At 72.9% G+C, this 56,663-nt stretch carries 51 protein-coding genes and 1 pseudogene (2 of these 52 running past the window's edge); 15 read left to right on the forward strand and 37 right to left on the reverse strand.

Annotated elements, in window-relative coordinates; all coding sequences use genetic code 11:
- The 7 genes from ACZ6I3_RS07630 to ACZ6I3_RS07660 all read left to right on the forward strand — a co-directional run.
- Positions 1-78: the 3' end of a hypothetical protein gene (locus ACZ6I3_RS07630; RefSeq protein ID WP_469412608.1), read on the forward strand. Its footprint begins 741 nt before the window's first position; only the last 78 of its 819 coding nucleotides appear in the window; the start codon falls outside the window, past its left edge; its stop codon occupies positions 76-78.
- The gene (locus tag ACZ6I3_RS07635; protein ID WP_469412609.1) at positions 75-620 is read left to right on the forward strand and encodes a SixA phosphatase family protein; all 546 of its coding nucleotides are present in this window, start codon (positions 75-77) and stop codon (positions 618-620) included. The genes ACZ6I3_RS07630 and ACZ6I3_RS07635 overlap by 4 nt, the downstream gene beginning before the upstream one ends.
- Before the next feature lie 123 nt (positions 621-743).
- Positions 744-1,028 carry a hypothetical protein gene (locus ACZ6I3_RS07640; RefSeq protein ID WP_469412610.1) on the forward strand — a complete coding sequence of 95 codons (285 nt, stop codon included), beginning with the start codon at positions 744-746 and terminating at the stop codon, positions 1,026-1,028.
- 46 nt (positions 1,029-1,074) lie between these two features.
- On the forward strand, positions 1,075-1,701 hold the full coding sequence (locus ACZ6I3_RS07645; RefSeq protein WP_469412612.1) for a YigZ family protein: 627 nt from the start codon (positions 1,075-1,077) through the stop codon (positions 1,699-1,701).
- 108 nt (positions 1,702-1,809) lie between these two features.
- Positions 1,810-2,973, forward strand: coding sequence for an exonuclease SbcCD subunit D (locus ACZ6I3_RS07650; RefSeq protein WP_469412613.1), 1,164 nt, complete (start codon positions 1,810-1,812; stop codon positions 2,971-2,973).
- Entirely contained in the window at positions 2,970-5,975 is a 3,006-nt protein-coding gene (locus tag ACZ6I3_RS07655) for an AAA family ATPase (protein ID WP_469412615.1), read from the forward strand. Before ACZ6I3_RS07650 ends, ACZ6I3_RS07655 begins: the two co-directional genes overlap by 4 nt.
- A gap of 55 nt (positions 5,976-6,030) precedes the next feature.
- A complete protein-coding gene (locus ACZ6I3_RS07660) occupies positions 6,031-6,549 on the forward strand; it encodes an immunity 21 family protein (RefSeq protein WP_469412617.1) in 519 nt (172 codons plus the stop codon).
- A 114-nt stretch (positions 6,550-6,663) separates the two neighbouring features.
- On the opposite strand, the gene ACZ6I3_RS07665 is transcribed toward ACZ6I3_RS07660, so the two are convergent.
- Both ACZ6I3_RS07665 and ACZ6I3_RS07670 read right to left on the reverse strand, forming a co-directional pair.
- Entirely contained in the window at positions 6,664-8,355 is a 1,692-nt protein-coding gene (locus ACZ6I3_RS07665) for a DUF885 domain-containing protein (RefSeq protein ID WP_469412618.1), read from the reverse strand.
- A 31-nt stretch (positions 8,356-8,386) separates the two neighbouring features.
- Positions 8,387-8,878: an Lrp/AsnC family transcriptional regulator gene (locus tag ACZ6I3_RS07670; RefSeq protein ID WP_469412620.1), complete on the reverse strand. Its 492-nt coding sequence runs from the start codon at positions 8,876-8,878 to the stop codon at positions 8,387-8,389.
- A 60-nt stretch (positions 8,879-8,938) separates the two neighbouring features.
- On the opposite strand from ACZ6I3_RS07670, the gene ACZ6I3_RS07675 reads away from it, so the two are divergent.
- Positions 8,939-10,144 (forward strand): trans-sulfuration enzyme family protein, encoded by a 1,206-nt coding sequence (locus ACZ6I3_RS07675; RefSeq protein WP_469412622.1) that lies wholly within the window; start codon positions 8,939-8,941, stop codon positions 10,142-10,144.
- Between the two features lie 4 nt (positions 10,145-10,148).
- On the opposite strand, the gene ACZ6I3_RS07680 is transcribed toward ACZ6I3_RS07675, so the two are convergent.
- From ACZ6I3_RS07680 to ACZ6I3_RS07700, 5 genes are all read right to left on the reverse strand, one after another.
- Complete coding sequence (locus tag ACZ6I3_RS07680; protein WP_469412624.1) at positions 10,149-11,393, reverse strand: GNAT family N-acetyltransferase; 1,245 nt, start codon at positions 11,391-11,393, stop codon at positions 10,149-10,151.
- Between the two features lie 107 nt (positions 11,394-11,500).
- Positions 11,501-13,075, reverse strand: a complete 1,575-nt coding sequence (locus ACZ6I3_RS07685) for an alkaline phosphatase D family protein (RefSeq protein ID WP_469412625.1) — start codon at positions 13,073-13,075, stop codon at positions 11,501-11,503.
- 138 nt (positions 13,076-13,213) lie between these two features.
- Positions 13,214-14,653 carry a MocR-like pyridoxine biosynthesis transcription factor PdxR gene (gene pdxR, locus ACZ6I3_RS07690; protein WP_469412627.1) on the reverse strand — a complete coding sequence of 480 codons (1,440 nt, stop codon included), beginning with the start codon at positions 14,651-14,653 and terminating at the stop codon, positions 13,214-13,216.
- Positions 14,654-14,701: 48 nt separating this feature from the next.
- Complete coding sequence (locus ACZ6I3_RS07695) at positions 14,702-15,532, reverse strand: alpha/beta fold hydrolase (protein ID WP_469412629.1); 831 nt, start codon at positions 15,530-15,532, stop codon at positions 14,702-14,704.
- A gap of 107 nt (positions 15,533-15,639) precedes the next feature.
- Positions 15,640-16,293, reverse strand: a complete 654-nt coding sequence (locus ACZ6I3_RS07700; protein ID WP_469412630.1) for an NADPH-dependent F420 reductase — start codon at positions 16,291-16,293, stop codon at positions 15,640-15,642.
- A gap of 110 nt (positions 16,294-16,403) precedes the next feature.
- Between ACZ6I3_RS07700 and ACZ6I3_RS07705 the strand changes: the two genes are divergently transcribed.
- Positions 16,404-17,288, forward strand: a complete 885-nt coding sequence (locus ACZ6I3_RS07705) for an RNA polymerase sigma-70 factor (protein WP_469412631.1) — start codon at positions 16,404-16,406, stop codon at positions 17,286-17,288.
- 168 nt (positions 17,289-17,456) lie between these two features.
- Positions 17,457-18,218, forward strand: coding sequence for a GntR family transcriptional regulator (locus ACZ6I3_RS07710; RefSeq protein WP_469412632.1), 762 nt, complete (start codon positions 17,457-17,459; stop codon positions 18,216-18,218).
- A gap of 103 nt (positions 18,219-18,321) precedes the next feature.
- On the opposite strand, the gene ACZ6I3_RS07715 is transcribed toward ACZ6I3_RS07710, so the two are convergent.
- The 3 genes from ACZ6I3_RS07715 to ACZ6I3_RS07725 form a co-directional block, all read right to left on the reverse strand.
- Positions 18,322-19,470, reverse strand: coding sequence for an ROK family transcriptional regulator (locus tag ACZ6I3_RS07715; RefSeq protein ID WP_469412633.1), 1,149 nt, complete (start codon positions 19,468-19,470; stop codon positions 18,322-18,324).
- Positions 19,471-19,557: 87 nt separating this feature from the next.
- Positions 19,558-20,220: a response regulator transcription factor gene (locus ACZ6I3_RS07720; protein WP_469412635.1), complete on the reverse strand. Its 663-nt coding sequence runs from the start codon at positions 20,218-20,220 to the stop codon at positions 19,558-19,560.
- Positions 20,221-20,234: 14 nt separating this feature from the next.
- The gene (locus ACZ6I3_RS07725) at positions 20,235-21,419 is read right to left on the reverse strand and encodes a sensor histidine kinase (protein ID WP_469412637.1); all 1,185 of its coding nucleotides are present in this window, start codon (positions 21,417-21,419) and stop codon (positions 20,235-20,237) included.
- A gap of 108 nt (positions 21,420-21,527) precedes the next feature.
- On the opposite strand from ACZ6I3_RS07725, the gene ACZ6I3_RS07730 reads away from it, so the two are divergent.
- The 3 genes from ACZ6I3_RS07730 (at position 21,528) to ACZ6I3_RS07740 (ending at position 23,680) form a co-directional block, all read left to right on the forward strand.
- Entirely contained in the window at positions 21,528-22,448 is a 921-nt protein-coding gene (locus tag ACZ6I3_RS07730) for an ABC transporter ATP-binding protein (RefSeq protein WP_469412638.1), read from the forward strand.
- 2 nt (positions 22,449-22,450) lie between these two features.
- Positions 22,451-23,179, forward strand: coding sequence for an ABC transporter permease (locus ACZ6I3_RS07735; protein WP_469412640.1), 729 nt, complete (start codon positions 22,451-22,453; stop codon positions 23,177-23,179).
- A gap of 69 nt (positions 23,180-23,248) precedes the next feature.
- The gene (locus ACZ6I3_RS07740; RefSeq protein WP_469412642.1) at positions 23,249-23,680 is read left to right on the forward strand and encodes a hypothetical protein; all 432 of its coding nucleotides are present in this window, start codon (positions 23,249-23,251) and stop codon (positions 23,678-23,680) included.
- A 4-nt stretch (positions 23,681-23,684) separates the two neighbouring features.
- On the opposite strand, the gene mug is transcribed toward ACZ6I3_RS07740, so the two are convergent.
- The 6 genes from mug to ACZ6I3_RS07770 form a co-directional block, all read right to left on the reverse strand.
- Positions 23,685-24,230 carry a G/U mismatch-specific DNA glycosylase gene (mug, locus tag ACZ6I3_RS07745; protein ID WP_469412643.1) on the reverse strand — a complete coding sequence of 182 codons (546 nt, stop codon included), beginning with the start codon at positions 24,228-24,230 and terminating at the stop codon, positions 23,685-23,687.
- Between the two features lie 8 nt (positions 24,231-24,238).
- Positions 24,239-25,681 carry an adenylosuccinate lyase gene (gene purB, locus ACZ6I3_RS07750; RefSeq protein WP_469412645.1) on the reverse strand — a complete coding sequence of 481 codons (1,443 nt, stop codon included), beginning with the start codon at positions 25,679-25,681 and terminating at the stop codon, positions 24,239-24,241.
- Positions 25,682-25,787: 106 nt separating this feature from the next.
- On the reverse strand, positions 25,788-26,561 hold the full coding sequence (locus ACZ6I3_RS07755; protein WP_469412647.1) for an SGNH/GDSL hydrolase family protein: 774 nt from the start codon (positions 26,559-26,561) through the stop codon (positions 25,788-25,790).
- A gap of 61 nt (positions 26,562-26,622) precedes the next feature.
- A complete protein-coding gene (locus tag ACZ6I3_RS07760; protein WP_469412649.1) occupies positions 26,623-27,636 on the reverse strand; it encodes a hemolysin family protein in 1,014 nt (337 codons plus the stop codon).
- Entirely contained in the window at positions 27,633-28,973 is a 1,341-nt protein-coding gene (locus ACZ6I3_RS07765) for a hemolysin family protein (RefSeq protein ID WP_469412650.1), read from the reverse strand. Before ACZ6I3_RS07765 ends, ACZ6I3_RS07760 begins: the two co-directional genes overlap by 4 nt.
- 156 nt (positions 28,974-29,129) lie before the next feature.
- Positions 29,130-30,011, reverse strand: coding sequence for an MBL fold metallo-hydrolase (locus tag ACZ6I3_RS07770; RefSeq protein WP_469412652.1), 882 nt, complete (start codon positions 30,009-30,011; stop codon positions 29,130-29,132).
- Between the two features lie 176 nt (positions 30,012-30,187).
- Between ACZ6I3_RS07770 and ACZ6I3_RS07775 the strand changes: the two genes are divergently transcribed.
- Positions 30,188-30,745, forward strand: a complete 558-nt coding sequence (locus ACZ6I3_RS07775; RefSeq protein WP_469413115.1) for a TetR/AcrR family transcriptional regulator — start codon at positions 30,188-30,190, stop codon at positions 30,743-30,745.
- Here ACZ6I3_RS07775 and ACZ6I3_RS07780 read toward each other — a convergent pair.
- Positions 30,742-31,167, reverse strand: coding sequence for a GNAT family N-acetyltransferase (locus ACZ6I3_RS07780; RefSeq protein ID WP_469412654.1), 426 nt, complete (start codon positions 31,165-31,167; stop codon positions 30,742-30,744). The genes ACZ6I3_RS07775 and ACZ6I3_RS07780 overlap by 4 nt on opposite strands.
- Positions 31,168-31,326: 159 nt before the next feature.
- Here ACZ6I3_RS07780 and ACZ6I3_RS07785 point away from each other — a divergent pair, with 159 nt between their 5' ends.
- Positions 31,327-31,989 carry a phosphatase PAP2 family protein gene (locus ACZ6I3_RS07785; RefSeq protein WP_469412655.1) on the forward strand — a complete coding sequence of 221 codons (663 nt, stop codon included), beginning with the start codon at positions 31,327-31,329 and terminating at the stop codon, positions 31,987-31,989.
- 12 nt (positions 31,990-32,001) lie between these two features.
- Here ACZ6I3_RS07785 and ACZ6I3_RS07790 read toward each other — a convergent pair whose 3' ends face one another.
- The 20 genes and pseudogenes from ACZ6I3_RS07790 to ACZ6I3_RS07885 all read right to left on the reverse strand — a co-directional run.
- Positions 32,002-33,327, reverse strand: a complete 1,326-nt coding sequence (locus tag ACZ6I3_RS07790; protein ID WP_469412656.1) for a glutamate-1-semialdehyde 2,1-aminomutase — start codon at positions 33,325-33,327, stop codon at positions 32,002-32,004.
- 7 nt (positions 33,328-33,334) lie between these two features.
- Complete coding sequence (rfbC, locus tag ACZ6I3_RS07795) at positions 33,335-33,886, reverse strand: dTDP-4-dehydrorhamnose 3,5-epimerase (RefSeq protein WP_469412658.1); 552 nt, start codon at positions 33,884-33,886, stop codon at positions 33,335-33,337.
- Positions 33,883-35,082: a polysaccharide pyruvyl transferase family protein gene (locus tag ACZ6I3_RS07800; RefSeq protein ID WP_469412660.1), complete on the reverse strand. Its 1,200-nt coding sequence runs from the start codon at positions 35,080-35,082 to the stop codon at positions 33,883-33,885. Before ACZ6I3_RS07800 ends, rfbC begins: the two co-directional genes overlap by 4 nt.
- Entirely contained in the window at positions 35,079-36,026 is a 948-nt protein-coding gene (locus tag ACZ6I3_RS07805) for a glycosyltransferase family 2 protein (RefSeq protein WP_469412661.1), read from the reverse strand. The genes ACZ6I3_RS07800 and ACZ6I3_RS07805 overlap by 4 nt, the downstream gene beginning before the upstream one ends.
- Positions 36,023-37,324 (reverse strand): hypothetical protein, encoded by a 1,302-nt coding sequence (locus tag ACZ6I3_RS07810; RefSeq protein ID WP_469412662.1) that lies wholly within the window; start codon positions 37,322-37,324, stop codon positions 36,023-36,025. Before ACZ6I3_RS07810 ends, ACZ6I3_RS07805 begins: the two co-directional genes overlap by 4 nt.
- Positions 37,325-37,329: 5 nt before the next feature.
- Positions 37,330-38,604: a DUF4910 domain-containing protein gene (locus ACZ6I3_RS07815; protein ID WP_469412664.1), complete on the reverse strand. Its 1,275-nt coding sequence runs from the start codon at positions 38,602-38,604 to the stop codon at positions 37,330-37,332.
- Positions 38,601-39,626: an NAD-dependent epimerase/dehydratase family protein gene (locus ACZ6I3_RS07820; RefSeq protein ID WP_469412666.1), complete on the reverse strand. Its 1,026-nt coding sequence runs from the start codon at positions 39,624-39,626 to the stop codon at positions 38,601-38,603. The genes ACZ6I3_RS07815 and ACZ6I3_RS07820 overlap by 4 nt, the downstream gene beginning before the upstream one ends.
- A gap of 3 nt (positions 39,627-39,629) precedes the next feature.
- Positions 39,630-40,277: a PIG-L deacetylase family protein gene (locus ACZ6I3_RS07825; RefSeq protein WP_469412668.1), complete on the reverse strand. Its 648-nt coding sequence runs from the start codon at positions 40,275-40,277 to the stop codon at positions 39,630-39,632.
- Positions 40,274-41,068: a glycosyltransferase family protein gene (locus ACZ6I3_RS07830; RefSeq protein WP_469412670.1), complete on the reverse strand. Its 795-nt coding sequence runs from the start codon at positions 41,066-41,068 to the stop codon at positions 40,274-40,276. Before ACZ6I3_RS07830 ends, ACZ6I3_RS07825 begins: the two co-directional genes overlap by 4 nt.
- Positions 41,065-42,300 (reverse strand): class I SAM-dependent methyltransferase, encoded by a 1,236-nt coding sequence (locus tag ACZ6I3_RS07835; RefSeq protein ID WP_469412671.1) that lies wholly within the window; start codon positions 42,298-42,300, stop codon positions 41,065-41,067. The genes ACZ6I3_RS07830 and ACZ6I3_RS07835 overlap by 4 nt, the downstream gene beginning before the upstream one ends.
- Entirely contained in the window at positions 42,301-43,536 is a 1,236-nt protein-coding gene (locus ACZ6I3_RS07840) for a glycosyltransferase (protein WP_469413117.1), read from the reverse strand.
- A gap of 11 nt (positions 43,537-43,547) precedes the next feature.
- Entirely contained in the window at positions 43,548-44,807 is a 1,260-nt protein-coding gene (locus ACZ6I3_RS07845) for an O-antigen ligase domain-containing protein (protein ID WP_469412673.1), read from the reverse strand.
- 1 nt (position 44,808) lies between these two features.
- Positions 44,809-46,329 carry a right-handed parallel beta-helix repeat-containing protein gene (locus ACZ6I3_RS07850; protein WP_469412675.1) on the reverse strand — a complete coding sequence of 507 codons (1,521 nt, stop codon included), beginning with the start codon at positions 46,327-46,329 and terminating at the stop codon, positions 44,809-44,811.
- 8 nt (positions 46,330-46,337) lie between these two features.
- Complete coding sequence (locus ACZ6I3_RS07855) at positions 46,338-48,317, reverse strand: heparinase II/III family protein (protein ID WP_469412676.1); 1,980 nt, start codon at positions 48,315-48,317, stop codon at positions 46,338-46,340.
- Positions 48,314-50,497 (reverse strand): bi-domain-containing oxidoreductase, encoded by a 2,184-nt coding sequence (locus tag ACZ6I3_RS07860; RefSeq protein WP_469412678.1) that lies wholly within the window; start codon positions 50,495-50,497, stop codon positions 48,314-48,316. The genes ACZ6I3_RS07855 and ACZ6I3_RS07860 overlap by 4 nt, the downstream gene beginning before the upstream one ends.
- Positions 50,494-52,410 carry an asparagine synthase (glutamine-hydrolyzing) gene (gene asnB, locus ACZ6I3_RS07865; RefSeq protein ID WP_469412679.1) on the reverse strand — a complete coding sequence of 639 codons (1,917 nt, stop codon included), beginning with the start codon at positions 52,408-52,410 and terminating at the stop codon, positions 50,494-50,496. The genes ACZ6I3_RS07860 and asnB overlap by 4 nt, the downstream gene beginning before the upstream one ends.
- A 3-nt stretch (positions 52,411-52,413) precedes the next feature.
- Entirely contained in the window at positions 52,414-53,961 is a 1,548-nt protein-coding gene (locus tag ACZ6I3_RS07870; protein WP_469412681.1) for a Wzz/FepE/Etk N-terminal domain-containing protein, read from the reverse strand.
- Complete coding sequence (locus ACZ6I3_RS07875) at positions 53,958-55,328, reverse strand: Wzz/FepE/Etk N-terminal domain-containing protein (RefSeq protein ID WP_469412683.1); 1,371 nt, start codon at positions 55,326-55,328, stop codon at positions 53,958-53,960. Before ACZ6I3_RS07875 ends, ACZ6I3_RS07870 begins: the two co-directional genes overlap by 4 nt.
- Positions 55,325-56,604: pseudogene (locus tag ACZ6I3_RS07880) on the reverse strand (glycosyltransferase family 4 protein). The gene ACZ6I3_RS07875 and the pseudogene ACZ6I3_RS07880 overlap by 4 nt, the downstream one beginning before the upstream one ends.
- Positions 56,594-56,663, reverse strand: the 3' end of a protein-coding gene (locus ACZ6I3_RS07885) for a nucleotide sugar dehydrogenase (protein ID WP_469412684.1). It continues 1,256 nt past the right edge of the window; 70 of the gene's 1,326 nt are visible here — the last part of the coding sequence; its start codon lies beyond the right edge, outside the window; the stop codon is at positions 56,594-56,596. The pseudogene ACZ6I3_RS07880 and the gene ACZ6I3_RS07885 overlap by 11 nt, the downstream one beginning before the upstream one ends.

The raw sequence follows: 56,663 nt of genomic DNA on the forward strand, positions 1-56,663 counted from the left end.
GCGCGCTTCGAGACGTACGCGTACGCCGACCGGCTCCTCGGCCTCGACCTCACCCGCGACCTGGGGTCCCCGTCATGATCGAGCGCGCCGGAGCCGGCCCACTGCGCCGCCTGGTCGTCCTGCGGCACGCCAAGTCCGCCTGGCCCGTGGACGTCGCCGACCACGAACGCCCCCTCGCCCCGCGCGGCCGCCGGGACGCCCCCGCGGCCGGGCGCGCGCTGGCCGAGGCCGACTGCCTGCCGGACCTCGCGCTGTGCTCCACGGCCGTACGCGCGCGCCGGACCTGGGATCTGGCCGCCGGCCAGTGGGGCACGCCCCCGCCGGTCCGCCACGACCGGCGGCTGTACGCCGCCGGTCCCTCCGGTCTGCTGGCCGTCGCGCAGGCGGTGCCCCCCGAGGTCGAGACGCTGCTGCTGATCGGGCACAACCCCGGTCTGGAGGAACTGGTCGTGGCCCTCGCCGCCGACGGGCTCGACGACACCCTGGAGCAGGTCCGTACGAAGTTCCCCACCTCGGCGATCGCCGTCCTGTCCTGGCGCGGCGCGACCTGGCGGTCCCTCATCCCCGGCACCGCGCTGCTCACGTCCGTGATCGTGCCCCGGGGCCGGAAGGAGCAGTAGCCCAGGAGCACGCACAGACATGGGGCCTTTTCGGTGATTTGCGCCCGGCTCGCGCCTGGCGCACGTGCCGCGGCGGGTACGCCGTCTGCGAGGAACGCCCTCGAGACCATGAGGAGACCACCCATGCACGCAGTGATCCGACGGTACGAAGGGGTGACCGACCCGGCTGAGGCGGGGCGCCGGGTGAACGACGGGTTCCTGCCGCTCGTCCGCGAGGTCCGGGGTTTCGTGGCGTACTACTGGGTCGATGCCGGTGGCGGGGTGATGGTGTCGACCAGTGTCTTCGAGGACCGGGCCGGCGCCGAGGAGTCGACCGAAAGGGCGGGGGACTTCGTACGGGACCGCCTTGCCTCGCTGCTGCCGCATCCGCCCCAGGTCACGGCCGGTGAGGTCGTGGCTCATTCGTAGCGGAGGTCCCGGCCGATCCGGCTGACCGGATGAATAGGCTGGCCGGATGCAGGACGAATACCGCACGGTCGCCCGCACGGGCGTGCACGAGACCGAGGTCAACCGCTCCCGCTTCCTGTGCGCCCTGGCCCCGGCGGCCACCGAGCAGGAGGCGCAGGACTTCATCGCCGCGGTCCGCAAGGAGCACGCCGGCGCCAACCACAACTGCTGGGCCTATGTCATCGGCGCCGACGCCTCGGTCCAGAAGGCGAGCGACGACGGCGAACCCGGCGGCACCGCAGGTGTCCCCATGCTCCAGATGCTGCTGCGCCGCGACATGCGGTACGTCGTCGCCGTCGTCACCCGCTACTTCGGCGGCGTCAAGCTCGGCGCCGGCGGCCTCATCCGGGCGTACGGCGGAGCGGTCGGCGAGGCCCTGGACACCCTCGGCACGCGCACCCGCCGCAGATTCCGCCTGGCCACCGTCACCGTCGACCACCAGCGGGCGGGCAAACTGGAGAACGACCTGCGCACCACCGGCCGCGAGGTGCGGGACGTGCGCTACGACGAGGCGGTCACGATGGAGATCGCCCTCCCGGACGCGGAGGTGGACGCCTTCCGGGCCTGGCTCGCGGATGTGACCTCCGGCACGGCCCGCTTCGAGCCGGGCGGCGAGGCGTACGGCGATATCTGACGATCCGGACCAAGCGGGCATGGAGGGCGTGGCTGCGGCGGCTGATGACGGGTCGATACGGGAGTAACCGCCCGTGACGTCAGACCCGGCGGTTAGTCTCGGGGGATCATGAGGTTGCTGCATACATCCGACTGGCACCTCGGCCGGTCGTTCCACCGGGTGAACATGCTCGGGGCCCAGGCCGATTTCATCGGCCGGCTCGTCGCGACCGTGCGGGAGCGGTCCGTGGACGCGGTGGTCGTGTCCGGGGACGTCTACGACCGGGCGGTTCCGCCGCTCGCCGCGGTCGAGCTGTTCGACGACGCACTGCACCGGCTCGCCGACCTCGGCGTGCCGACCGTGATGATCTCCGGGAACCACGACTCGGCCCGCCGTCTGGGGGTCGGCGCGGGCCTGATCGGGCGGGCCGGTATCCATCTGCGGACCGAGCCGTCGGCGGCCGGTATCCCGGTGGTGCTGGCCGACGCCCACGGGGAGGTCGCCTTCTACGGTCTGCCGTATCTCGAACCGGCCCTGGTGAAGGACGAGTTCGGCGTGGAGAGGGCCGGGCACGAGGCCGTGCTCGCCGCCGCCATGGACCGGGTCCGCGCCGACCTCGCCACCCGTGCGCCCGGCACCCGCTCCGTCGTCCTCGCGCACGCCTTCGTCACCGGCGGAGAGCCCAGCGACAGTGAACGGGACATCACCGTCGGTGGTGTCGCCGCCGTACCCGCCGGTGTCTTCGACGGCGTCGACTACGTGGCCCTCGGGCATCTGCACGGCTGCCAGACCCTCACCGACCGCGTCCGCTACTCCGGTTCCCCGCTGCCCTACTCCTTCTCCGAGGCCCGGCACCGCAAGAGCATGTGGCTCGTCGACCTGGACGCCGACGGGTCGGTCGAAGCCGAGCGTGTCGACTGCCCCGTGCCGCGCCCCCTCGCCCGGATCCGGGGCACGCTGGAGGACCTGCTCGCCGACCCGGAGCAGGCACGGCACGAGGAGTCGTGGGTCGAGGCGACACTCACCGACCCGGTCCGCCCGGCCGACCCGATGGCCCGGCTCACCGAGCGCTTCCCGCACACGCTCAGCCTCGTCTTCGACCCCGACCGCACCGCGGACGACCCCGACGTGTCGTACGCCCGGCGCCTCGCCGGCCGCGGCGACCAGCAGATCGCGGAGGACTTCGTCGCCCACGTGCGCGGCGCGGGACCCGACGCCCACGAACAGGGCGTGCTCAGGGACGCGTTCGACGCGGTCCGGGCCGACGAGACCGTACGGGAGGTGGCCCGGTGAGGCTGCACCGGCTCACGGTCACCGCCTTCGGCCCCTTCGGAGGCACCCAGACCGTCGACTTCGACGAGTTGTCGACGGCCGGGCTGTTCCTGCTGCACGGACCGACCGGCGCGGGCAAGACGTCCGTCCTCGACGCCGTGTGTTACGCCCTGTACGGCTCGGTGCCCGGCGCCCGGCAGGGCGGCGGACAGGGCGCGACCCTGCGCAGCGACCACGCCGCACCCGCGACCCGCACCGAGGTCGCCCTCGAACTCACCGTCGCCGGGCGCCGTCTGGAGGTCACCCGCCAGCCGCCCTGGGAACGCCCCAAGAAGCGTGGAACCGGCACGACGCTCGACAAGGCCCAGACCTGGCTCCGCGAGTACGACGCGACGGCCGCGGCCTGGAAGGACCTCAGCCGCTCCCACCAGGAGATCGGCGAGGAGGTCACCCAGCTGCTCGGCATGAGCCGGGAGCAGTTCTGTCAGGTCGTGCTCCTGCCCCAGGGCGACTTCGCCCGGTTCCTGCGCGCCGACGCCGAGGCCCGGGGCAAGCTGCTCGGCCGCCTGTTCGACACCCGGCGCTTCGCCGACGTCGAGAAGCGCCTCGCCGAGCGGCGCCGGGCCACCGAGGCCCAGGTGCGGGACGGGGACGCCGACCTGCTGGCCGACGCCCACCGCATGCAGCAGGCCGCGGGCGACGCCATGGAGCTGCCGGAGCTGGATCCCGGCGAACCCGGGCTGGCCGAGGCCGTGCTGGGTGCCGCCGCCGTCGCCCGCGGCACCGCCCGCGAACAGCTCACCGTCGCCGACTGCACCCTCACCGCCGCCGAGTCCGCGCGGGCCGCCGCGGGCCGTGCCCTCGACGACGTACGCGAACTCGCCCGGCTCCAGCGGCGGTTCACTCAGGCGCGGGAACGGATGGCGCGCCTGGAGGAGGGCGCCGAGGCCTACCGGGAGGCGCAGGCGCGCATGGAGCGGGCCCGCAAGGCCGACAGGGTCGCGCCCGCTCTGGACCTGCGGGAGTCCGCCGACGCCGAGCACCGGCGGGCCGCCGACGCCGAGACCCGCGCGCGAGCCCTGCTGCCCGAGAGCTTCGCCGACGCGGGCGCGGCCGGACTCGCGACGGCCGCGCGCCGGGCGGCCGAAGAGCTGGGCGGGCTGGACTCGGCCCGCCGCGCCGAACGCCGGCTGGCCGAACTCCTCGACGAACGCGCCGGCCTCGACCGTGAGGAGCGTGCCGACGCGGACGTCCTGCGGGAGGCGGAGGACTGGCTCGACGGCTGGGGGGAGACCCACGCGGGTCTCCAGGCCCGGGTGGAATCCGCGCAGCAGGCCGCCTCCCTCGCCGAACAGCTCGCCGTACGGCGCGACCCCGCGCGGCAGCGGCTGGCGGCGGCCCGGCGGCGCGACCGGCTCACCCAGGACACCGACGAGGCCGTCATCCGGGCCCGGGACGCACAGGAGCGGATGCTGCGGGCCAAGCGGCACTGGCTCGACCTCAAGGAACAGCGCCTGACCGGTATCGCCGCCGAACTGGCCGCGCACCTCACCGACGGCGAGCCCTGCGCCGTCTGCGGGGCCACCGAACACCCCGCCCCCGCCCGCAAGGTCGCCGGGCACGTCGACCGCGAGGCCGAGGAAGACGCCCTGGCCGCCTACCAGCGCGCCGACGAACAGCGCACCGCGGACGAACGGCGGCTGGGCGACGTACGGGAGGCGCTGGCGGCGGCCACCGCCGAGGCCGGGGACACGCCCACCGTTCAACTCTCCGACGAAGTCGAGGAGTTGGAGGCGCAGTACGAGCAGGCCCGCCGGGGCGCCGCCGAGCTGCACTCCGCGCGGGAAAGGCTGCGGCAGGCCGGGCACGAGCAGGAACGGCGTGTCGCCGCCCGGCAGGAGGCCGCCGTGCGGACCGCCGCCCGGGTCGGACACCGGGAGCGGCTGGACCGGGAACGGGCCGGCCTGGAGGAGGAGCTGGACCGGGCGAGGGGCACCCTGGACAGCGTCGCCGCGCGGGCCGCGCAGCTGGAGCGGCGGACCGCGCTGCTCACGGACGCCGCCGACACCGCCCGCGCCGCCGAGGACACCGCCCAGCGGCTCAAGGACGCCGACGCCCGGCTCGCCGACGCCGCCTTCCGCGCCGGCTTCGAGACCCCCGAGGCCGCGGCCGACGCCCTCCTCGACGACGCCGTCCACCGCGAGCTGCAACGGCGGCTGGACGCCTGGCAGACCGAGGAGACCGCCGCCCGGGCCGTCCTCGCCGAGGCCGACACCGCTGCCGCCGCCCGGCAGCGGCCCGCCGACCTGGAGAGCGCGGAGCGGGCCGCCTCCGCCGCGGACCGGCGGACCCGCGAGGCCGCCTCCGCACAGGACGCCGCCGCCCGGCGCTGCGCCGAACTCGACCGGCTGTCCGCCCGGGCCACCGCCTCGGTACGCCGACTGGCACCGCTGCGCGAGGAGTACGACCGGGTCGCCCGCATGGCCGGCCTCACCGCCGGCACCTCGGCGGACAACGAACGCCGGATGCGCCTGGAGTCGTACGTCCTGGCGGCCCGGCTGGAACAGGTCGCCGCCGCCGCGACCGTACGGCTGCGGCGGATGTCCTCCGGCCGCTACACGCTCGTCCACTCCGACGACCGCACCGGGCGCGGGCGCAGCGGACTCGGACTGCATGTCGTCGACGCCTGGACCGGCCGGGAGCGGGACACGGCGACCCTGTCGGGCGGCGAGACGTTCTTCGCCTCGCTCGCCCTCGCGCTCGGCCTCGCGGACGTCGTCACGGACGAGGCGGGCGGCGTGCGGCTGGACACCCTCTTCATCGACGAGGGCTTCGGCAGCCTCGACGACCAGACCCTCGACGAGGTCCTCGACGTCCTCGACTCCCTGCGCGAACGCGACCGCAGCGTCGGCATCGTCAGCCATGTGGCCGACCTGCGACGGCGGATCCACGCACAGCTGGAGGTCGTGAAGGACCGGTCCGGTTCGGTGCTGCGGCAGCGTGGCGTTCAGGGTGGTTTGTGAGAAGGCCCTAACCCCCGGCACGGCGCGGCGCGTTGACCTTGTAGGTTCTTGCCTCATGGTGCGATACGCGGAGCCGGGCACGGTGGAGTGGGTGGAGTCGGGCGGCGGACCGCTGATAGCGGTGCCCGAGACGGTTCTGCCGTTCTGGGCGGGTGCGGACGGCGAGGAGACGGCGTCCGACTACGACCGGGCCTGTGAGGTGGACGGACACGTCGGGCTGCTGCCGGTCGGCGACTGCACGGCGCTGGTGCTGGGCGACGAGCCCGCCTCGACGGCGTATCTGCCCGACCAGGGCGTGTTCGTGCGGTGGTGTGCGGGGCGGTCCGAGGACGAGTTGCTGGCGAGTGTGCCGGGTGCTGTCGCGACGGCGGAGTGGGAGCCGGAGGTCAGCTGGCAGGTGCCTGGGCCGGTGCTTCTGTTCGACGCGGCATGGCCGGGGGGTGAGGCCTCGGGGAGCGACCGGGTGCGGGTTGTTCTGGAGCCGGGTAGGTATGCGGTTCGGGCGGCTCGGGTACAGCCGGGGTCCGAGACGTGGCTGGGCTTGGTCCAGTTGCGGCTTCTCGCGCGCAGATGACCGTGGGGGTGCCGGCGACGCGCCGCTCCCTGTCGACACCGACTACCTGACCGGTGCGGCATGGCCACCGGTCAGGTCATCGGCTCCGAGGGCGGCTTCCGCCGCCGGCGACGCCTAGAGCTGCGACAGCTCGTCCACCAGGTCGTCCAGGCCCAGCGAGCCCTGGGAGAGGGCCGCCATGTGCCACGCCTTCGGGTCGAACGCGTCGCCGTGCCGGGCGCGGGCGTTCTCGCGGCCCAGCAGCCAGGCCCGCTCGCCGAGCTTGTAGCCGATGGCCTGGCCCGGCATCGACAGATAGCGCGTCAGCTCGCTCTCCACGAAGTCAGCGGGGCGGCTGCTGTGCGAGCCGAAGAACTCCTGCGCCAGCGCGGGCGTCCAGCGCTCCCCGGGGTGGAAGGGCGAGTCGTCCGGGATGGTCAGCTCCAGGTGCATGCCGATGTCGATGATGACGCGCACGGCCCGCATCATCTGCGCGTCCAGGTAGCCCAGCCGGCGCTCCGGGTCCGTCAGGAAGCCCAGTTCGTCCATCAGCCGCTCCGCGTACAGCGCCCAGCCCTCGGCGTTGGCGCTCACCATGCCGACGCTCGCCTGGTAGCGGGAGAGATCCTGCGCCACGTGCTTCCACTGGGCCAGCTGGAGGTGGTGGCCGGGCACGCCCTCGTGGTACCAGGTCGACACCAGGTCGTAGAGGGGGAAGCGCGTCTCGCCCATGGTCGGCAGCCAGGTGCAGCCCGGCCGCGAGAAGTCGTCCGACGGCGGCGTGTAGTACGGGGCCGCGGCGCTGCCCGGAGGGGCGATGCGCGACTCCACCCGGCGTACCCGCTCGGCCAGGTCGAAGTGGGTGCCGTCGAGCGCGTCCATCGCCTCGTCCATCAGGGACTGCAGCCAGTCGCGGACCTCGTCGACGCCCTCGATGTGCGTGCCGTTCTCGTCCAGGTGCGCCAGCGCCACCCACGGCGTGGCCGCGCCGGGCAGGATCTTCTCGGCCTCGGTCTTCATCTCGCCGAGGAGGCGGTGGTACTCGGACCAGCCGTAGGCGTACGCCTCGTCCAGGTCGAGGTCCGTGCCGTTGAAGTAGCGCACCCAGCGCGCGTACCGTTCCCGGCCCACCACGTCCGGCGCGCCTTCGATCGCCGGTGCGTACACGTCCCGCATCCAGTCGCGCAGCCGCAGGACGGCCTCGGTGGCCGAACGGGCGGCCGTGTCCAGCTCGGGCCGCAGGGACTCGGGGCCCGCCGACGCGAACTGCTCGAACCAGCCGTGGCCCGCGCCGTCCGCGTCGGCCCACTCGCCGAGCTGCTCCACGAACGTGGCCGTGGCGCGGGGCCCGCCGTGCAGCTTCCGCTCCAGGCCGAGCGCCAGGGACTCCCGGTACCCCTCCAGCGCGGCCGGGACCGCGCGCAGCCGCTCCGCGACCGCCGTCCAGTCCTCCTCCGTCTGCGCCGGCGTCACGGTGAACACCTGCCGCACCGCATGGGCGATGGAGCTCAGATTGCTGACCGACCGCAGGCTCTCCTCGGCGTCGTGCACGGCGAGTTCGGCGTTGAGGCGCTCGCGCAGCAGCCGGCCGCAGCGGCGCTCGATCTCGCTGTCGGCGCCGGGCAGCCGCTCGGCCTCCGCCAGCCGGGCCAGCGTCCGGCGCGACAGCTCCGCGGACGCCGCCTGGCCCGCGGGCGAGGTGTCGGGCAGCCTGCTCGAACTCTCCTTCACGCCGAGGAACGTGCCGGTGATCGGGTCGAGGGCGACGAGCTCGTCGACGTAGGCGTCGGCGACCTCACGGGGCAGCGGGCTCTTGATCTCAGACATGCGGCCATCCTCGTACGACGAGAAGCGCACGTCATCCCGATTGAGCCGAGGGCGAAGGCGGCAGCAGCGGTCCGCACTCCCACTGCTGGAAGATCAGCCGGGTCTCCACCCGCGCCACCTCCTTTCGCGAGGTGAACTCGTCCAGCACGAGCCGCTGCAGGTCGGCCATGTCGGCGACCGCGACATGGACGAGATAGTCGTCCGGGCCGGTCAGATGGAACACGGTCCGCGACTCCGGCAGGGCCCGGATCCGCTCCACGAACGGCCCCACCAGCTCCCGCCGGTGCGGCCTGACCTGCACCGACAGCAGAGCCTCCAGACCTCGCCCCAGCTTGGCCGGATCGAGCTCCAGCCGGTGCCCGAGGATCACGCCCGAGCGGCGCAGCCGCGTCACCCGGTCCAGACAGGTCGACGGCGCCACGCCGACCTGCGCGGCGAGATCCCGGTACGTCGCCCGGGCGTCGTTCTGCAACAGCCGCAGAAGGTGGAGATCCACCGGGTCCAGTACGACAGATTCGGCCATCGACCGAACGTAACACGGCATTCCTCCGCACAGTACCGGTCAGTGTTCACCCTCCCTTCCATGGACATGGGCATGGACATCAATACGGGTACCGCGTCGAGAGCTCTCGCCACCGAGGCCGTGCACGCCGGCCGGGACGACCTCGCCCGGCAGGGGCTGCACGCCCCGCCGATCGACCTGTCCACCACCTACCCGTCGTACGACAGCCGCGGCGAGGCGGCCCGGATCGACGCGTTCGCCGCCACGGGCTCGGAGCCGGACGGCCCGCCCGTCTACGGACGGCTGGGCAATCCGACCGTCGCCCGCTTCGAGACCGCGCTGGCCCGGCTGGAGGGCACCGAGGCGGCGGTCGCGTTCGCCAGCGGCATGGCGGCGCTGAGCGCCGTCCTCCTCGTACGCGCCTCGATGGGGCTGCGGCACGTGGTCGCCGTACGTCCCCTCTACGGATGCAGCGACCATCTGCTCACCGCCGGGCTGCTGGGCTCGGAGGTGACCTGGACCGACCCGGCCGGAATCGCCGACGCGCTGCGCCCGGACACCGGCCTGGTCCTGGTGGAGTCCCCGGCCAACCCCACGCTCGCCGAGGTCGACCTGCGGGCCGTCGCACACGCCTGCGGTTCGGTGCCGCTGCTCGTGGACAACACCTTCGCCACCCCGGTCCTCCAGCGCCCCGCCGAGCAGGGTGCGCGGCTGGTGCTGCACAGCGCCACCAAGTACCTCGGCGGACACGGGGACGTGCTGGCCGGCGTGATCGCCTGCGACGAGGAGTTCGCGGGCAGGCTGCGCCAGGTACGGTTCGCCACCGGCGGAGTGCTGCACCCGCTCGCCGGCTACCTGCTGCTGCGCGGACTGTCCACGCTCCCCGTACGCGTCCGGGCCGCCTCCGCCAACGCCGCCGAACTCGTCCGCCGCCTGGCCGCCGACCCGCGGGTGGCCCGCGTGCACTACCCGCGCATCGGCGGCGCGATGGTCTCCTTCGAGATACACGGCGACCCGCACGAAGTCATCGCCGGCGTCCGCCTCATCACCCCCGCCGTCAGCCTCGGCAGCGTCGACACCCTCATCCAGCACCCGGCGTCCATCAGCCACCGCATCGTGGACGCGGACGACCGACAGGACGCCGGGGTGAGCGACAGCTTGCTGAGGATGTCGGTGGGCTTGGAGGACGTGGAGGACCTCTGGAGGGACCTGGAGGGAGCGCTCCTCAGGGGCGCGGGGAACTGCGCGACAAGCCACCACGGACTCGCGGCCGCCCACCGACGTTGAACCCCTACGGCGCCGAGGCGCTCCCCAACTCACCAGCACGCGACGCAACGGGCTCACCCAGCCGCGCCGTGATCACCAGCGTCCCCTCCTCGACCTGATAGTCGAGAGGAAGCCCCAGCCCCCGCATCGCCGCGACCATGCCCGTGTTGGACGCCTGCGTCACGGCGTACACACTCGCGCACCCGGCATCCACCGCCATCGCCACCAGCCTGCGCAGCAACTCGGCACCCACGCCCCGTCGCTGCCACGCGTCCTCGACGATCAGCGCGACCTCCGTCTCGTCCCCGTCCCACAGCAGATGCCCGAGCCCGACCACCCGCCCGGACGCGGTCTGCACGGCGAGCGTACGGCCGAAGCGGGGGCTGAGCAGGTGGTTGAGATACCGGTCGGCATCGCCGACCGGACCGTGGTAGCGAAGCCTCAGCGTGCGGTCCGAGCACCGCTCGTGCATGGCTCGGGCCGGCTCCAGATCACGGGTGTCGGCCCGGCGCACGGTGATGTCGGCGCCCTCGGCGAGGGTGAGCACGTCCCGGCCGTGCGGGACGCGCGGGCCGAGCCGGGCGTCCAGGTCCACCAGGGCCCTGGCCCGGGCGAACTCGGTCGGCGTGAACGGCAGGTACGGCCGCTCCACGGTGATCACCCCGCCTTCCGGGGCGCGCAGGCGCAGCACGGTGCCGTCGAGGGCGCCCTCCACCTGCACGCCGCCGGGCACGGGGTCGCCGCCGGCCGGCGCGGGCTGGGAGCGGATCGTGCAGCGGCCCAGCAACTGGCGCAGGGCCAGCGGCAGTTCCGCGGCGTCCAGGGCGGTGCGGGCGGCGAGTCCGAGGACTCTGGTCGGCGCGTCCACCAGGTCGTGGGCGTCGGCCCGCTCGATCCAGGTGTCGGTGCCCTCGGCCGTCCGGACGGCGGTGGCGATCCCGGACGCCGGCAGGTCACCCGGGGCCCGCAGCAGGAACTCGTCCACCGTGCCGTCGGCCAGCGGATGCGTCTGCAGGCTCAGGATGTCGACGCGAAGCCCGGCGAGGGCCGTGCACAGCGCCGCCAGCGACCCCGGCTCGTCCCGGACCGTGGTCCGCATCCGCCACAGCGTGCTCGCCCCCGGCACCGGCTCCGGTGCCGGGGACTCGGTATGGTCCGTCGGCGGCGCGTGTTCGTGGCGTCGTGGCCGCCAGGTGCGCAGCGCCGCGGTGAGGCGCCGCATCGTGGCGGCGGGGCGGCAGTTGTTGTCCGGGTGCGTCGCTTCCGTCATTTTTCGCGTCATGCACCCACTGTGAGGGAACGGTGTTGCGTGATCGCGAACGTCATGTGACTGGCGGGTAAAGGGGACAGTCTGCCCCCTTCGTCAACGCTTCAAACTTACTGGCCGACCCGGCCCGGCTGGAGCACCTGCGTGAACAGCACGGTGCCGTCCTGCTCGCGCAGACGGACCGTCAGCTCGCCGCTGCCGCCGTCGATGTCGACCTCGCCGAAGAACTGGTAGCCACCGGCGGGCGAGACGTTGGCGGTCGTCGGCGCCTTGATGAACACGCGGTCCGGGCCGAAGGTGCCGTCGAGCGTGTTCGCCGGGAAGGCACCGGCGTTGAGCGGGCCCGACACGAACTCCCAGAACGGCTCGAAGTCGGTGAAGGCGGCCTTCGACGGCAGGTAGTGCTGCGCGGAGGTGTAGTGCACGTCGGCCGTCAGCCACACCGTGCCCGTGATCCGCCGGTGCTTGATGAACCGCAGCAGCTCGGCGATCTGCAGCTCGCGGCCCAGCGGCTTGCCGGGGTCGCCCTGCGCGACGGCCTCGATGTTCGGCTTGCCGTCACCGGTGTCCGGGACGACCAGACCGATCGGCATGTCGGAGGCGATCACCTTCCAGACCGCCCGGGAGCGGGACAGTTCGCGCTTGAGCCACTCCAGCTGCTCGCGGCCGAGGATGCCCTGAGCGTCGGTGGGCTGGTCGTCCGTCGAGTTGGCGTTGCGGTAGGTGCGCATGTCCAGGACGAAGACGTCGAGCAGCGGGCCGTGATGCTGCACCCGGTGGACCCGGCCGCTCGGGCGGCGCAGCGTCGAGATCGGGAAGTACTCCGAGAACGCCTGGCGGGCACGGGAGGCGAGCACGTCCACGTTCTTCTCGGTGTACCGGGTGTCGCCGAGGATCTCGCCCGGGTACCAGTTGTTGGTGACCTCGTGGTCGTCCCACTGGATGATGGACGGGACCCGGGCGTTGAAGGCGCGCAGGTTCTCGTCCAGGAGGTTGTAGCGGAAGTTGCCGCGGAACTCCGCCAGGGTCTCGGCGACCTTCGCCTTCTCCTCCGTGGTGATGTTCCGCCAGGTCCGCCCGTCGGGCAGGGCCACGGTCTCGGTGAGCGGGCCGTCGGCGTAGATGTTGTCGCCGCTGCAGAGGAAGAAGTCGGGGTCCAGGGCGCCCATCGCCTCGTAGATCCGGTAGCCGCCGAGGTCCGGGTTGATGCCCCAGCCCTGTCCGGCCTGGTCACCGGACCAGACGAACCGCACTCCGTCGCGGCGTTTGCCGGACGCGGTGCGGAAGCTGCCGGTGACCGGCTCGCCGGTGCGGCGCGGGTCGTCCGGGTCGGCGAGCAGCACGCGGTAGTGGATCTGCTCGCCGGAGGGCAGTCCGCGCAGCGGGGTCGTGCCGGTGAAGTCCGTGCCCGGGCCCAGCAGGGGGCCGTGCCATCTGCGCGGGTTGCGGAACGACTCGGTCGCCGACGTCTCGACGATCATCCGGGCGGGCCGGTCGGAGCGCACCCACACCAGCCCGGAGTCGCAGGTCACGTCTCCCGCCTGTACACCCCACCCCGCCTTCGGGCGCCCGGACCGGGCGAAGGCCGGAGCCGCTCCGAGAGCGGTGGGCAGGGACAGGGCCGCCGACGCGGCGAGGGAGCCCCGCAGGACGCTACGGCGCCCGGGGAACGGACGGTGTGACATGGATACGCCTCCAGCGACGGGATCCGGCCAGTGTGCAGAGCCACAACTACTGGCACGCCGCAGCGCACACACGAACCCCAAGTGAACAACTGACCGCAGGGGCGGGGGAACCGGCGCGCGGGGGCGAGCCCGCCGGAGTCATCCGGTGGCAGCCTGAGCCATCAGGCGTACGCCCTCGGCGATCCGGGCGGGCGGCACATGGGCGTAGCCCAGGACGAGCCGTACCTTCTTCGTCTCGGCGCTCTCGGTCCCGGGGTGGGTGCAGGACGACAGCGGGCGCACCGCCACCCCGGCCTCCGCCACGCGCGCGAGGAACCGGTCCTCGGGGCCGTACCGCTCCGGCAGCGTGGCGATCACATGCAGGCCCGCGGCGATCCCTGACACCTTCGAACCGGGGAAGTGCTCGGTGAGGGCGGAGACCAGCGCGTCACGTCGCTCGCGGTAGGCGCGCTGGCAGCGGCGCAGTTGGCGGTCGTAGTCGCCGCGTTCCAGGAACCGGGCGAACAGGGCCTGGTCGAGGGCCGGGTGCCCGAGGTCCATGGTGCGCTTGCGTTCGACGATCTCCTCCGCCCAGGCCTCGGGCACCAGCAGCCAGCCCAGCCGCAGCCCGGGGGCGAGGGACTTGCTGACGGAGCCCGTGTAGGCGACATGGTCCGGGTCGAGGCCCTGGAGCGCGCCGACGGGTGCGCGGTCGTAGCGGAAGTCGCCGTCGTAGTCGTCCTCCAGGACGATGCCGTCCACTTCCCGAGCCCAGTCCAGCAGCGCGGCGCGACGGTCGGCCGAGTAGGCGATGCCGGTGGGGAACTGGTGGGCCGGGGTTGTCACCACGGCCCGTACGCCCGACGCCCGCAGCGGCTCCGGGGCGATTCCCTCGCCGTCCACGGGCAGCGGCACGGCGGTGACCCCGGCCGAGGCGTACAGCGCGTCGTGCTGGGGACTGCCGGGGTCCTCCACCCCGACGCTCCGCATCCCGCGCGCGTGCAGCGCGAAACCGAGCAGGGTCGTCGCCTGGGCGACCCCGGAGACCACCACGATCCGCTCCGGGTCGGCCACCACGCCCCGCCGCCGGGCGAGCAGTCCGGCCAGCGCGGTGCGCAGCCGGGGCAGCCCGCGCGGATCGGGGTACCCCAGGTCCCGGTGCGGCAGTTCCGCCAGGACATCGCGCTGCGCGGCGGCCCACGCCGAGCGCGGGAACAGCGACAGGTCCGGAGTGCCGGGCACGAAGTCCGCGCGGGCACCGGGGGAGCGCGGGGCGAGATCGTGCGCACGCGGCCGGGCGGCCCGTGCGGCGGCGCCCACCCAGGTCCCGGCGCCCCGGCCGCTGCGCAGATAGCCCTCGGCCGTCAGCTGTTCGTACGCCTCCGTGACCAGCCCCCGTGACACGCCCAGGTCCGCCGCGAGATCCCGGCTGGAGGGCAGCCGCGTGCCCGGCGCGAGCCGGCCCGAGCGGACCGCCTCGCGCAGCGCCGCCTGGAGGGACCGGCCGCGCGTGCGAGCCGGTGCCGCGGCGGCGGGGAGCAGCAGCTCCCAGGCGGCGGACGCGGCACCGGTGCCCGGGGCGCTCTGCGGTGGCTTCATGAAGGGAGACCTTAGAGGCTCCCCGCCGCGCGCAGGCCTCGGTACGGGTCAGCGGCTGCCGTCGAGGACGACCCTGGCGACCAGGGCCGGGTCGTCGTTCATCGGGACGTGGCCGCAGCCCGGCAGCCGTACCAGCCGGGCCCCGGGGATGACGCCCTTGGCCCGCACCCCCTGGCGGGGGATGAGGAGCCGGTCCCGGCTGCCCCAGGCCACGGTGACCGGTGTGCCCACGATGTCGTCGGTGAACCGCACGGTCCTGCCGGAGCGGAGGGTCTCGGAGAAGCCCTGGGCCCGGGCCAGCGCCAGCGTCTCGGCGATCACGGCCTCGGGTGAACGGCGGCCCGGGCGGGCGTAGATGGTGCTCGTCAGCAGGGTGCGGCCGAGCGCCGGGCGCGCCAGCCTTTCGACGAGGGGCAGTGGCATCCGCCGGGCGATCTGCCGCATGGTCATCAGCACCGTAAAGGCGTAGCGGCGCTCGGCCTCGTTCCAGAACCCGGCGGGGGACAGCGCGGTGACGGAGCGCACGAGCTGCGCCCGGGCGAGGTCCAGGGCCAGCAGGCCGCCCAGCGAGTTGCCGGCCACGTGCGGCCGTTCGATCTCCAGCGCCTCGCACAGTGCCACGAGGACGGTGTTCATCGTCGGCAGGTCGTGCGCCATGCCGTCCGGCAGCGCCGGCGACTCGCCGCACCCGGGCAGGTCCACGGCGATCACATCGCGCTCGGCCGCCAGCGCGGGGATCACCGGATCCCACACCTGCCGGTGGTGGCCGATGCCGTGCAGCAGGAGCAACGGGTCGCCGCTGCCCCGGCGCGTGTAGGACAGGGTGACGTTCTGCTCGCCGTGCGCGGAGGCGACTTTGAAGGAGACGGTGGCGGACATGGGGTGCTCCTCGGCTGTACTCGCTGACGGACGCCGTAGACAGCTTGTCAGCAATTGCTACCGACGGGTAGCCCCGAGTCGTCGCCACCTTCACGGCCCCGGACCGCTCAACGGGCCCGGCGCAGCTCCAGGTTGAAGTCAGCGTGCCCGAACTTCTGCATCAGGCTGACCCACAGCGGCAGCCACATCTCCACGGAGCGGGCCGCCCGGATTCCGCCGAGGTCCAGCACCCGCTCTTGGGGCCAGCCGAACTCCCCGAGGAGGGCCGTCACCTGCTCCTTGGCGCGCGCGTCGTCCCCGCAGACGAACACGTTGTGCTCGCCCGGCACCCGCCCGGGGTCCACCATCACCTGGCAGTTGACGGTGTTGAGCGTCTTCACCACGCGAGCGTTCGGGAAGGCCCGCTGGATCTGCTCGCCCACGCTGTCCGACTCGACGGGGGACAACCGCAGCTCGCCCTCCTCGAACCCCAGCGGGTTGGAGACGTCCACGAGGATCTTCCCGTCGAAGTCCTCCGGCCTCACCGCGTCCAGCGCCGCGAGCGCGACCCGCCCGCCGACCGCGTTCACCACGACCTCGCCGAACGCCGCCGCCTCGGCGAACGTCCCCGCGTCCGCCCCCGCGCCCGCGGCGGAGGCCCACTCCACGGCGGCCGGGTTGTCCCTCGTCCGGGAGCCGAGCCGCACCTCGTGCCCCAGCTCCACCAGCCGGGCGCCGAGGGTGCGCCCGACGTCTCCCGTGCCCAGAACCGCGTACCGCATCGCCACCTCCGGGAAGCGTGCCGGCGATCACCGGCGTCCTGTGGGCCATTCTGTCCGGGAAGGGGCGATTCCGCCTGGACAGGTCCGCACCCGTGGGCTGGGATGGAGCCGTGACCACCGAGACGGCGACCGACCTCTTCGAAGCGCACCGCCCCGTCCTGCTGGGCGTCGCCTACCGCATGCTGGGCCGCGTGGCCGACGCGGAGGACGTGGTCCAGGAGGCCTGGCTGCGCTGGTCGGGCAGCGACCGCGGCGACGTACGCCAACCGCGCGGCTACCTCGTACGGATCACGACCCGCCTCGCCATCGACCGGCTGCGCCAGATCAAGTCCCGAGGGGAGACCTACGTCGGCCCGTGGCTGCCCGAGCCGTACGTCACCGACTTCGGCGACCCCGTGCCGGACACCGCCGAGCGGGCCGTGCTCGCCGACTCCGTCTCCCTCGCCGTCCTCGTCGTGCTGGAGTCGCTGTCACCGCTGGAGCGGGCCGTGTTCGTGCTGCGCGAGGCGTTCGGCTTCCCGTACGCCGACATCGCCGCCATGCTCGACCGCGGCGAACCGGCGGTACGCCAACTGGCCGGACGGGCCCGCAAGCACGTCGAGGAGCGGCGGCCCCGCTACGAGGTCGACCCCGCCCAGCGCCGCGACCTCACCGAACGCTTCCTCGCCGCCGCGGCCGAGGGCGACCTCGAAGGACTGATGGCGCTCCTCGCCCCGGACGTCCGTCTCGTCGGCGACAGCGGCGGCAAGGCGCGGGCGCCGCTGCGGGTCCTGCGGACCGCGGACAACGTCGGCCGCTTCCTCGTCGGCGCCGCGCGGAAGGGCGTCCCGGACTTCTCCGTGCGATTCCTGGAGCTCAACGGCGGCCCGGCCGTGCTGGTCCTGTCCGGCGGCAAGCCCGACTCCGTCTTCCAGCTCGACGTCGCCGCCGGGCGGGTCCAGGCGGTCTACATCATCCGGAACCCCGACAAGCTGCGGTCGCTGGCCGCCGCGTAGCCGGTGCCGTCGTGGCCCCGTGGACCTCGGATGAACGCCCCGTGAACGTTCCCGGCCATTGGTCTTGACCAAGGATCAGGGCCGTCCTATGGTCGCAGAGAAGTGAAACAACATTTAAAAAACAAGGGCGCGAAAACGCCGCCGACCACGGCGATTGCGGAGGACAGGGTGGGGACCACGCAGCTGGAATCGGTGCCGGAACCGAAGTACTGGCATCTCAAGACCGTGCTCAGTGAAGCGCTCGACTCGGAATTCTCGGTGGGGGAGATCCTTCCCAACGAGCGTGACCTCGCGGCCCGCTTCGGCGTCGCCCGCGCCACGCTCCGTCAGGCCCTGGAGCAGCTCGAACTGGAAGGCAGACTGCAGCGCCGCCGCGGTGTCGGCACGACCGTCGCCCCGCCGCGCATGGGTGTCTCCCTCGGCACCGGCCCGCACACCTGGCCCGGCGGCGCCGAGGACGCCTGGCAGCCCGTCGACTGCGTGGCGGCGGTGCCGTCGGCGGCGGTCGCCGAGGCGCTGGAGACCGGCCGTGACGAGCCCGTCCATGTCGTGCGCCGCTCCCGTGTGTCGAACGGCCGGCCGGTGGCCGCCGAACTCCTCTACATTCCGCGGTCCTCGGTGCCCGAGCTCTCCGGCATAGACGCGCCGTCCGGGGCGGCACGCGCGCGAGCGGTGCTGCGTGAGCTGCAGCGGCTGGAGCTGGGGCGGCAGGAGAACGCGGTGGAGCTCGGCTCCGCCGGCGCCGATGATGCCAAGGAGTTGGATCGGCTGCCTGGGGCTCCTGTTCTGGTGGTGACGACGCGGTTTGTCGTCGGGGGGCGTACGGCCGCGCTGTCGGTTGCGACGTATCGCGCTGACACGTGCCGGTTGACTTTCGGTGACTCGGGCGGGGTGGAGATTCATGACGGGCCTGAGCGGCAGGCGTCCTGACCGTCGCGCCGTGGGCGTGTCGTGAGTGGGGGACTGCGGGTGCGTTGGGGCTTGTCGCGCAGTTCCCCGCGCCCCTGAAGGGCGCCACCTGAAGGGGCGTTGCCTAGAAGGGGCGTCGTTCTACCGCGAAGAGTTGTTCCTCCACGTGGTCCAGGGCCAGGCGCAGGGCGCCGGTGGCCACTGCCGCGTCTCCGAGGCGGGAGAGGGTGACCTGTGGGGGGCGCAGGCAGTAGCGGGAGAGTTCTTGGCGGAGGGGGTCCAGGACGCCGTCGAGGCCCGCCGCCCAGCCGCCGATGACGACCAGTTCCGGGTCGAGGGCGAGGACGAGGGCCGCCACGTCGTGGACCAGGCGCTGGAGGAAGCGGTCGACGGCCGCGCGGGCCCGCTGGTCGCCGTCGCGTGCCTGTGCGAAGACCTCGGCGACGGCCTGCTCGTCGAGCGGGTGCAGGGGTTCGTCGGTGGTGGAGAGCAGGGTCTCCGGGGTGACCTCACGGCCCAGCAGATGCAGCGCGCCGATCTCGCCGGCCGCCCCGCCGTACCCCCGGTGCAGCCGGCCTCCGATCAGCGCACCGGCGCCCGGGCTGAGCCCCGCCAGCACGAACACCACGTCGTCCGACTCGGTGGCCGCGCCCTTCCAGTGCTCGGCGACGGCGGCCGCGTTGGCGTCGTTCTCGACCAGGACCGGGCACTTGAAGGACCGGCTCAGCCGCTCGCCCAGCCGCAGCCCCGTCCACCCCGGCAGCGCGGTGCCCAGCCGTACCGTGCCGTCCGCCTCGACGATCCCGGGCGTCGCCACGCCCACGGCCCGCAGCGAGCCCCGTGCGACACCGGCCCGCCGCAGCAGCTCGGCGACGGCCCCGCGCAGCCGTTCCAGCCGCTCGTCGGCCCCCGCAGTCTCGGACACGTCCTTGGCCTGGGCGCCGATCACCCGGCCGTCCAGGTCGGCCAGCAGGGCCGCCACCCGGTGCGCCCCGATCTCCAGCCCCAGCAGATGCCCGGCCTCCGCCCGGAAGCGGAACCGCCGCGCCGGTCGCCCCTGCCGCCGTGCGGCACCTTCCTCGGCCGCCTTCTCGACGACGAGCCCGGCCTCGATGAGCCCCTCGACGACGCCCTCGACGGTCGGCCGGGACAGCCCCGTCACCCGGGTGATCTCGGTCAGGGTCGCGCAGTCCGTGGCACGCAGGGCGTGCAGCACCACCGCGGAGTTGATCCTTCGCAGCAGCGAGGGACCCCCGCCGGTCAGCCGCCCCACCGTCCGTCCTCCCAGGTCGCGCGCGTGTTGGCCGGATCGTACTCGGCGCGGCGCGCCCCGGCGAGGGCCCGGCACCGGCCCTGCCGATCAGCCCGGTGCCACGAACCCCGACTCGTACGCGGCGATCACCGCCTGGGTCCGGTCCCGCGCCCCCAACTTCGCCAGCACCGCACTGACATGTGACTTCACGGTCTCCGTCCCCACGACCAGCCGGGTGGCGATCTCCGCGTTCGACAGACCCCGCGCCATGAGCCGCAGCACCTCGGCCTCGCGCTCGGTCAGCTGGGCCCGCTCCATCGCCGCCCGCGCCGCGCGGTTCCCGCCGTCGTCTCCGTACTCGGCGGCGAGCCGCCGCACCGAGGCCGGGAACAGCAGCGACTCGCCCTCGGCGATCAGCCGCACCGCGTGCACGATCTCGGCCGGCCGGGCCCGCTTGAGCAGAAACCCGTCGGCCCCGGCCCGCAGCGCCTCGTACACGTACTCGTCGTTCTCGAAGGTCGTCACCACCAGGATCCGCGGCGGCTCGTCGACCGACCGCAGCAGCGCCCGGGTGGCCTCGATCCCGTCCAGCAGCGGCATCCGTACGTCCATGGCGACCACGTCGGGCCGCAGCCGCCGCACGAGCGGGATCACCGCCGCCCCGTCCGCGGCCTCCCCGACCACCTCGATGTCGGGCTGTGCCTCCAGCACGGCCCGCAGACCCGCGCGCACGAGGGGTTCGTCGTCGACGAGGAGAACGGTGACCGGCATCCGGACAGCGTAGATCAACTCAACGGTAGTTCGACATGAACCTGCCAGTCGCCTTCGTCGGGTCCGGTTCTGGCCCGTCCGCCGAGCAGGGCGGCGCGCTCGCGTATGCCGCGCAGGCCGCTGCCGCTGCCGCGTCCGGTGCCGGGGCCGGGTATCGGTTCGGTCAGCGGGTTGCGTATCGCGAGGACGAGGGTGTCGCCGGTGACCTGGACACGTACCTGCGCCGGGACCGCCCCCGCGTGCCGCAGCACATTGGTCAGCGCCTCCTGGAGGATCCGGTAGCCCTCCCGCGACACCGGCCCGGGCACGGTGTCCACGGGCCCGGTCACCTCGGCGTCCACCTTCGCCCCGGAGGCACGCGCGGACTCCAGCAGCCGGTCGGCGTCCACGAGCGTCGGTCTGCTGCTCACCGGCTTCTCCGACTCGCGCAGGACACCCAGCACACGCTCCAGGTCCTCCAGGGCGGCCCGGCCGGTCTCCTCGATGGCGACCAGGGCCCGGTCGGTGAACTCCGCGTCACCGGCGGCCCGCGCGGCCCCCGCCTGCACGACGGCGACCGTGAGCGCGTGCCCGATGGAGTCGTGCAACTCGCGGGCGATGCGCGTGCGTTCCAGGAGCTGTTCGGTGCGTTCCTCCAGAGCCGCCATCCGCTCGGCGCGTGACGGCCCGAGGAGCCGTTTGGCCAGCGCGGTGATGAGGCGGCCCGCCCCCACCACGACCACGGCGAGCAGCAGCAGCGGCAGGGGGGCGAGCAGGGCGTGCCACCAGTGCTGCCCCTTGACGGGCACGAACCCGTCGCCGGCGGGCTCGGTACCGAACGCCGTCGTCGCCAAGTCGATCGCGAGGAGGGGCAACTGGACGGAGAGGTGCGCCACGACCCAGCCGAAGACCAGCCGCGCCTCCAGCCACAGCACCGTCCGCCCGCGATCGGCCCATGTGACCGACGGCGTGGTCACGACCTCGCCGCTGTCGTCACCGTCCTGCCGATTGCCGATCAGCAGCAGCCTGGCCTGAAACCCCTCCACGACCCGTGCGACGGGCACGAGGCCCGCCAGTCCGAGCAGCACGGCGGCCGTGACCTGGGTCCACACCGCCTCCTCGACGAACAGCCACAGCGAGGACCACACGATGGCCACCAACAGGTGCAGCCACCGCGTGTACGTCACCGCCCGCGTGAGCGGGCGCAGCATGCGGACCATTGCGTCATCGTGCCAGCCACCACTGACAACGGACCTCCCTCGCACGGGGGAGGCGATCTCCACCGCCGGGGGAGGCGCGTACCCCGCACGACCGGCCAGGCTGCTGCCATGACCAGCATCGACGTCCAGTCCCTCACCAAGGAGTTCGGCACCAAGCGCGCCGTCGACGACCTCACGTTCCGTGTGCTGCCCGGCCGCGTCACCGGATTCCTCGGTCCCAACGGCGCCGGAAAGTCCACCACCATGCGGCTGGTGCTCGGCCTCGACCGGCCGACCGCCGGTTCAGCGACCATCGGCGGACGCGGCTACCCGACCCTGCGTGAACCCCTGCGCCACGTCGGCGCCCTGCTCGACGCCCAGGCCGCGCACGGCTCCCGTACCGCGCGCGACCACCTCCGTGTCCTGGCCACGAGCAACCGCGTCCCGGACCGCCGCGTCGACGAGGTGCTGGAGGAGACGGGCCTGGCGTCGGTGGCCCGGCGTCGCGTACGGACGTACTCCCTGGGCATGCGCCAGCGCCTCGGCATCGCCGCCGCCCTGCTGGGCGATCCCGGGGTGGTCATGCTGGACGAGCCGTCCAACGGCCTCGATCCCGAAGGCATCGTGTGGATCCGGCAGTTGCTGCGACGGCTCGCGGGGGAGGGGCGGACGGTCCTGGTCTCCAGCCACCTGATGAACGAGACCGCGTCCTTCGCGGACCACCTCGTCGTCCTCGGCCGGGGCCGGCTGCTGGCCGATACCCCGATGCGGGACTTCATCCACGCACGCGTGCGGCCGCGCGTCCGCATCCGCACGAGCGACCCCACCGCGCTCAAGAGCGCCCTCGCCCGGCACGGCCACGAGGCCGAGGAGCACGCGGACGGTCACTGGACCGTGCACCACGCACGCGTGGACGACATCGGCCGCATCGCCTCCGCCGGGGGTGTACCGGTCCTCGAACTCGCGGCCGAGGAGGGCACCTTGGAGCAGGCCTACTTCGACCTCACGTCCGCCGAGACCGAGTTCACCGCACAGCCCCAGGAGGCCTGACCATGGAACTCACGCCCGTACTCCGCTCCGAGTGGCTGAAGATCCGTACGCTGCGCTCGCTGCCGGGAGCCCTCGTGGCCCTGTTCGCCGCGACCACGGCGTTCTCCGCGATCGCCGGGGTCTCCGAGACGTCGGACCCGGGGTTCGACGCGCTGTTCACGTCCTTCTCGGGTGTCATACCGGGCCAGATCGCGGCCGTCGCCTTCGGGGCCATGGCCGTGTCGGCGGAGTTCCAGCCGGGAGCGCTCCGGCTCTCGCTGGCCGCGGTTCCCCGGCGCGGCCGGTGGTTCGCGGCCAAGGCGGCCGTCATCGCCGTACCGGCCCTCCTGGTGGGGCTGGTGACGGCTCTCGCCGCTCTCCTCGTGGCGCGGGCCGGGCTCGGACCGGCAGCCGGCGGTCTCGGCGTCGGCGAACAGGTGCGGGGTGTCGTGGGCTGCGGGGTCTACCTCATGCTGATGGCCCTGTTCGCCGCCGGGCTGGCCGCCCTGCTGCGCAGCGGCGTGGCCACCCTGTCGCTGTTGATCCCGTTCATCCTCGTCGTGGGGTTCGTGATCGGCGACGCCACGGGCACGGTCGCCGACTTCCTGCCCGACAAGGCGGGGCAGTTGGTCCTGCGGGAGACGTACGACGGGTCGTCCCTCGGGCCGTGGTCGGGGCTCGCGGTGACCGCGCTCTGGACGGCCGCCGCGCTGCTGGCGGGCGCGTGGAGCGTGCGCCGCCGGGACGCCTGACCGACCACGGAGACGACAGCCCGCCGAGTGTCCCCGCCAAGTGTCAGTGGGGGCGGGTTTACTGGACCCATGAACCTCGCACAGCACATCGCCCTCGTCGACGAGCTGTGCTACCGCCCCTTTCCGGCGGAGCACGGCCCGTCGGACGTCGGCAGCTCGGGACCCGGCTACCACATCGCGGTGTTACAGAGCGGGCCCCACGACGACCCGGCGACCCGGGCGGTGACGATCGACCAGTTCGAGAAAGACCGGGACGCCGTTTACGAGCTTCTCGCCTCGCGCTGGGGCGACACCGACCCCTACAACCTGCTGACGGTCCTGCTGCGCACCGAGCACGAGGAGATACCCCGGCCCTGGGCCGACCTCGGCGCACGCGCCGGTGTGGCGTACCTCTGGGAGGTGGAGGGATCCGGCCGCTGGGTCGCCGTGGCGGTCGCGGACCGGGACGAGTCGGACGCGGTTCACCTGCTGGCCCTGGTCACGGAGGCGGACCCGCCGTAGGGGGTCAGCTCCCGGCGGCTTCCCGCAGCCGTCCGAACTCCTCCGCCATGGACTCGACCGTCCAGTGCGCGTTCAGCCCGCTCGGGTTGGGCAGCACCCACACACGCGTGTCCCCGAACGTCCGCGACTGCGGCCCGACCTGAGCCTTCCGGTCGTCGAACGCGGCGCGGTACGCGGTCACACCCACCACCGCCAGCCAGCCCGGCCGCAGCCGCTCCGCCTTCAGCGCGAGCAGCCGCCCGCCCTCCCGGTACTCCTCGGCGCTCAGCTCGTCGGCCCGGGCGGTCGGCCGCTCCACGACGTTGGTGATGCCGAGCCCGTACGACAGCAACTCCCGCTGCTCGGACGGCTTCAGCAGCCGGGGCGTGAAGCCGGACCGGTGCAGTACGGGCCAGAAGCGGTTGCCCGGGCGGGCGAAGTGATGGCCCGTCGCGGCCGTCATCAGCCCGGGATTGATCCCGCAGAACAGCACCCGCAGACCGTCCGCGACCACGTCGGGCACGACACGGTCGCGGGCGGCCTCCAGTTCCTCGGGCGTGAAGCGCGCCATGCGGCGGGTCAGAGAATCGCGCCGGGCGTGTAACCCGCGGCCTGGGGGTGCTGCTTCACGATCTCCTCGACCCGGGCGACCACGGTCGCGACCTGGTCGCCCGCGGCACCCGTGAAGGACAGCTTGTCGGCCATCAGCGCGTCCAGCTCGGCGCGGTCGAGCGGAATGCGCGCGTCGGCGGCCAGCTTGTCGAGCAGCTCGTTGCGCTCGGCGCCCTGCTCGCGCATCGCGAGCGCGGAGGCGACGGCGTTCTCCTTGATCGCCTCGTGCGCGAGTTCCCGGCCCACGCCCGCGCGCACGGCACCCATCAGGACCTTGGTGGTGGCGAGGAACGGCAGGTACCGGTCCAGCTCCCGGGCGACGACCGCCGGGAAGGCGCCGAACTCGTCGAGCACCGTCAGGAACGTCTCCAGCAGGCCGTCCAGCGCGAAGAACGCGTCCGGCAGCGCGACCCGGCGCACCACCGAGCAGGACACGTCGCCCTCGTTCCACTGGTCGCCCGCCAGCTCGCCCGTCATCGAGGCGTAGCCGCGCAGGATCACCATCAGGCCGTTGACGCGCTCGCAGGAGCGGGTGTTCATCTTGTGCGGCATCGCCGAGGAGCCGACCTGGCCCGGCTTGAAGCCCTCGGTGACCAGCTCGTGCCCGGCCATCAGCCGGACGGTCTTCGCCAGCGACGAGGGCGCCGCCGCCAGCTGCACCAGCGCCGTCACGACCTCGTAGTCCAGGGAGCGCGGGTAGACCTGGCCGACCGACGTGAACGCCTGCGAGAAGCCCAGGTGCGTGGCGATCCGCTGCTCCAGCTCCGCGAGCTTGCCGGCGTCACCGCCCAGCAGGTCCAGCATGTCCTGCGCGGTGCCGACCGGCCCCTTGATGCCGCGCAGCGGGTAGCGGCCCAGCAGCTCCTCGACGCGGCCGTAGGCCACGAGCAGCTCGTCGGTGGCGGTCGCGAAGCGCTTGCCGAGGGTGGTGGCCTGCGCGGCGACGTTGTGCGAGCGGCCGGCCATGACCAGCTCGCCGTACTCGCCGGCCAGCTTGCCCAGACGCGCCAGGACGGCCACCGTGCGGTCGCGCATCAGCTCCAGCGAGAGCCGGACCTGCAACTGCTCGACGTTCTCGGTGAGGTCACGGGAGGTCATGCCCTTGTGGACGTGCTCGTGCCCGGCGAGGTCGTTGAACTCCTCGATCCGTGCCTTCACGTCGTGCCGCGTGACCTTCTCACGCTCGGCGATGGAGGCCAGGTCGACGGTGTCGAGAACACGCTCGTAGTCGGCGAGCGCCGCGTCCGGCACCTCGATCCCGAGGTCCTTCTGGGCGCGCAGCACGGCGAGCCAGAGCTGCCGCTCCAGCTTCACCTTCTGCTCGGGGGACCAGAGCGTGGCGAGTTCGGCGGAGGCGTACCGTCCGGCGAGGACGTTCGGGATGCGGGGCTTGGCGGGAGCGGAAGTCACGTGGACGGATTCTACTGGCGATTCGTGCAGGCCAGCGCACCGGCCTTTTCGTCGGAACCTACGAGAGGCTCGCGATGCCGTGGGCGAGGGGGTGGTACGGCGGGACCTACAGCTCGTACGGCAGCAGCTCGGGGCGCTTCGGCGGCAGGCCGTCGCCCGAGGAGCGGCCGGTCAGACGGCGGCCTATCCAGGGCAGCAGGTACTGCCGGGCGAACCGCACGTCCGCCGTGCGGCGCATGACCCAGCCCGGCGGCAGCGTCGTCGGCATCGGCGTGCGCCACTCGGCGTCCTCGGGCTCGTAGCCGAGCGTCTGCCACACGGCCTCGGCGACCCGACGGTGGCCCTCGGCCGTCAGGTGCAGCCGGTCCACGTCCCACAGCCGGGGGTCGCCGAGCGAGGGGGCGCCGTAGAGGTCGACGACGAGGGCGCCGTGCCGGGCGGCGAGCTCGTCGACGCAGGCGAACAGCTCCTCCATGCGCGGCCGGAACCGCTCCAGGACGGGTCCCCGCCGGCCCGGGCTGCGCATCAGCACGAGCTGCTTGCACGACGGGGCCAGCCGCTCCACGGCCTCCTCCAGGAGGGCGCGTACCCGGCCCATGTCGCACTTGGGCCGCAGCGTGTCGTTGAGCCCGCCGACCAGGGTGATCACATCGGGTTCCATGGCCGCCGCCACGTCCACCTGCTCGTCGACGATCTGCTGGATCAGCTTGCCGCGCACCGCGAGGTTGGCGTAGCGGAAGCCGGGTGTGCTGGCCGCCATCCGTGCGGCGAGCAGGTCGGCCCAGCCGCGGTAGGTGCCGTCGGGCAACAGGTCCGACATGCCCTCGGTGAAGGAGTCGCCGACCGCGACGAGGCTGCTGTGGGTGGGGTTCGTGTGCATGGCGACGGAAATAGTATCCCGTGCACATACCCAGCAGTCGGTCAGTCGAGGGTGGCCCCGCTCACGTCCGCTGGCCGAACAGCTCCCGCAGTACGTCCTCCATGGTCACGAGACCGGACAGCCGTCCGTCCTCCCCGAGGACCGCCGCGAGGTGCGTACGGCTGCCCCGCATCGCGGTGAGGACGTCGTCCAGCGGTGTGTGCTCCCGCACGCGCGCGATGGGCCGCATGTCCCGCAGCCGGAACGGCACCTCGCGCCCCAGGGCGTCCAGGGCGTCCTTCACATGCAGATAGCCGACGATCCGCCGCCCCTCGTCCACCACCGGGAAGCGGGAGAACCCGGACTCCGCCGTCAGCTGCTCGAGCTCGTCCGGAGTGATGCCCACGCTCGCGTAGACCACGCTCTCCAGCGGCAGCACCACGTCACGCACCGGGCGGCGGCCCAGTTCCAGCGCGTCGTGCAGCCGCTCCTGGGCGCGGTCGTCGATGAGGCCGGCCTCGCTGGAGTCCTTCACGATCTGCGCTATCTGGGCGTCCGAGTAGGAGGCGGCGACCTCTTCCCTGGCCTCCACGCGCAGCAGCCTCAGCAGCGTGTTGGCGAAGGCGTTGATCGTGAAGATCACCGGACGCAGCGCCCGGGACAGCGCCACCAGGGGCGGGCCGAGCGCCAGCGCGCTGCGCACCGGCTCGGCGAGCGCGATGTTCTTCGGCACCATCTCGCCCAGCAGCATGTGCAGATACGTGGCCAGGGACAGCGCGATCACGAAGGACACCGCGTGCCCCGCGCCCTCGGGCACGCCCACCGCGTGGAACACCGGCTCCAGCAGGTGCGCGATCGCCGGTTCGGCCACCACACCCAGCACCAGGGTGCACAGCGTGATGCCGAGCTGCGCGGCCGCCATCAGCGCCGACACGTGCTCCAGGCCCCACAGCACGCTCTTGGCGCGCCGGTCGCCCCGGTCGGCGTAGGGCTCGATCTGGCTGCGGCGCACCGAGATCAGCGCGAACTCCGCGCCGACGAAGAAGGCGTTGACGACGAGCGTCGCCAGGCCGATCAGCAGTTGTACCGCGGTCACAGCTCCGCTCCCTTCTCGTCGGGCTTCTCGTCGTCGAGGGGCGCCCGCAGCCGGACGCGCGCCGCCCGGCGGCCCGCCGCGTCCAGGACCTCCATCCGCCAGCCGGCGACCTCGAGGGTGTCACCGACGGCGGGTATCCGGCCCAGCACCGTCGCCACCAGACCGGCGAGCGTCTCGTACGGGCCCTCCGGCGCACGCAGCCCGACCCGCTCCAGGTGGTCGACGCGCGCGGAGCCGTCGGCCGAGTACAGGGCGCGGCCGGCCTCGTCCGTGCCGGCCGCGGCGAGATCGGGCAGCTCGTGCGGGTCGTGCTCGTCGCGCACCTCGCCGACGACCTCCTCGACGATGTCCTCCAGGGTGGCCACGCCCGCCGTGCCGCCGTACTCGTCGATCACGACGGCCATCGTGCGCTTGCCGGAGAGCCGGTCCAGGAGCCGGTCGACGGTGAGTGTCTCCGGCACCAGCAGTGGTTCGCGCATCAGCTCGGAGACGTAGATCCGGGTCCGGCGCTCGGCCGGTACCGCCAGTACGTCCTTGACGTGCGCGGTTCCGACGACGGAGTCGAGGGTGCCGCGGAAGACGGGGAACCGGGACAGGCCGGTCGCCCGGGTCGCGTTCGCCACGTCCTCCAGGGTCGCCTGCACCTCCAGGGCGACGACCTGCACCCGGGGCGTCATCACGTTCTCGGCGGTCAGGTCGGCGAGGTTCAGCGTCCGCACGAACAGCTCGGCGGTGTCGGCCTCCAGCGCGCCCTCCTTGGCCGAGTGACGGGCCAGCGCCGCCAGCTCCTGCGGCCCGCGCGCCGAGGCCAGCTCCTCGGCGGGCTCCACGCCGATCCGGCGCACGACCCGGTTCGCCGTGTTGTTGAGGTGGGTGATGAAGGGCCGGAACGCGGCGCTGAACCAGCGCTGGGCGTTGCCCACGGTCTTGGCGACGGCCAGCGGCGAGGAGATCGCCCAGTTCTTCGGGACCAGCTCGCCGACCACCATCAGGAACACCGTCGACGCGGCCGTGCCGAGCACCAGCGCGAGGGTGTGGGACGCCGACCGCGAGACACCGGCGTCCTCCAGCGGCCCGGCGATCAGCGCGGCGATCGACGGCTCGGCGAGCATGCCGACGACCAGGTTCGTGACGGTGATGCCGAGCTGCGCCCCGGACAGCTGGAACGTCAGGCTCCGTACGGCCTTCAGCGCGCCCTGCGCGCCCCGCTCGCCGCGCTCCACCGCCCGCTCCAGCTCGGCGCGCTCGACCGTGGTGAGGGAGAACTCGGCCGCCACGAAGGCGCCGCAGGCGAGCGAGAGCAGGATCGCCGCCAGAAGGAGGAGCACTTCGGTCATCGGTTCACCCCCGTTCCATGGTTCTCCAGGACGGGGCGGAACGCGCGGTGTCGCGCACGGGGAGGCACGTCCATGGGCGGACGCTCACAACCTTTCATGCAGAACCGAGTGGCCATCCAAGGGTAAAGGATGGGCAAAGTCCATTTGTCGGGGCACTCAGGGCGAGTCGGCGGGGACCGGTGCGAGCCGGTAGGCGCCCTCGTGGGCGACGACGTTACCGGCGGTCGGCGGCGGGAAGTGGGTGCCCAGGAGAAGCGTGTCCGTACCGGCCAGCGAGTCGAGCAGCCCGCGCCGCGTGGCCTCGGACTGTCCGGGGTCGATGTCCACGCAGGCGCCGATGCCGGGGTGGGCGAGCTGGACGGGGTGGTGGACGCAGTCGCCGGTGATCAGTGCCGTCCGTCCGTGACTGGCCAGTTCGACGGCGAGGTGGCCGGGGGTGTGCCCCGGGGTCGGGATCAGGCGCAGGCCCGGGGCGATTTCGACGCCCTCGGCGGGGACGTCGACGAGGTCGAGGCGCCCCGCTTCCTCCACGGGGAGCACGGAGTCGCGGAACATCTGCGCGCGCGCCTCGTCCATGGCGTACCCGGCCCAGAACTCCCGTTCGGCGCGGGAGGTCAGGTAGCGGGCGTGCGGGAAGGTGGGCACCCACGCGCCGTTCACCCGCCGGGTGTTCCAGCCGACGTGGTCGGCGTGTAGATGGGTGAGGATCACCAGGTCCACCGAGTCCGGGGGAAACCCTGCCGCGGTGAGGCGCCGCAGGTAGTCGGTGTCGAGGTCGTGCCAGGCGGGATTGGCCCGCTGCTTGCCGTTGCCGATGCCGGTGTCCACCAGGACGCGCAGCCCGCCGACGGTGAACGCGAAGCTGTGGCTGTCGAGATGCGGGACGCCCCGCCCGTCCGCGAAGTGGGGGCGCAGCCAGTCCTGCCCCGCGACGACGTCCGGTGTGGCGTCGGGGAGCAGCCACGGTCCGGTGGCGGACGGCAGGGGTGTCTCGTCGATGCGGTGGACGGTGACGTCCCCCACGGTCCAGGTGGCCATCGGTCTCTCCTTGCGGATCACACGGCGAAAGCTTAAAGCAATCTGTTTGCGTTAAGTCGACCGTAGGTCCTGCAGTCCACTAACGCAAACAGATAGCTTTTGTGGCTCAGGGGAGTCGCTCTCCGTCACCCCAGACGCAAAGAGTTCGCTTTAAGGTGGGTTCCGTGAGCAGACAGATGGTGCGCCCCGGCGGCCGCAGCGCACGGGTCCAGGCATCGGTGCACGCCGCCGTGCGCGAACTCGCCTCGGAGCTGGGCCGGGACGCCCTGACGGTGCCGCTGGTCGCCCAGCGCGCGGGCGTGACGCCGTCGACGATCTACCGCCGCTGGGGCGACCTCCAGGTGCTGCTGTCGGACGTGGCGGTCGAGCGGCTGCGGCCCGACACCACGCCCGGCGACCACGGCGCCCTGCCGGCCGACCTGACGGCCTGGGTCGAACAGTTCCTCGACGAGATGGCCTCGCCCGTCGGCCGCGCCTACATCCGCGACGCCCTGCTCGGCGACCCGGACGGAGGCAACGCCGGCCAGTGCTCGGCCTACGCCGCCGAGCAGATCGGCCTCGTCCTCACCCGGGCGGCCGGGCGCGGGGAGCGGACACCCGACGTCGAGACGGTGATCGACCAGGTCGTCGCGCCCATGATGTACCGCATCCTCTTCCGGCCCGACGGCCTCGACGCCGCCTACGCCCGGCGGCTCGTGGCCGGGGTTCTCGCGGCGGCCCGGGACACTCCCTAGCCGACGAGGGGCTTGACCCAGCGCCGCCAGTGGTCCTCGCGGTGGTAGCCGGCCGCGGCCCAGGTGTGGTGGGCCTGTTCGTTGGCTTCCAGGACCATGGCGTCGACACGTCGTCCGCCCAGGGCCGCGAAGCGTTCTTCGACGGCTTCGAGGAGGGCGGTGGCGATGCCCTGCCGGCGGTGGCCGGGGTGTACGGCGAGCCGGTAGGCGGAGCAGCGCCATCCGTCGAAGCCGGCTATGACGGTGCCGGTGAGGAGGCCGTCGCGCTCGGCGAGCAGCAGGGCCTCGGGGTCCCGGGTGATGAGGCGGGCCACTCCGTCGTGGTCGTCGCTGATGCTGGTTCCCTCCGCGGCCTCGCGCCAGAACCGCAGCACGGTGTCGATGTCCGAGAGGGTCGCGCAACGGATGTGAAGATCGCTCATGGGGCGAGCCAAGCAGAACACCGGCCTGTCCGGCGATCGGGTTTCAGTACCCGGACACCGCCGGTTGGTTAGGGTGGCCACCGGAGACCGACGGCGCCCGCGCGGGCCGGGTCGGACACGACGGGGGGCTCGTTCGTGGGGAGTTGGCGCCCAGCGGTCATGGCTGCCCACCGGTCGGCGCCCGCGGTACTGCCCCCACCGCTGCGCGGGTGGCTCGGGCCGATCGCGGCCCTCGCCGCGCTGGTGGTCGTCGCGCTCGGGGTCCTGTACGCCGGACACACCGAGCCCGGCACGGTGGACGGGTGGATCCAGCCGACGGCGGACGGTGCCGGGCCGCCGTGGCGGTCCCTCGCGCTGGCCACGGACTTCCTGGGGGAGCCCGTGGGAGCGGCGGCGCTGGCCGTGGCCACCGTGACGGGCTGCCTGCTCCTGCGACAGCCCCGGGCGGCGGTGCTCGTCGTCGCCGGCGCCGGCCTGACCGTGGGGACGACGAAGCTGCTCAAGCCCCTGGTGGGACGTACCATCCACGGCGCCGACAACCTGTCCTACCCGAGCGGGCACACCGCCTTCCTCACGGCGCTCGCCCTCGTGGCGGCGCTCCTCGCGACCGGCCGGCTCGGCCTCGGCAGGACGGCCGGCACGGTGCTCGTGCTCTGGACGGCGTTCGTCGCCGGCGCCGCCATGGGCTGGGCGCAGGTCGCCCTCGGCGCGCACTACCCGACCGACGTCCTCGGCGGCTGGTGCACCGCGCTGGCGGTGGTACCGGCGACCGCCTGGCTGGTCGACCGGACGGCCGACGCCGGTCGGCAGCAGCGCCGCTGACGTCACATCAGGTCACGCCATGCGACGGAACACCGGCTTCACCGGTCGCCCGCCGAGCCAGGGTGTGGGGTCGGCGGCGTCCAGTGCCTTCCGGTACACCGCACACGCCTGGGCCACCACGTCGACGGTGTGGTCGATGTCGGCGTCGGTGAGCGCGCTGCTCACCACGAACGAGGGGGCCAGCACCCCGCCCGCGAGGAGCCGGCGCAGGAACAGGGTGCGGTACCCCTGCGACGGCTGCCGGTTCTCGTCCAGGGTGGCGAAGACCAGGTTGCTGGCCCGGCCCCGGACGACGACGTGGTCGCCGACACCCATACCGGCCGCGGCGTCGCGGACACCGGCGGCCAATCGCTCGCCGAGGGCGTGCAGCCGCGCGGTGACGCCCTCCTCGACGTAGGTGGTCTGCACGGCCATCGCGGCGGCCAGGGAGTGCGTCTCCGCGCCGTGCGTGGTGGACAGCAGGAACACCCGGTCGCCGGAGTGCCGCAGCCCGCCCCGCTCCATCAGCTCGCGGCGCCCGGCCAGCGCGGAGACGGCGAACCCGTTGCCCAGCGCCTTGCCGAACGTGGAGAGGTCGGGGACGACGCCGTAGAGGCCCTGGGCGCCCGCCTCGGACCAGCGCAGGCCGGTGATCATCTCGTCGAAGATCAGTACACAGCCGTGCCGGTCGGCCAGTTCGCGCAGGCCTGCGAGGTAGCCGGGCGGCGGCTCGGTGTGGGTGGCGGGTTCGAGGATCAGGCAGGCGACCTCGTCCTGGTACCGGGTGAGCAGCTCCTCGGTGGCGGCCAGGTCGCCGTACGGGAACGCCACGGTGAGGTCGGTGGTCGCCGTCGGAATGCCGGCGGACATCGGTGTGGTGCCGATGAACCAGTCGTCGACGGAGAAGAACGGATGGTCGGCGCAGAGGGCCACCCGTGGGCGCCCCGTGGCGGCGCGGGCGAGGCGCACCGCGGCGGTGGTGGCGTCGGAGCCGTTCTTCGCGAACTTCACCATCTCGGCGGTCGGCACCGTGGCCAGGAAGCGTTCGGCGGCCTCGACCTCCACGATGGACGGCCGGACGAAGTTGCCGCCGCGGTCGATCTCCCGCCGCACCGCCTCGGTCACGCGCGGGTGGGCGTGGCCGAGGCTGACCGACCGCAGCCCTGACCCGTACTCGATGTAGCGGTTGCCGTCGACGTCCCACACATGGGCACCGCGGCCGTGGCTGATGACCGGGGCCAGGTCCTCGGGGTACTGGTCGTCGCCCTTGGCGTAGGTGTGCGCGCCCCCGGGGACCATGGCGTGCAGCCGCTCGTTCGCCGCCCTCGACCGGGGCAGGAAGAACTCCTCAGTGTCCACGCTGACTTCAGCTCTCTCTCTGCTTCAGGACCTCGGCGAGGCTCGGCGCCTCCCGGTCCCGCTGGGACATCGATGTGGCCGGCAGCGGCCAGCGGATCGCGAGTTCCGGGTCGTCGAAGGCGATCGTCACGTCCTCGGCGGGATCGTGCGGGCGGTCGATCCGGTACGAGGTGTCGGCGGTCTCGGTCAGCGCCTGGAAGCCGTGCGCGCATCCCGCCGGGATGTACAGGGTCACCTGCGTGTCGCCGGACAGCTCGAAGGAGGCCACGTCGCGGTAGGTCGGCGAGTCCGGCCGCAGGTCCACGACGACGTCGAAGATCCTCCCGTACGAGCACCGCACCAGCTTGGCCTCGCCCTTGCCGGAGCGCAGGTGCAGGCCGCGCAGCACGCCCCGGACCGAGCGGGACACGCTGTCCTGGATGAAGGCGTCCGGGTCGAGGCCCACCGAGCGGATCACGTCGGCGTCGAAGGTGCGGCAGAAGAAGCCGCGTTCGTCGGCGTACGGGGTCGGCTCGAACAGGTACGCCCCCGCCACCTCCAGGACTTCGGTCGCCTTCATGGAGTCTCCTTCGCTGGGAACAGGGCTGTCGTCAGGGCGGTGAACTGGTCCGCGAGTTGCCGCGCGGCTACTTGGTTCCGCTCCGCCAAGGTCCGTCGCAGCTCCGACGAGCGCTTCTCCAACTCCCGGAACTGTTCGAGCAGCCGGTCGGCGTCGACCTCGCGGGCCGGGTGGCAGTACGCGGCGAGGCCCATCCGGTCCATGAGCGCGTCGCTCTTCGCCGCGTAGCTGAGTGCGAGCGTCGGCGTGCCGGCCTTCAGCGCGCAGATCAGGTTGTGGTACCGGGTCGCCACCACGGTGTCGGCGGCCGCCGTCTCCTTCATCAGGTCGGCCAGCGAGGCCGACTCCGCGGCGGTGACCAGCGGTGAGTCCACCGCGTCGAGGATCGCGGTGACCACCGGCGCGTCGCACGCGTCGCCGGTGAGCAGCCGGACCGGCCTGCCGTCCTCGACCAGCGCGCGGACGAAGCGGGTCGTCCCGTCGAGGTAGCGCCGGTGGATCTCCTCGGCCCGTGCGCGGTCGTCGTCGCCGCCGTGGAAGTCCATGACGCCGACGCAGACCAGGCCCGGCGGGCCCGACGGCCCGCTCGCCGGTGGCGTCGGCAGGGCGAAGGCGAGGTCCGGGCAGACCTCGTCGCGCGCGGTGCGCACGCCCATCTCCCGTATCGCGTCGCGGGACGGGGCGTCCCGGTACGACCGGTACGCGGCCAGCCGCGCCGACCAGCCCACCAGGGCCCGGGTCGGACGATTGCCGATCGGGGCGGCGCCCACGCCGACCAGCGCGACCCGGGTGCCGAACAGCCTGCCGGTCGCGCACAGCAGGAACAGGGAGTACGGGAAGCCCCAGGGCCGCAGCGGCAGCGTGGCCTCCAGGACGCCCATGCCCGGCACGATCACCACGTCGTGCCGGCGTACCCAGGCGGCGGTGCGGACCACGTCGACGAGCTTGCCCAGCCCCTTCCCCGCGATCGCGCCCGCACGGGACGCGGTCCGGTACTCCCCGCGGTACCAGTGCAGCCGCGTCGCGGGGATCCCGTACCGGGCCGCGACGACCTCGGGGCCGCCGCAGAGCGCCTCCACGACCGCCTTCGGGTGCTCGGCGCGGAGGTACCCGAGTACGGCTTCCAGCGACCCGTCGTTGCCGAGGTTGCCGGAGCCGAGCAGGCCGAACACCCCGACGCGTACGGGAGTTCTCATGCCCGCCGCCCCTCGCGTCCCGCGACGAGGTCGTCCACGGAGACGGTGAGCCCGGCCGGGTCGACCGGGGCGCGGTCCTCGACCCGCTCGCCGGCGCCCGGCCGCACCCGGCTGGTCATCCACGCGGCCAGGTGGCGGTAGCAGGCGCGCCGGTCGGCCGCGGAGAGCGGCGCCCGCTGAATCGCCGAGGCGAAGCCCCAGACGTACTCGGCCAGCAGCCGGGGCGTCGGGTGCAGCGCGCCCGCCCGGCGCGGGTCCAGGTTGACGCACCGGGAGCGCTTGGAGGGGTTGGCCCGCTCGGCGCGGGTGGGGTGGTCGCGGCGGAAGTACAGGAGTTCCGGCACCTGGTGGAAGGGGCCTTGCAGGACGAGCTGGGCGACGAACGTGCGGTCCGCGTGGTGGTAGCTGTCATGCGGCTTCACCCGGCGCAGCATGTCGGCGCGCATCACCCCGTAGAAGTCGTCGCCGCCGGGCTCGAACAGGAAGCTGCGGAAGCGCTCCGGCGCGTGCGGGGAGGCGGTGGCGAGCCCGTACTCGTACGGGACCTTCACCTGCCCCTCGCCGTCGACGACCGCCTGGTCGGAGTGCGCGAGGACCACGTCCGGCCGCGCGTCCAGCGCCTCCACGCAACGCCGCAGCAGGTCCCGGGCATAGAGGTCGTCGTGCGAGGCCCACTTGAACAGTTCGCCGCGGCACTCGGTGAACACGTAGTTGTGGTTCGGCGCGGCACCGATGTTCCGGCGCAGCCGGAGGTAGCGGATGCGTGAGTCCCGCGCGGCGTACTTGCGGCAGATCTCCTCGGTCCCGTCGGTCGAGGCGTTGTCGGAGACGACCAGCTCGAAGTCCTCGTAGGTCTGGCCGAGCAGGGCGTCGAGCGATTCGGCGAGATACCGCTCGCCGTTGTACACGGGCAGGCCGATGCTCAGCCGGGGATGGGCGGTCATGACGTCCTCACTTCCGGGATGGGATGGTGCTGGTGCTCGCCGAGGGCGGACCGCAGTTGCAGCCACCACACGGCCGACGCGCAGGCGGTCGCGGCGGCGACGCCCCAGGCCGAGCCGATCGTGCCGCCCAGGAGCGCGCCGCCGAGCCCGCCGGCGACGTAGCAGGCGGAGGCGAACAGCTGGCAGCGCAGGCTGCGCCGGGCCGCGGCGAGCGCACGCAGCCCGGCCGCCGCGCCGGTGCCGAGGCCGGCGCCCGCGACGCCCAGGGTGACCGGCACGATGAGCTGCGCGGCGGAGTGCCAGACGTCGCCGAGCACGAACGCGCCCAGCCGGTCCGGCATCAGGAGCAGCGCCCCGCCCCAGAGCAGCGCGGCGGCGGCCTGCCCGCCCCCCAGCAGGAGGCAGAACCCGCCGAGTCGGTGGGGGGCCCGTCGCAGCACCCGTGCCGCCTCCGACACGGTGACCAGCGAGAGGCCCATCAGCACGGCGAGGAACGGGCCGAGCAGCAGCTCGGCGCCCCGGACCGCGCCCACCGCGCCGACGCCGACGATCGCGCCGAGCCCGTACGCGCGCAGCTGGCTCGCGCCGCTGAGGCTGACGTTCTCGACCAGGTACCGGTAGCCGAGGTCGCGTTGCTCGCGGAGCCACGCGCGGGCCCGCGTCACCCGGGGCAGGATGCCGGACTGGAGGTATCCGTACCCGGCGGCCACCGTGGCGGACGCGCCCCAGGCGAGCACGAAGGCGGCGACGCTGCCCACGCGGGCCGCCACGACCATGGCGGGGACGAGCGCGACGCCCCACACGAGGTCGTTGACGAACGCCTTCCGCCCGGCGCCCGCGGCGAAGAACGCGTACCGCCAGGCGTCTTGGAGCAGCAGCCCCGGCAGCATGACGCCGAGACACGCGAACGCGGGCCCCACGCTGCCGCCGAGAGCGAGGCCGACCGCCAGACACACCGCACCGATGGCGGCACCGACGGCGAGCGCGGTTCCCGAGGATCGCGCCACCGCCCCGCGCCAGGACGCGTCCGGCACACCGCTGAAGCGCACCACGAGCGGGTCGGTGGCGAGGCCGCGGGAGACGTTGAGCACCACGCCGTACGTCACCCAGGCGAGGCTGAACACGCCGAACGCGGTCACCCCCAGTGAGCGCGCCACGTAGATGCCCACCGCGAAGTTGCTGATGCTGGAGGCCGCCTGGTCGGCCAGTCCCCAGGACAGCCGGCCGACGAAGGCCCGCCGCGCGGATCCGGCGGGTGCCGCCGGCGCTGTCCGGGGACTCTCCTCCTCGGTGGTCATCGGCGTCACGCCTTGATCAGGTCGGCGCCGTGCAGGGCGTCGGCAGCGGCGGCGACGGTGTCGAACGGCAGCCCGGACCGCTCGGCGACGTCCAGCAGACCGTGCTCGCCGTCGGAGAGGCTGAGCACCCAGAGCATGGCCATCTGGGCCTGCTTCGCGTCGCTGCGGCCGCCGAGCGAGTCGTACAACCCGCGTCGGCCCAGCTGTGGTTCGCCGTAGGGGCTGAGGTTGACGTACCGCCGGTTGCGGTCCAGCACGGCGAACGCCTCGCGGCAGACGGCGAGCGTGTCCGCCATCGCCTCCGGGGAGACGAAGTCCGGGTTGTCCGCCGAGGTGTGGTACTCGGGGTATCCGGCGTACGGGGTCCGGCTGAGGGAGCCCACGCCGAGATCGAACCCGGGCGAGCAGTACTGCCGCTCGTCGTAGCCGTACGGGGTGAACTCGGTGACGTGGTGCGGGCGTTCGGAGGATGCGAGGACGTGCCGCATCACCCGGTCGATCTCCGCGTCGCCGCGTCTGCTCTGTTTGTACGTCAGTCGGCCCGAGTCGCCGGCGCAGGCCAGCACCAGCCCGTGCTTGACCCGCTCGATCCGCTCCGCGTTGCGGGCCAGCCAGGTGATCGCCCCGATGGTGCCGGGCGCGAAGATGAACCTGTAGGTGTAGTACGGCTTCCGCTCCGCCAGCGCCCGGGCCAGATACGTCGCCACCGCGATACCGGCCAGGTTGTCGTTGGCCAGCGAGGGGTGGCAGACATGGCAGGAGACGATCACCTCGTCCGCCACCTGCCCGGGCACCACGTGCTCGGCGTAGGTGAGGTGGCCGTCCGCGAGGGTGGAGTCGATCCGCACCTCGTAGTCGCCGTCCGGCAGCGCGTCCAAGGTGTCCTGGGACAGGCAGAACCCCCATTCCGGCTTGTAGTAGCTGGTGCGGTACGGCACCCAACCCGGGTGGTCGGGCAGGGTGTGCAGGTGCGCGCGCAACTCGGACAGGGGCATGGTCCGCGACACCGGAACGCTGTAGCCGAGCACGTGCAGACTGGACGCGGCGAAGTCGACGACCCGGTTGCCGGAGGCGTCGGCGATGTACGCGTCCCGGATGTTCCACTCCTGCGGCACCGTCCAGTCGAGCACCTGAGTCCCGGTCGGCACCTCGTGCACCCGCAGCGGGACGTACTCGCCGACGATGTCCAAGGTGGCGCGCACCCCGTCGCCGGTGATGCTCCGGCACAGCGGGTACAGCCGCTCCACCAGGGCGTGCATCTCCTCGCCGACAGCGGTCATCGGCGCCACCGCAGGGTGTCGTCGACGGAGCCGGCGTCGGACGCGGCGCGCAGCACGGCGAGCCGGGTGAAGCGCCGCTCGAAGTCCTCCTGGGTGAGGCCGTGTTCGCGGTAGGCGTCGGCGAGTTCGAGCGCGCCCCGCTTCACCGTCCACTCGCAGTCGAAGCCGGGGATCGCGGCGCGGAACCGGGAGAAGTCCACGCGGTACGACCGCGGGTCGGCACCGTTCTCCCCGGTGATCACCACCTTCGCGCCGGACACCGCCTCGGCGACCTGCTCGGCGATCTCGGCGACCGTGACGTTGTTGGTCTCGCTGCCGATGTTGAACGCCCGGTCGTGCACCGCTTCGCGCGGCGCGACCAGCGCGGCCGTGAAGGCCCGTGCGATGTCGGCGGCGTGCACCAGGGGGCGCCAGGGCGTGCCGTCGGAGAGCACCAGCACCTCGCCGGACAGCAGCGCGTGGCCCACCAGGTTGTTCAGCACGATGTCGGCGCGCAGCCGGGGCGAGTAGCCGAAGGCGGTGGCGTTGCGCATGAACACCGGGCTGAAGTCGCCGTCGGCCAGCGCGTGCAGGTCGTCCTCCACCCTCACCTTGGACTCCGCGTACGGCGTCACCGGGCGCAGCGGGGCGTCCTCGCCCACCAGGTCGGCGCCGCCGGCGGCACCGTAGACCGAGCAGGTCGACGCGTACAGGAACCGCTGCACCCCGGCGTCGCGGGCCAGCCGGGCCAGCCGCACGGACGCGTGGTGGTTGATGTCGTAGGTGAGCTCCGGCGCCAGCGATCCCAGCGGGTCGTTGGACAACGCGGCGAGGTGGATCACGGCGTCCACGCCGGCCACGTGTTCGGCCGTCACGTCGCGCAGGTCCACCCGGTGCCCGGACGGGTCCGCGGGCGTCGGGCCGAGGACACAGTCGGCGAACAGGCCGGCGTCAAGACCGACGACCTCGTGTCCGGCGGCGGTGAGCACCGGGGCCATCACGGTGCCCAGGTAGCCCTGATGTCCGGTCAGCAGTACGCGCAAGGTTCATTCCCCCAGGTCGAGAGTGAGTTTGGTGACGGCGAACGCCTCGGCGTAGCGCTCGTGGCATTCGATGCCGCGGATCCGTGCGAGACCGAGGAAGGCCTCCCGGTCGTACCAGGGCCGGTGCCGCTGCGAGGGGTAGTGCTCCTGCAGCAGCCGCACCTTCCGTTCGGCGGTCTCCGGGGACAGCGGCTGGTACGCCGTGGGACGGCCGAGATCGCCGTCCCACTTGACGATCTCGTAGCCGAGCACGAGGTGGTCGCGGAATGCCGTGGGCAGCAGTTGCGCCAGGCCGCGGTGGTCCTGGTGCGCGTCATCGGTGCGCGGTGCGAGGATCAGATCCGGCTCGGTCCGCTCGCGCAGTTCCTCGACGGCGGTCTTGGCCTCCTCCCAGTGCGCGGGCAGCCGGCCGTCCGGCAGCTTGAGCACGGTCAGCCGCAGGTCGGCACCCGGGCAGAAGGCGGCGAGCGCGGCCCGCTCCTCCTGCTCCCGCTCGCCGCCACCGCCCGAGAGCACCAGCGCGTCGACACGGATACCCGGCCGCGCGCGGCACAGCGTCAGCAGCGTGCCGCCGGTGCCGATGGCGATGTCGTCGCAGTGCGCGCCCACCGCGACGATCCGGTCCAGGGACCCGGCCCCGAGCCGGATCACGCCCGCGCTCCGACGGTGTCCCGCTCCCACACGGCCCACGGCCGGTCGCCCCGGGCGTACGCCTCGTCGAGCGCGGCCCGCTCCTTCACGGTGTCGGTCGGCTTCCAGAAACCGCGGTGCCGGTGCGCCACCAGCCGCCCCTGCTTGGCAAGCTGGGCGCAGCCGTCGGCGACCAGGTCCCCGTTCTCCGGGATGTGGTCGAAGACCTCCTGGCGGAGCACGAAGTAACCGCCGTTCTCCCACAGCGGCATGTCGCTCACCGCGGTGATGCCCCCCACCAGGCCGTCCTCGCCCAGGTCCACGCAGTGGAACGAGGACTGCGGCGGCACCACCATCATCGACGCACCCGCGTCACGCCGGGCGAACCGGTCGATCATCTCCGGCAGCGGGGCGTCGGTGAGCACGTCGGCGTAGTTGGCGAGGAACATCTCGTCGCCGTCCAGGTGGTGCCGCACCCGGCGCAGCCGCTCCCCGATCGGCGACTCGATGCCGGTCTGCGCGAACGTGATCGTCCAGTCCGCGATGTCGGTGGACAGCAGCTCCGTCCGCCCGTCCCGCAGCACGAAGTCGTTGGAGGTGGTCTCCTCGTAGTTGAGGAAGAAGTCCTTGATGTGATGGGCCCCGTACCCGAGGCACAGGATGAACTCCTTGTGCCCGAAGTGCGCGTAATAGCGCATGACGTGCCAGATCAGCGGTCGCGGGCCGACCATCGCCATGGGCTTGGGCACGTCGTCCGCGGCACCGCTGCGCATCCGCATCCCGTAACCGCCGCAGAACAGAACGACCTTCATGCCTTGACCTCGACAATGCTCAGTTCCGGGATGGGGAAGACCAGGCGGCCGCCCCACTCGTGCACGAACGACAGCTGCTCGACCAGCTCGTCCCGCAGGTTCCACGGGAGGACGAGCACGTAGTCCGGCTTGTCGGCGGCTATCCGCTCGGGCGGCAGGATCGGGATGCGGGTGCCCGGGGTGAACCTGCCGTGCTTGTACGGGTTGCGGTCGACCGTGTACGCGAGCAGGTCGGGCCGGATGCCGCAGTGGTTGAGCAGGGTGTTGCCCTTGCCCGGGGCGCCGTAGCCGACGACCGTCTCGCCGCGCTCGGCCGCTTCGATGAGGAACCGCAGCAGGTCCCGGCGCACCTTGGCCACCCGGGCGGAGAACTCGGTGTACCCGGACAGCTCCCGCAGCCCGGCCGCCGTCTCCCGGGCCAGCACGTCGGCCACCTGCCGGGTCGGCTCGCCGGCCACCTCGGCCGGCCGGGCCCACAGCCGGATGGAGCCGCCGTGCGTGGGCAGCAACTCGACGTCCACGAGCGTGAGTCCGCCGCTCGCCAGGGCCCGGGTCGCGGCGGCGACCGTGTAGTACTGGAAGTGCTCGTGGTAGATCGTGTCGTACTGGTTCTCCTCGATCAGGGTCAGCAGGTGCTGCACCTCGATGGAGACCCAGCCGTCGTCGGCGACCAGGGCGCGCAGCCCCTGAGTGAATCCGACGACGTCGGGGATGTGCGCGTACACGTTGTTGGCCACGACCAGGTTCGCCGGGCCGTGCTCGGCGCGGACGGCCGAGCCGGTGTCCGGGTCCAGGAACTCGGTGAGCGTGGGCACACCCGCGTCCCGTGCCGCCGCGCCGACGTTCACCGACGGCTCGATGCCCAGGCAGCGGATCCCCCGGTCCACCACATGCCTCAGCAGGTACCCGTCGTTGCTCGCGACCTCGACCACGAAGGCGTCGGGGCCCAGGTCCAGCCGCTGAACGGCGTCGGCGACGAAGGTGCGCGCGTGCTCCACCCATGAGGTGGAGTAGGAGGAGAAGTACGCGTACTCCTTGAACGTCTCCTCCGGCGTGATCAGCGGAGGGATCTGCGCCAGCCAGCAGTCGGTGCAGACCCGCAGGTGCAGCGGGTACGCGGGCTCCGGCAGGTCCAGCTGGTCCGCGGCGAGAAAGCTCTCGCACGGCGGGGTCGCCCCCAGATCGACGACGCCGGCCAGCGCCGCCGAGCCGCAGAGTCTGCATCGCGTCATTTACTGCCCCCCATTGATTCGGTCCCCATTGACTCGGTCCCCGATCGATTCCGACCGCCCCGCGATCGCGGTGCGGTACCCCTCCACCAGGCGCTCCAGGCCGACGGCCGGGCTGAAGCCCTGCTCGTAACGGCGCCGGGCCGCCTGGCCCATCTCCCGGCCCAGAGCCGGCTCGGCCGCGATCCGGCGTATGCGGGACGCGAGCGAGGCCGTGTCGCCCGGCCGGTGCAGCAGCCCGGTCACCCCGTCCTCGACGAGTTCGACGAAGGCGCCGTGACCGGCGGCGACGGTCGGGACCCCGGCCGCCATCGCCTCCACGACCACCAGGCCGAACGCCTCCAGCCATGTCGAGGGAGCCACCACGGCGACCGACCGCGCGACGGCCTGCCGGCACTCGGCCGGGTCCAGCAGGCCGACGTAGCGCACGTCGTCCCGGCCCGCCGCCCAGTCCGTCACCTCACGCTCCAGCGGTCCCGTGCCGGCGATCACGAGCGGCACGTCCACACCGCCGCCCGCGGCGATCTCGTCCCACGCGGCCATGAGCAGCCGCACGCCCTTGGCCTCCGCGAGCCGGCCGAGGTAGAGCAGATGCTCGCCGGGGCCCGCTCGGACGGCGCCCGGGTCGGGCACGAAATTGTGCTTCACCGCCAGCCGCTCGGCCGGCATGCCGGCCCGCACCAGGACGTCGCGCTGCGCCGCGGAGATGCAGAAGAACCGCTCCACGCCGGACCACCACCGCCGCCGGTTGACCGACAGACTGACCGCGAGCGGCACCGTCGCCAGCCGGGAGTTCCGGTAGCAGCCGTGCCGGACGGCGGGCAGCGACGTCGACCCGACGCACTCGGCGCACGGCCGGCCGTCCCGCTGCAGCGTGCCGGGCGGGCAGACCTGGGTGTAGTTGTGCAGGGTGGCGACGGCGGGCACGCCGGCGTCGGCGCAGGCGGCCAGCACGGCGGGGGACAGGAGCGGGAAGACGTTGTGGACGTGCACCACGTCCGGCCGCTCGGTGCGCAGCCGGGCGGCGAGTTCCGTGCGGACCGCCGGGTTCCACGGCACGAGGAGCGGCAGCGCGGCCTTGCCCAGCAGGGACCGGGCGGCGATGTCGTCGCTGCGCCGCTCGAACAGCCCGACCCGGTGGCCGGCCTCGCGCAGCAGCGCCACCTCCTGGTCGACGACCTTGTTCTCCCCGCTCGGCTGCGCCGAGGCGTAGCGGTTGTGCACTACCAGGACGTGAATGCCATGCATGGTCAGCTCACCTCCGATCTCTGGGCCCAGCGCGGGATGTGTCGTCGAGGGACGTCCGGTGTCGCGAGGGGAGCGGCCTCGGCGGGGGCCGCCAGCAGCGAGGCGGCCACGGCCAGATGCAGCAGATACGGCGAGGCGTCGCCCAGCCCGGCCTCGGTGTACGACGCGATCGCGCAGTAGCTGATCAGGAAGATCGCGCAGGCCCTCGACAGCGACGGTGGCCGCAGCAACGCGACGCCGCCCAGCACGATGATGATCGCCGCCACCAGGGCGACGCCGGTCAGACCCTGCTCGTGGTAGACGGCCAGCCAGCTGTTGTCGATCGGCAGCCCGCCGAACGACTTGTCGCCCAGGCCCGCGCCCAGCAGGTACTCCGAGGTCGACCGGGGCGCCGCCAGCAGGGCGTCCCAGACCTTGGCCCGGCCGGTGAGGCTGGTGAAGTTCTCCTGGCTCTGGCCGCGCAGGAACCACGCCTGCAGCAGGGAGCCGAACCCCACCGCGGCCACGGCCGCGCACAGCACCGCCCAGGCGAAGAACCGGCGGGCGGCGGCACTGGTCAGGACGAGCGATCCGATCGCCAGCGCCAGCCCGATGAACAGGCCGAGCGTGGCCGTCCGGGTATGGGTCAGCGCGAGCAGGACGAACGCCGGCACGACGACCACCACCGCGCTGCGCCGGTCGGTCCGGCGGCTCAGGACGAGCAGCACGGTGAGCCCGATGATCACCGCGGCGTACTGTCCGATCTGCGGCGGGGTGAGCGGCCACAACGCGCCGACCAGCCGCCCGCCGTAGAGCTCGGGCAGGGCGGCGCCCGGTGAGATGACCAGGCCGGCGGCCACTGACCCGAGGACCACGAAATACATCCGGATGTGGTGCCGTACGAACGTCAGGCCGCCGTCCCACCAGCGGCTGAGCAGCCACAGCGTGCCGACGAAGAGGGCCAGCCGGGCGCAGCGGAACAGCGCTCCGAACCCGGACTCCAGGTCCGCGCTGGAGATCACGCTCGGCACCAGCAGCAGCGTGAGCAGGAACACGAAGGCACTGGCCCGGACGCGCAGCCGGAGATTGACGGCGAGCGCCAGCGCGAACGCGGCGACCAGCGCGCCCATGGTGACCATCTGGATGAGGGAGCGGGGCAGCGGGACGATGGTCTTCGCCCCGGCGGAGCCGAGCGTGTTGAGGATCAGCAGCCCCCAGGCCGTACCGACGATCTTCGACGTGTGGTCTGTGCGGTCTGTGTGGTCTGTGCTTTCATCGCTCATCTCAACCACCGTCCCGTGCGCCGAAGGTGCTGCCCGCGTCCTGCCGGTACGGCGTGCCCTGCCACTGCACGAAGTCGAGCACCCGGCTCGGGTCGTGGGCGACGAACTTCCACGGTCCGAGATAGACGTTGTCGTGCCAGCGGTTGTGCTGCTCCCGGGTGATCGCCTCGGCCACCCGCTCGCCCTGGTAGGGCGACCAGTCCGGATAGGTGCCGTAGTTGGCCAGCACCGCCATGCGGTCGCACGTCACCGTGCACTCGACGACGGACGGGTCCAGCACGAAGCGGTTGTGGTGGATGTCCACCCGCTGGGTCTTCCACCGGCAGTCCGCGTAGAGCGGGGCGGTGGCGATCGCCGGACGCGCGCAGCGGTCGGTGTCCTTCACCAGCAACGTGCAGTCACCGGAAGAGGTGTTGGCCGGGCTGTTGCAGAACCGGTCGGCGTTCTCCCACAGGGTGATCCCGGACCAGTTGTTCTCCAGCACGTTCCGATAGATCTCGATCTTGTCCGTGCGGGCTCGGATCCGAGGTTCGCCCCCGGATTCGGACAGGTAGACGGTCGCGAACGGGAAGTTGTCCCCGCGGTCGGCGTACCGGCGGCCCTCGACCCGGTTGTTCCGCCGGATCGTGTTCTTCCGGATGACCGCGTTGTAGCTGGTCTCGTAGATCAGCGCGGCACCGTCGTTGGCCTCGAGCACGTTGCCCTCGATGCGGAAGTCGTTGTTGTTGGTGTCCGCCCACAGCCCGGCGCCGCGGTTGTCGTGCACCCAGTTGCCGCGTACGTCGGCGCCGTCGACGGCCCAGAACTTGACGCCTCCGGTGCAGCCGCAGCCCTGCCGCCGCCGCTCCCAGTCGTCGGTGTTGTTGCCCACGATCTCGTTGCCCTCGACCACCAGGCCGCTGATCCGGCCGGTGGCCTTGTACGCGTTCATGCCGTACTGACCGTTGCCACGCAGGCAGCTGGCGCGGACCCGCTGACGGGCACCGGCCATCAGCCCGGCGCCGGAGTTGTTCTGGATCGTCGCGTGCTCGATCACCCACCCGTCGGCCGAGTCATGGTTGACCACGCCCTCGTTGTGCGGCGCGACGAAACCCTGCACGGTCAGGTGGCGGACGGTGACGTCGCGAGCGGTGCCGCCGAAGGCGTACTGGTTGGTCCTGCGGCCGTCGAGCACAGCGCCCGGCGCGCCGAGGTAGGTGTTCCCCTGCTTGGGGAGGACCTGGGCATAGCGTTCCGGTTCGAGCCTGTGCCGGCCCGGCCGGAGCCAGAACGTGGTGTGCGGAGGGCTGCTCCTGGTCTTCGCGGCCAGGTCACCGGCCACCCCGGGGTCGACCGTCACCGCGCCCGCCGGTGCCTTCGCCGGCCCGGCCGCGGGCTCGGCGCACACCCGGGCCACGGACGTGGACGGCGCGGCGGTCGGCTTCGGCCGCGCGCCCGGCGTGCTCTCACAGCCGGTCGCCGCCAGCAGAGCCAGCGCCAGCGGTGCCGCCGCCAACGCATGGTGCCGCCACTTGATCCCCACGCGCCCCCCTAGCCGTGGAACTTGAGGACGGTGGTGAACTCCCCCAACAGCGCGGTGCCGTCGGCGAAGCCGGTGCCGACCAGCGTGGTGGAAGGCTCCTTGCGCCCGAAGCCGGCGGAGTACCAGCCCAGCGGCGGGTCGCTCTCGCCGCGATGCGCCCGCCAGGACAACTGTCCGGGCAGGTCGAGCGTCGCGGAGCGGTCCTCGCCGTCCCGGGTCCAGGTGAGCACGGCCCGGTCGCCCACCAGGTCCGCCGTGATCGCCGGGCCGAGGTGGAACGCGAGCCGCACGGCCCCGCGATCGCCGCGGACCTCGTCGACCACCCTCAGCTCCTGGCTCTCGGCCGTCAGCTCCACCCGGCGGCGGTGCACGGAGCGCCGGTAGCCGTCGTGCTCGGCGCTCCAGCGGGCCGTCCCGCCGTTGGACGCGTCGGCGGTGTCCGTGACCAGGACGCGGCTGCGGGCCTGCCGCGTCCACAGGAACGGGCCGCCGGAGACGGACTGGTCAACGCCGTCCAGCTGCAGGGTGTTGTGGCCGAGCGTCGACCGGAAGTACTGCCGCCACTCGGGCTGCCCGTGGTAGCAGTACGTCCCCGGGTCGGCGAGCACGTCGACCCCGTCGTGCCGGACCTCCACGGACAGCGCGTCCGCGTGGGCATGCGCGGCGATGGACAGGAACCCGTGCGGACCACCGTCGCAGCGGCACCAGATCTCCCCCACACCACCCGGGGCCCGGCCACGCAGGATGGTCATGCCCGCGTCGGCGAAATGGGCCGGCCGGCTCGCCGGGCGTGCGGTCCCCTCCGTCGCGTACGGCCTGATGAGCGCGGCGAGAAGCGGGGTGCGCACATCGGTGCCGGTCACCGCCGGCCACCAGGCAGGCCGGCCGAACACGGCGTCCCCGGTGGCCAGCAGCGAGGCCCAGCGGTCGGTGCCCGGGCCGTCCACGACCAGACCGTGCCCGTCGTCCGCGTCCCCCTGGCGCGGCGGCCGTAATCGGTCGTCCACGACGGCCGCGAGCGCGTCGGTCATCCGCAGCAGCACCAGCCGGATCGACGCGGGGACCGGCACACCGGCGGCATCGGCCTCGGCCACCGCGGCCAGGCCGAGCTCCAGCACCAGTCCGTGATACTCGGTCGCCAGCTCGCGGTTGAGGCCGGAACCGAAGGTGTTGCCGCGCAGCTGCCGCTCCAGCGACCGCAGCGCGTCGGCTCGCCAACGCGCCGAGGAGGGGAACCACCCGAACGCGCAGGCCGCGGCGAACTGCCCGGCGGCCTCGGCGATGACGTGGTTGTTCGCCGAGGACCCCCGGCTGGGGAAGGCGGCCAGCCAGCGCTGGTGGTGCCAGATCTGGTTCAGCGCCACCGGGTTGTCCTCGAACAGCTCGGCCGTGCCCGGCCAGCCGTCGAGCAGCCGGCGGATCCACACCCACGACAGCAGCCGGATCCCCAGCTCGATGCCGCTGATCCAGTGCACTCCGCGCAGCGGCGGGTTGGCCGTCCACCAGGACCGCAGGTGCGCGGCCACTCGCTCGGCGTACCGCTCGTTCCCGGTGATCGCGTAGGCGGCGGCGAGCACGGTGAGGTACTGGTGCCGGGACAGCTCCCAGATCTGCTTGATGTCCCCGACCGCGTCCTCGTTCCGGTACGGCACGTCGAAGGCGTAGCCCCACGGCGCCCGGCGCCCGGTCTTCGGGTCGTACCACCAGTCCGGGTCGTCCAGGTCGTCGCGGACCACCCCGAAGTACTCGGCGTGCCCGTACATCAGCCGGTCCGCCTCGGCGACCAGACGCTTCGCGGCGTCCGGAGGTATCGCGGCGACCGTCCCGGTGGGCAGTACCGCGGTGAAGCGGGCACCGGTCACGGCCGGGCAGTCCGGCCGCGCCGACCGCCACAGCCGTCTGCGCACCGCGTCGCCCGCCCGGCCGCCGACCTCCCGCGGCCCCATCCGGGACAGCCGCCGTAAGTACCAGCCCGCGCTCATGCTCACAGCGCCCTCGCCAACGTCACCGGCGCGCCGCCGGCCAGAGCGGCCCGCACGGCGAGGGTGGCCGACGTGGTGGCGACCAGCGACTCCAGCGGCACCGGCATCGGCCCGCCGGTCCGCACGGCCTTGACGAACGCGGCCAGCTCGGCGTTCTGCCCCTTGTCCCGGGCCTTGGGCAGCCGCGAACTGACCCACCGCTTGCGGCTGTGGACCGAGGCACGGACGAAGTCGTCGAGGCGCAGCACCTTGCCGTCCGCGACGAGGTCCAGCGTCTCCTTGGGGAAGCCGGGCGCGCCGGTGGTGACGTAGCTGATGGTGGCGGTGGACCCGTCCGGGTAGCGCAGCACGACCTGCAGGTCCTCGCCGCCGGGCGTGGCGACCGCGTACACCGACTCCGGATCGGCATCGAGCAGCCAGCTCGCCGTGTCGATGAAGTGTCCGCCCTCGCCGGCGAACCGCGAGCCCTCGGTGCCCTGCTGGAGGTACCAGCTGCCGTGCTGCAGCCGGCCCGCGTTGACCAGGTAGCGGAGGCTCGCGGGCCCGGTTCGGGCGCCGAGCCGCTCCTTCGCCTCCTGCAGCAGCGGCGCGAACCGGCGGTTGAAGCCCACCTGCAGCCGGTCGTTGCCGGACTCCTGCACCGCCGCGAGCACACCGGCCAGTTCGTCCTCGGTGAGCGCCAGCGGCTTCTCCACGAACACGGCCTTGCCGGCCAGCAGCGCCCTTCGGGTCAGCTCGGCGTGCGAGCTGTGCCGGGTGACCACGAACACCGCGTCGACGGACTTGTCGCCGAGCACGGCGTCGAGATCGGTGGTCGCCTCGGCGAAGCCGAACTTCCGCTGCGCGTTGGCCGCGGACAGGGCCGTCGTGGTGACGACGGTCGACAACTCGACGCCTTCGCGCCCCGTCAGGTGCGGCAGCAGCATCGACGTCGCGTAGTTTCCCGCGCCGACGAACGCCAGGCGCACCGGCGTTCTGGCGGACCGCGCCGGGGCGGACGCCTTGTCGCCGCGCCGCACCGCGGGCACGGTCACCGCCGAGGCCTCCGCCGCCTCCTCCTGCTGTTCGGGGTACCGGAACAGCACGGCCACGGCCTTCAGCTCGCCGTCCTTCAGGCTCTGGTACGTCTCCACGGCGTCGTCGAAGTCCGCGACGTGGGAGACCAGCGGCTCCACGTCGACGCGGCCGCGGGCGACGAGATCGAGGAAGCAGGCCAGGTTGCGGCGCTCGGTCCAGCGCACATAGCCGATCGGGTAGTCGCGCCCTTCGAGTTCGTACTCCGGGTCGTAGCGCCCGGGCCCGTACGAGCGCGAGAACCGGACGTCGAGCTCCTTCTCGTAGTACGCGTTCCACGGCAGGTCCAGACGGCACTTGCCGATGTCGACGACCCGGCCGCGGTCCCGGCACAACCGGGCGGCCAGCTCGACGGGCTGGTTGCTGCCGCCGCCGGCGGCCAGATACACCTGGTCCACGCCGTGACCGCCGGTGAGTTCGGCGACGGCGGCTTCCACCGCCGCGGACGCGGGGTCGCCACAGGCCGCGGCACCCAGGCGCTCGGCGAGTTCGCAGCGCCCCGGGTCGGGGTCGACCCCGACGACGCGGACCCCCGAGGCGGTGAGCAACTGCACCACCAGCTGCCCGATCAGCCCGAGGCCGATGACCAGCGCCACCTCGCCGAGCCGCGGCTCGCCCTGGCGGACGCCCTGCATCGCGATCGAACCGACGGTGCCGAAGGCCGCGTGCCGCGGCGCGAGTCCGTCCGGCACCGGGGTATAGAGGTTCTTCGGCACCCAGTTCAACTCGGCGTGCAGCGCGTGCTCGTTGCCGGCGCAGGCCACGAGGTCGCCGACCTTCACCTCGTCGATCCCGGCGCCGACCTGCTCGACCACCCCGCACAGCGAGTAGCCCAGCGGCGTGTAGGAGTCCAGCTTGCCCATCACCTTGCGGTAGGTGGCGGGCACCCCGTTGGTGGCCACGCTCTGCATGACCTTGGCCACCTGGTCCGGCCGGGAGCGGGCCTTGCCGAGCATCGACATGCCGGCCTCGGAGACCTTCATCATCTCGGTCCCGGTGGAGATCAGCGAGTAGGCGGTACGGACCAGCACACCGCCGGGCTTGCACCCAGGCACCGGCACGTCGAGCACCGCCAGCTCGCCGCTCTTGTAGTTCTGTACGACCTGCTTCACTCAAACTCCCCAGAAGTTGCGCCGCGGTACCAGTACTCGAGGGTCAGGACATGCCATAGATGCTTGGAGAAGTCCTGCTGCCCGGCGGTGTCCTCGGCGACCATCCGCCGCAGCGCGTCCCGGCGCAGGAACCCGGAGCGGACGAGCTCGCCGTCGTTGATCACCTCGCGCACCAGCGGCGCGAGATCCCGGCTCATCCAGGCCCGCAGCGGGGCGCTGAACAGGCCCTTGGGCCGGTAGACGATCTCCCGGGGCAGGACCGAGGTGGCCGCCTCCTTCAGCACGGCCTTGCCTTGCCGGCCGACGATCTTGCGATCGCCGGGAAACGCGAAGGCGGCCTTCACCACCTCGACGTCCACATACGGCACCCGCACCTCGGTCGACGCGGCCATGCTCGACCGGTCGGTGTAGGTGAGGTTCAGACCCGGCAGGAACATCCGGGCATCGGCCAGGCACATGCGGTTCACGAAATCGTCGAGGTGGTTGTCCTCGTAGATGTGCCGGTGCTCGGTGAGCACGTCGTCGACCGTGCCGGCCAGATCCGGGTTGATCAGGCCGAGCAGCTCGTCCTGGTCGTACATGGTGTAGCTGCGCCGGAACGCGGTCTCCTCCGGCAGATCGGCGAAGGACAGGAACCGCTTGGCGAACCGCACCGACCGGTATCCCCGGCGGGCCGTGGCGACCGGCAGCCGGTCCACGGCCGCGGACACCCCGCGCCGCAGCGGCCGCGGGACGCGCTGGTAGCGCAGCGCGAGCAGGTTCGCGAGGTGCTTGCGGTAGCCGGCGAACAGCTCGTCGGCGCCCATCCCGGAGAGCATCACCTTGACCCCGGCCTCCCGGGCGGCCTGGCAGATCAGATACGTGTTGATCGCCGCGGGGTCGCCGATCGGCTCGTCCAGGCTGTACGTCATCCGCGGCAGCAGGTCGAGCACGTTCGGCGCGATCTCGATCTCGTGCAGGTCGACGCCGAACCGCTCGGCGACCTGCCGCGCGTAGCGCAGATCGTCGGGCATCGCCTCGAACTTGGCGTCCTCGGCCCGGAAACCGATCGTGTACGCGGAGATCCCGGGCTGGTGACGGGCCGCCAGCGCGGTCAGATAGCTGGAGTCGAGCCCGCCGGAGAGGAACGTCGCCACGGGTACGTCGGAGAGCAGATGCCGCCGGGTCGACTCCTCGACGATGGCGGCCAGGTCCGGCAGCTCACCGCTGCGGGCCCGCTCCCGGCCCTCGGCGGCGACGTCCTTCAGGTTCCAGTACCGGCCGCGCTCCACCCGGCCGTCGGGACGGCACCTGAGCCAGCTCCCCGGCGGCAGCTTCTCCGCCTCACGGAACGCGCACCGCGAGTCCGGCACCCAGTAGTAGAGGAGCGAGGCCACCAGCGCCCCGTGGTCCACCTCCAGCGCCCCGCCGGTCGCGGCGGCCAGCGCCTTGAGCTCGGAGGCGAACACCAGCCCCTCGCCGCGCCGGAGCAGGAACAGCGGCTTGATGCCGAGCTGGTCGCGGGCGAGCACCAGCTCGCCGGACCGCTCGTCGAAGATCCCGAACGCGAACATGCCGCGCAGCCGGGGCAGACAGTCCGTGCCCCAGCGCCGCCAGGCCTCCAGCACCACCTCGGTGTCGGAGGTGCCGCGGAAGCGCGCCCCGGCCGCCGCCAGTTCGGCACGCAGCTCGGGCGCGTTGTACAGCTCGCCGTTGTACGTCAGGACCAGGCCGCCCGAGACCATCGGCTGGGCGCCGGTCTCGGACAGGTCGATGATGGCCAGCCGGCGGTGCCCGAGGTGCACTTCGCCGTCACCGGCGGGGTGGCTGTACCGGCCCGCCCCGTCCGGACCGCGGTGGGCGAGGGTGTCGGTGAGCCGGTCGGTCACGACCTTCCCGTCCGGCCAACGGTATGTACCTGCGATGCCACACATGTGCTACCGCGCCTCCTGGTCGTTGTCCGGGACCCGTGCGCCCCACATCGCCGGCTCTGTCCGCCGCCTGCCTTCCCCCACTGCCTGAATGGCGTGGGCGGTGCCCCCACCGTTCCGCGGGGCCGTCGGCTCGGTCCGGCCGCGCAGCGCGGTCTGCGGCCCCTCCCACAGCGTGCCGTCGGTCCGGTCACGCGGATCGGGGTCGATCAGCACCACACCGATCACCGCGATGCGCTGGTCCGCGAGCTGCCGTGCCACGGTGTGCAGCCATGCGGCGCTGCCGTGCCCGGCACGCACGACGAGCACGGTCCGGGTGCCGAGGTACCGGAGGTCGGTCCACGCCGTGCCCGGCGCCACCGAGCCGACGCCGAACCGGCGCTCCTGAGGCGACACGTCCTCGGCGCGCTCGCCGCCGACCACGGTCGGGTCTCCCGGCTTCGGGCGGCGGTCGGCCAGCTGCCGGCCGGGCAGACCATCGACGACGACCACCGGACCCTCCGCCGCCAGTGCCCCGGCGAGGTCCAGCGCGATCACGCTCGTGCCGCGCGCACAGCCCAGTTCCAGCAACGACACCGGTTCCGCCGAGCCGCGCACGGCGCGGGCCAGGGACGTGGTGAGCCGGGTCCGTGCCGCCCGGATCCGTCGGCGCCGCCACAGCCCGGCCGGCCGGCGGGGCAGCTCCGCGATGACCGAGGCGCCGAGGTTCGCCGCGATCTCCCGGCGCAGCACGGGGCGGTCCGCCACCACCGTGCCGACCGCGGCCACCGCGAGCCCGAGGACGAGCCCGAGGACGAGCCCGATGGCGGCGTTGGTGGCAGCGGTCCTGGGCAGGGAGTGCCGTACCGCGTGCGGGGCGTCCACGATCTGGGTACCGGCGATGAGCTGGGGCGTGCCGATACGGGCCTCGGCGGCGCGCTGGCCGAAGTCGGTGATCCGCGAGGTGAGTTCGGCCCGGCGGGCGAAGAGCGACTCCATGTCCGCCGACGCCTGCGGGTCGCCCTGCGGCGGTCCGTCTCCGATCGCCTTGTTGACCTGGGCGAGTTCGTCCCGCATGCGGTCACGCTGGTCGAGCAGGGTCTTGGCCTCGGCGTTCGCGGCCTCCCGTATCCGTCTCACATGGTCCGCGACGAACGCGTCGGCCAGCGCCTTGGCCCGGGCCACCGCTTCCGCGTCGCTGTCACCCGTCGCAGTGATCTGCAGCAGGTTGTTGGTCAAGCCGATGCCCCCGTAGTCCTGCATGAAGTCCTCCGGTTTCGCGGGGGACTCGAGTGCCTTCAAGGCCTTGGCGGCGATCCGCGTGGTGTGCAGCAGCTCGACGTCGGTGCGGATCAGTGTTCCGGGGTCGTTCGGCTGGTCCTCCTGGTGCGCGACCAGCACCTTGGTCACCGCGGTCGGTGGTGGCGGCATGAGGATCGCCAGCGCCGCGCCGACGAGCAGCCCCAGCAGCGCTGTTGCGCCCCAGAGGCGGCGCCGCCTGCGCACCGCGACCACCAGCGCCTGCAGGTCCAGCAGCGGAGCGGCCGACGACTCCGACGTCGTACTCGTCGTCACCTCGAACCTCCCGCCGCGCCTTCGCCGACCGCGAGCGCCGGCGTGGCGGCGTCCCGGGGACGGCCGGCGGACCGCGTGGCACGGGCCCGGTCGGTACCGGCGGCGAGGACGATGCCGACGACCTCGTGCCGGGCGTCCGCACACGCCTCGGCGATGCCGGCGAGTTCCCCCGCGGTCCAGCTGCCCGCGCTGAGCACGACCAGGGCCCCGGACTCGTTGTCGCGGTCCGGCACCATCGGCCGGGAGACGGAAACCCCCACCACCCGCAGCAGCGGATCGCCCGCGGCCTCGGCGACGAGCTGCCCGGCCGCCCGTCGGGCGATCTCGTCGCCGTCCGGGACGACGACCAGCAGCCGCCGAGGGGCCGGCAGCCGGTCCCGGAGGCGGTCGCACACCCGCCGGTAGCGGATCTGCCCGCCGGTCTCGTCGCCGGACGCCTGCGGACTCGGCAGGTCCCAGCGGACGTCGACGCCCAGCAGCCGGCGGATCCGGGCCCGCGGGTCACGGCCTTCCGGCCGGTGCGCGGGCAGTTCACCGGGTACGTCGACGGTGCCCAGCGGCGCCGCGCCCAGTGCCGCGGCGATCTCCGGTTCGGTGCGCAGCCGGCGACTCATCCGCGCGGCGGTGAGATGACCGATGACCGCGAGCAGGAAGAACAGCAGCGCCCCGGCGACGACGAGTTGCGTCCTCGTCGGCGGTGCCTCGCCGTCCGGCCGGGCCGCCGGCCCCATGACGACCATGCTGGCCTTGTCGGCAGCCGGGTCGGCCTCGTCCAGCTTGTTGACGGCCTCCTGCAGCGTGGTGCGCAGCTTCGCGAGCTCGGTGCGGGTCTGCACGCTCTCCACGGTCTGCCCCGGATCGGCCGCATCGGCCAGCTCGGTGATGCGGCGGCTGGTCTGCACCACCAGCTGCCGCAGTGCCTCGGGCCGCGCCGCCGCGTCGGCGTCGGTGTCGTCGCCCGCGATCCGCGCGGCGAACGCGACGAACTGCTGGGCCACCTGGTCGGAGAGCCGCTGTGCGCGCTCCGGGGTGTCGGCCGTGCCCGAGATCTTGATGATGTTCCCGTCGGCGGCCTGGGCGCTCACCCGGTCCCGCAGCTCGCCACCGCCGACCCCGGTCCAGCCGAGCGTGGCGGCCGCGCGGTCGACCACCACCGAACTGCTCGCGATCTCCGTCTGGGTCAGCAGCTCGCGCTCCTCCCACGCCCCCGGCAGCAGTACCGACGCCGATGCCGTGTACCGCGGAGGAAACAGCAGAGAGGTGCCGTAGCCGACCAGCGCGCCCATCACCGTGAGGATGATGAGAAGCCGCCCGCGCCGACGGATAATCCGCCCGATCGTGACCAGGCGTATCGTTTCATCGTTCAACAGTGCGGCCTCTTCCCTGCCTGGTACGGGTCGCTCCCGACACGGGAGCTTGATCACGGCAGGCAGCGGCATAGGCGGCGAGCAGCGACGCTTGCGAGTTCCGCCAGGAGAGCGGCCCGCTGATCCGCTCCTGGCCGATCTTGCCCATCCGGGCACGCTGCTCCGGATCGTCCAGCAACTTCGCGATGAGCCCGGCGAACTCGGCCTCGTCGTTGGGGGGCGCGTAGACGGCGGCGTCACCGGCGGAGACGCGCGCCTCCCGGAGGTCGAACGAGACGATCGGCCGGCCCATCACCATGTACTCCAGGACCTTGTTCATGGTCGACACGTCGTTGAGCGGATTGCGCGGGTCGGGGGAGAGGCACACGTCCGCGGTGGACAGGTAGCGCACCAGGTCGGCGTCCGGAATGCGCCCGGTGAACCGCACCTGCTCCGAGAGCCCGAGCCGCCGGGACAGCTCCACCATCGCGTCGAAGGCGTCGCCCGCGCCGACGAACACCGCGTGCCAGTCGGTCCGGCCGAGGTCGTCGCGCAGCTTCGCGAGCGCCCGCAAGGCGTAGTCGACACCGTCCTGCGGGCCCATGACGCCCAGGTAGCACAGCAGATGAGGCTTGCCGCGCTTCAGCTCCGGCTCGGGCGGCACGGGATGGAACCGGTCGATGTCGGGCGCGCTGCGCACCACGAAGACGTCCTCCGGCCGCCGGCCGCCACGGCGCACCGCGACGTCCCGGTAGCTCTCGTTCGTGGCGAGCACGACGTCCGCGGCCCGGTAGGTCAGCCGTTCCAGCGCGCACACGGCCCGGTAGAGCAGGTCCTCACCGCGGTCGAACCGCGAGAGGTACAGCTCGGGTACCAGGTCGTGCTGGTCGAAGATGAACCGCGCGCCGCGCCTCTTCATCCACCGCGCGGGCAGGAACAGCAGGTCGGGCGGGTTGCAGGCGTGGACCACGTCGACCGGGCCGACCTTGCGGGCGAGCCGGACCGTGTGCCACAACGCCGCTCCGTACTCCCGCAGATAGCCGGCCGGCCCTCCGGTGGCGGCGCGCAACGGGTAGCGGTGGATCCGCACCCCGTCGATCTCCGCCTCCGGCTCCGTGTCCCGCTTCTCCCCCCGGGGACAGATGACGTGCACTTCCCAGCCCGCGTCGCGCAGCGTCGTGCACTCCTGCCACACCCGCCGGTCGAACGGCACCGACAGGTTCTCCACCAGGATCAGCGCGCGCCGGTCCGACCGGTCGCCGCCGGCTGTCTCACCGAACGATGTGTTACCAAGCAAGGCCCACGTACCCCGGTTCGGTCTGACGCGCCTCGGCGTCGGGAAGGCGGATGAGGTCG

The sequence above is a fragment of the Streptomyces sp. NPDC041940 genome (genome assembly GCF_055589465.1).

What these genes read in the sequence shown, in the direction of transcription:
- ACZ6I3_RS07635 (WP_469412609.1), top strand. Translation starts at nt 75, where the DNA reads ATGATCGAGCGCGCCGGAGCCGGCCCACTGCGCCGCCTGGTCGTCCTG.
- ACZ6I3_RS07640 (WP_469412610.1), top strand. Translation starts at nt 744, where the DNA reads ATGCACGCAGTGATCCGACGGTACGAAGGGGTGACCGACCCGGCTGAG.
- ACZ6I3_RS07645 (WP_469412612.1), top strand. Translation starts at nt 1,075, where the DNA reads ATGCAGGACGAATACCGCACGGTCGCCCGCACGGGCGTGCACGAGACC.
- ACZ6I3_RS07650 (WP_469412613.1), top strand. Translation starts at nt 1,810, where the DNA reads ATGAGGTTGCTGCATACATCCGACTGGCACCTCGGCCGGTCGTTCCAC.
- ACZ6I3_RS07660 (WP_469412617.1), top strand. Translation starts at nt 6,031, where the DNA reads ATGGTGCGATACGCGGAGCCGGGCACGGTGGAGTGGGTGGAGTCGGGC.
- ACZ6I3_RS07665 (WP_469412618.1), bottom strand. Translation starts at nt 8,355, where the DNA reads ATGTCTGAGATCAAGAGCCCGCTGCCCCGTGAGGTCGCCGACGCCTAC.
- ACZ6I3_RS07670 (WP_469412620.1), bottom strand. Translation starts at nt 8,878, where the DNA reads ATGGCCGAATCTGTCGTACTGGACCCGGTGGATCTCCACCTTCTGCGG.
- ACZ6I3_RS07675 (WP_469412622.1), top strand. Translation starts at nt 8,939, where the DNA reads ATGGACATGGGCATGGACATCAATACGGGTACCGCGTCGAGAGCTCTC.
- ACZ6I3_RS07680 (WP_469412624.1), bottom strand. Translation starts at nt 11,393, where the DNA reads ATGACGGAAGCGACGCACCCGGACAACAACTGCCGCCCCGCCGCCACG.
- ACZ6I3_RS07685 (WP_469412625.1), bottom strand. Translation starts at nt 13,075, where the DNA reads ATGTCACACCGTCCGTTCCCCGGGCGCCGTAGCGTCCTGCGGGGCTCC.
- pdxR (WP_469412627.1), bottom strand. Translation starts at nt 14,653, where the DNA reads ATGAAGCCACCGCAGAGCGCCCCGGGCACCGGTGCCGCGTCCGCCGCC.
- ACZ6I3_RS07695 (WP_469412629.1), bottom strand. Translation starts at nt 15,532, where the DNA reads ATGTCCGCCACCGTCTCCTTCAAAGTCGCCTCCGCGCACGGCGAGCAG.
- ACZ6I3_RS07700 (WP_469412630.1), bottom strand. Translation starts at nt 16,293, where the DNA reads ATGCGGTACGCGGTTCTGGGCACGGGAGACGTCGGGCGCACCCTCGGC.
- ACZ6I3_RS07720 (WP_469412635.1), bottom strand. Translation starts at nt 20,220, where the DNA reads ATGCCGGTCACCGTTCTCCTCGTCGACGACGAACCCCTCGTGCGCGCG.
- ACZ6I3_RS07725 (WP_469412637.1), bottom strand. Translation starts at nt 21,419, where the DNA reads ATGGTCCGCATGCTGCGCCCGCTCACGCGGGCGGTGACGTACACGCGG.
- ACZ6I3_RS07730 (WP_469412638.1), top strand. Translation starts at nt 21,528, where the DNA reads ATGACCAGCATCGACGTCCAGTCCCTCACCAAGGAGTTCGGCACCAAG.
- ACZ6I3_RS07735 (WP_469412640.1), top strand. Translation starts at nt 22,451, where the DNA reads ATGGAACTCACGCCCGTACTCCGCTCCGAGTGGCTGAAGATCCGTACG.
- ACZ6I3_RS07740 (WP_469412642.1), top strand. Translation starts at nt 23,249, where the DNA reads ATGAACCTCGCACAGCACATCGCCCTCGTCGACGAGCTGTGCTACCGC.
- mug (WP_469412643.1), bottom strand. Translation starts at nt 24,230, where the DNA reads ATGGCGCGCTTCACGCCCGAGGAACTGGAGGCCGCCCGCGACCGTGTC.
- ACZ6I3_RS07755 (WP_469412647.1), bottom strand. Translation starts at nt 26,561, where the DNA reads ATGCACACGAACCCCACCCACAGCAGCCTCGTCGCGGTCGGCGACTCC.
- ACZ6I3_RS07765 (WP_469412650.1), bottom strand. Translation starts at nt 28,973, where the DNA reads ATGACCGAAGTGCTCCTCCTTCTGGCGGCGATCCTGCTCTCGCTCGCC.
- ACZ6I3_RS07770 (WP_469412652.1), bottom strand. Translation starts at nt 30,011, where the DNA reads ATGGCCACCTGGACCGTGGGGGACGTCACCGTCCACCGCATCGACGAG.
- ACZ6I3_RS07775 (WP_469413115.1), top strand. Translation starts at nt 30,188, where the DNA reads ATGGTGCGCCCCGGCGGCCGCAGCGCACGGGTCCAGGCATCGGTGCAC.
- ACZ6I3_RS07780 (WP_469412654.1), bottom strand. Translation starts at nt 31,167, where the DNA reads ATGAGCGATCTTCACATCCGTTGCGCGACCCTCTCGGACATCGACACC.
- ACZ6I3_RS07785 (WP_469412655.1), top strand. Translation starts at nt 31,327, where the DNA reads ATGGCTGCCCACCGGTCGGCGCCCGCGGTACTGCCCCCACCGCTGCGC.
- rfbC (WP_469412658.1), bottom strand. Translation starts at nt 33,886, where the DNA reads ATGAAGGCGACCGAAGTCCTGGAGGTGGCGGGGGCGTACCTGTTCGAG.
- ACZ6I3_RS07800 (WP_469412660.1), bottom strand. Translation starts at nt 35,082, where the DNA reads ATGAGAACTCCCGTACGCGTCGGGGTGTTCGGCCTGCTCGGCTCCGGC.
- ACZ6I3_RS07805 (WP_469412661.1), bottom strand. Translation starts at nt 36,026, where the DNA reads ATGACCGCCCATCCCCGGCTGAGCATCGGCCTGCCCGTGTACAACGGC.
- ACZ6I3_RS07810 (WP_469412662.1), bottom strand. Translation starts at nt 37,324, where the DNA reads ATGACCACCGAGGAGGAGAGTCCCCGGACAGCGCCGGCGGCACCCGCC.
- ACZ6I3_RS07815 (WP_469412664.1), bottom strand. Translation starts at nt 38,604, where the DNA reads ATGACCGCTGTCGGCGAGGAGATGCACGCCCTGGTGGAGCGGCTGTAC.
- ACZ6I3_RS07830 (WP_469412670.1), bottom strand. Translation starts at nt 41,068, where the DNA reads ATGAAGGTCGTTCTGTTCTGCGGCGGTTACGGGATGCGGATGCGCAGC.
- ACZ6I3_RS07835 (WP_469412671.1), bottom strand. Translation starts at nt 42,300, where the DNA reads ATGACGCGATGCAGACTCTGCGGCTCGGCGGCGCTGGCCGGCGTCGTC.
- ACZ6I3_RS07845 (WP_469412673.1), bottom strand. Translation starts at nt 44,807, where the DNA reads ATGAGCGATGAAAGCACAGACCACACAGACCGCACAGACCACACGTCG.
- asnB (WP_469412679.1), bottom strand. Translation starts at nt 52,410, where the DNA reads ATGTGTGGCATCGCAGGTACATACCGTTGGCCGGACGGGAAGGTCGTG.